Origin of the sequence: Streptomyces sp. NPDC090119, assembly GCF_044747085.1 — a bacterium.
Classification (GTDB): Bacteria; Actinomycetota; Actinomycetes; order Streptomycetales; family Streptomycetaceae; genus Streptomyces.
The window spans coordinates 167,325-221,637 of record NZ_JBIVDK010000005.1; the positions used below are offsets into that span (position 1 = coordinate 167,325).

Sequence of the window (54,313 nt, forward strand, 5' to 3'; positions counted from 1 at the left end):
GCCCTCCGGGGAGCAGGTGACGCACCGGGACGTCGCCGCCAACGGCGCGCGTTTCCACATCGCCGAACTGGGCGACGGCCCCCTGGTGCTGCTGCTGCACGGCTTCCCGCAGTTCTGGTGGACCTGGCGGCACCAGCTGTCCGCGCTGGCGGGCGCGGGCTACCGGGCCGTCGCCATGGATCTGCGGGGCGTCGGCGGCAGCGACCGCACCCCGCGCGGGTACGACCCGGCCAACCTGGCGCTGGACGTCACCGGGGTGATCCGCTCGCTCGGTGAGCCGGACGCCGCGCTGGTCGGCCACGACCTGGGCGGTTACCTGGCGTGGACGGCGGCGGCGATGCGGCCCAAGCTGGTGCGACGGCTCGCGGTGTCGTCCATGCCGCACCCGAGGCGCTGGCGTGCGGCGATGCTGCGGGACGCCCGGCAGACGGCGGCCAGCTCCTACATCTGGGGTTTCCAGCGGCCGTGGATTCCGGAGCGGCAGCTCACCGCGGACGACGGCGCGCTGGTGGGCGAGCTGATCCGGAACTGGTCCGGGCCCCGGCTGCCGGAGGACGCGGACGTGGCGGCGTACCAGCGGGCGATGTGCGTGCCGTCGACGGCGCACTGCTCGATCGAGCCGTACCGCTGGCTGGTGCGGTCGCTGGTCCGGCCGGACGGCATCCAGTTCAACCGACGGATGAAGCGGCCGGTCCGGGTGCCCACCCTGCATCTGCACGGCTCGCTGGACCCGGTCACCCGCACGCGGAGCGCGGCCGGTTCGGGCGAGTACGTGGAGGCGCCGTACCGCTGGCGGCTGTTCGACGGGCTCGGGCACTTCCCGCACGAGGAGGACCCGGTGGCGTTCTCCTCCGAGCTGATCAGCTGGCTGAAGGACCCCGAACCCGACCGGTGACCGTTCGGGCGCGCCGAGTGTCCGTTTTCCTGACCGTTTCCGACTGTTTACTCACCGAACTGCCACATGCCTGACGCATAGGCCGATCGGGGGGCCCGGACGCGGTTATCGACCTTGGGGCGGGGGCACACGTCGGGGTATGGGCTGGACGCACGACTACGGTGACGCACCCCGCGAACGACGCTCGGCCTCCGGGCCGGATTCGCCGCAACCAGGAACGCCGCAACTCGCGGAGGCGGACCCGAGGGTGGGGATTCCGCGCATCCTGCGCCGCCGGGCCCGCTGGGTCTCCGTACGCCTGCGTCACACCGCGCGCACCTGAACCCGCGTCACCTCTCGGGACGCGGTCGCCTCGCAGCGCTCAGGTCGCCTCGCGGCACGCGGTCGCCTCACAGGGCGCAGTTGTCGGTACCCACCTGGCTGTTCGCCGTCCGTCCCCGCGCGATGTCCTGGCGGATCTCGTCGGCGGTGAGGGCGTAGCCGGTCTGGGCGTCGTCCAGCGACTTGGCGAACACCACGCCGTACACCTTGCCCTGAGGGGTCAGCAGCGGGCCGCCGGAGTTGCCCTGGCGGACGGTGGTGAAGAGTGAGTACACGTCACGGCCGACCGTGCCCCGGTGGTAGATGTCGGGGCCGTTGGCCGTGATGCGCCCGCGCACGCGCGCCGCGCGCACGTCGTACGCGCCGTTCTCCGGGAAGCCGGCCACGATCGCGCCGTCCCCGCTCTCGGCGTCCTCGGCGGCGAACTTCAGCACGGGCGCCTTCAGGTCGGGCACGTCCAGGACGGCGATGTCGCGCCGCCAGTCGTAGAGGACCACGGTGGCGTCGTACGTGCGGCCCTCGCCGCCGATCTGGACGGTGGGTTCGTCCACGCCCCCGACGACGTGCGCGTTGGTCATCACGCGCCGCTCGCCGAAGACGAAACCGGTCCCCTCCAGCACCTTGCCGCAACTGCGGGCGGTGCCGGTGACCTTGACGATGGAGCGCTGGGCCCGGGTGGCCACCGCGCCGCCCGCCAGGGCCGGGTCGGGCGGCTGGACCTCGCGGATCTGCTCGTCGGAGAACGGGCTGAAGACCTGCGGGAAGCCGTTCTGCGCGAGGACCGAGGTGAAGTCCTTGAACCAGCCGTTGGACTGCGCGGGCAGCACCTGGTCCATGCCGACCAGCACCTTGGAGCCGCGGACCTCGCGGCCGAGCGTCGGCAGCGTGGTCTGGGCGAGCGCGGAACCGATCAGCCAGGCGACCAGCAGCATCGCGCCGACGTTGACCAGGGCGCCGCCGGTGGCGTCCAGCGCGCGCGCCGGGGACCAGGTGATGTAGCGGCGCAGCTTGTTGCCCAGGTGGGTGGTGAGGGCCTGCCCGACGGAGGCGATGACGATGACGACGATGACCGCGACGACGGCGGCCGCGGTGCTGACCTCGGCGCCGTCGGTCACCGCGTCCCAGGCCAGGGGCAGCGTGTAGACGGCGAGCAGGCCGCCGCCGAGGAAGCCGATCACCGACAGGATGCCGACGACGAAGCCCTGGCGGTAGCCCACGACCGCGAACCACACGGCGGCCAGCAGCAGCAGGATGTCCAGCACGTTCAACGCTTCAGGCCCCGCCCATCGACTTTCTCCGCGGTAAGGAACACGCACGCCACCCTGTCACGACCAGCGGTCGAGCGGGACCTGCCGGGTGCGGTCCCAGGGGCGCTCCCAGCCCGCGTAGTGCAGCAGCCGGTCGATCACCCCGGCCGTGAACCCCCACACGAGGGCCGATTCGACCAGGAATGCCGGACCCCGGTAGCCGCTCGGATGCACGGTGGTCGCGCGGTTGGCGGGGTCCGTGAGATCCGCCACGGGGACGGTGAAGACCCGGGCGGTCTCGGCCGGGTCGACGACACCGACCGGGCTGGGCTCGCGCCACCAGCCGAGGACGGGGGTGACGACGAACTCGCTGACCGGGATGTAGAGGGCGGGCAGCACGCCGAAGAGCTGGACACCGGCCGGGTCGAGCCCGGTCTCCTCCTCCGCCTCGCGCAGCGCCGCCCGCAGCGGGCCGTCGGTCTTGGGGTCGCCGTCCACCGCGTCCAGGGCGCCGCCGGGGAAGGAGGGCTGGCCCGCGTGGGAGCGCAGCGAGCCGGAGCGCTCCATCAGCAGCAGCTCGGGGCCGCGCTCGCCCTCGCCGAACAGGATCAGCACCGCCGACTGGCGGCCGCCGCCGTCCTCGGGCGGCAGGAAGCGGCTGAGCTGGAGCGGCTGGACCGTCTCGGCGGCCCGCGCCACCGGCTCCAGCCAGCCCGGCAGCCCCTCTCTGCGCAGCGCCACCGGGCTCTCGTGCGTGTCACGCGTGTACGTCATGCCACCCCCTGCTGCCGTGTCCAACGCCCGCGTGTACCGGGATCGTTCCGTCATCCGGCCCCCAGCGGCGGGGCCGCGATGCCGCCCGCGTCCAGGTAGGACTGGGGCGGGTTGAGCCGCTGGCCGGGGAAGCCGCCCTTCTCGTACTTCAGGAGCTTGCGGGCCTTCTCCGGGTCCGTCTCGCCCTCGCCGTAGGAGGGGCAGAGCGGGGCGATGGGGCAGGCGCCGCAGGCGGGCTTGCGGGCGTGGCAGATGCGGCGGCCGTGCCAGATGACGTGGTGGGAGAGGTCGGTCCAGTCCTTCTTGGGGAACAGCGCGCCGACCGCGGCCTCGATCTTGTCGGGCTCGGTCTCCTCGGTCCACTTCCAGCGCCGCACCAGCCGCTGGAAGTGGGTGTCCACGGTGATGCCGGGCCTGCCGAAGGCGTTGCCGAGGACCACGAAGGCGGTCTTGCGGCCGACTCCGGGCAGCTTGACCAGGTCCTCCAGCTTTCCGGGGACCTCGCCGCCGAAGTCCTCCACGAGCGCCTTGGACAGCCCTATGACGGAGCGCGTCTTGGCCCGGAAGAAGCCGCAGGGCCGCAGGATCTCCTCCACCTCGGCGGGGTCGGCCGCCGCGAGGTCCTCCGGGGTGGGGTACTTGGCGAACAGCGCCGGGGTGGTCTGGTTGACGCGCAGGTCGGTGGTCTGGGCCGACAGGACCGTGGCGACCACGAGCTGGAAAGGGTTCTCGAAGTCCAGCTCGGGGTGGGCGTACGGATAGACCTCGGCGAGTTCGCGGTTGATCCGGCGGGCGCGGCGGACCAGGGCGGTATGCGATTCACCGGTCTTCGGACCGGGCTTCGGACCAGTCTTCGGACCGGCGGCCTTCGCGGAGTCCTTTTTTATGGATTTCACCTTTTTGCCACTTCCATCGGAATCCTGTTCGCCCACGGCGGAATCACGTCGTGCAACCACCCGCCCAGCCCCCTCGGCCTGTGCTCTCACCGGCGATTTGGACACCCGGCCAGCCTAGAGCCCGGCACTGACATACGCTCCGGACCTGGAAGATCGGCCCCCGATTGGACCCCTGCCGCTTACCCCGGGACACCTGTGCGGCATCCTTGTGACAGATCACACTGTTTGGACCGTCCGGTAAAACGGGGAACACGGTCCCCTGGCACGCTGGGGAGGAACATCCCCTGAGCAGCTCGACAAGGAGAGAACTCGTGGACGACGTTCTGCGGCGCAACCCGCTCTTCGCGGCTCTTGACGACGAGCAGTCCGCGGAGCTGCGCGCCTCCATGAGCGAGGTGACCCTCGCCCGTGGCGACTCCCTCTTCCACGAGGGCGACCCCGGCGACCGGCTGTACGTCGTCACCGAGGGCAAGGTCAAGCTGCACCGCACCTCCCCCGACGGGCGGGAGAACATGCTGGCCGTCGTCGGTCCCAGCGAGCTGATCGGCGAGCTGTCGCTCTTCGACCCCGGCCCGCGTACGGCCACCGCGACCGCGCTGACCGAGGTCAAGCTGCTGGGCCTCGGCCACGGCGACCTCCAGCCCTGGCTGAACGTCCGCCCCGAGGTCGCCGGCGCCCTGCTGCGGGCCGTCGCGCGTCGGCTGCGCAAGACCAACGACGCCATGTCCGACCTGGTCTTCTCCGATGTGCCCGGCCGTGTCGCCCGCGCCCTGCTGGACCTCTCCCGCCGCTTCGGCGTGCAGTCCGAGGAAGGCATCCACGTGGTGCACGACCTCACCCAGGAGGAGCTGGCCCAGCTGGTCGGCGCCTCCCGCGAGACGGTCAACAAGGCGCTCGCCGACTTCGCCCAGCGCGGCTGGCTCCGCCTGGAGGCCCGCGCGGTGATCCTGCTGGACGTGGAGCGCCTGGCGAAGCGGTCGCGCTGACGCCTGCCCGTAATTGACCTGCACCGCCGCCTTTGGCGGTGCACAGTGTCGGCATGTCCGGACCGCCCGCCCCGCACGGCCTCGACGCCGAGGGGTTCATCGCCCGTGAAGGCTCCCTCGCGCGCGTGCGGGACGCGTTCCGTCCCGTCGTGGCCGCCGCGCGGGACGGGCTGGCGGAGACCTTCGGGGCGCGGCTGCACAGCGGCTACCTCTACGGGTCGATCCCGCGCGGCACCGCGCGCGTGGGCCGCAGCGACCTGGACCTCCTGGTCGCGCTGCGCGGCGAGCCCACCGACGCCGACCGGACCGCCATGGCGGCGCTCGGCGCGGCCCTGGACCGACGGTTTCCCGAGATCGACGGCGTGGGCCCGCTGCTGTTCAGCGAGGCCCGGCTGCTGAGCGAGGCCGAGCGGTACGACATGGGCTGGTTCCTGGCCTGCCTGTGCACCCCGCTGCTCGGGGACGACCTCGCCGGACACCTGCCCCGCTACCGGCCCACTCCGCTGCTCGCCCGCGAGACCAACGGCGACCTGGCCCGGCTGCTCCCGCGCTGGCGCGAGCGGATCGCGGGCGCCGCCGACACCGAGGAGGCCCGGCGTCCGCTGGTCCGGTTCATGTCCCGGCACCTGGTGCGCACCGGCTTCACCCTGGTCATGCCCCGCTGGAACGGCTGGACCAGCGACCTGGCCGAGATGGCGGAGGTCTTCGGCGCCTACCACCCCCGCCGGGCCGCCCAACTCCGTGTGGCCGCCCGCTACGGCCGCGAGCCGGTCGGGGACCCCGCGATCCTGCGCGGCTACGTGGACGACCTGGGCCCGTGGCTGGCGACGGAGTACGCGCGCGTGCACGGCGAGAAGAGCCGCCGTCCGGATGACCCGGCCTAGGGGATCAGCTCTGGGACCAACCCGTGGCGGTCACCCGGTAGTGGCTGCCGTCGCCGAAGTCCATCCGCGAGTGGCCGTGCACCTGCAGAACATCCTGCTGGAGGCGGTAGGTGAAGCCGCCCATCATGCCGACCACCGGGAAGACGATGCTGACGGCCGGGCCCTCCGTCAGCGGAGACAGGGGCGGCAGCACGTGCTCGGTCTGCTCGAGGCAGCGGCCGGTCCGGTCCCGTAGCAGCGCGTGGAGGTGCCGTTCCAGCGCGTCCGCGGGGGTGGGGAGGGGCCGCACCTCGACCGGTTCCAGCAAGTCCAGCAACCCCGTGTGTCCGCGTTCCCGTGCGATGTCCACGGGGCGCCGGCCGTCGCGGGTGCGCTGGGTGCGCCAGGCGCCGTGCGCGATCAGCCGGGAGACGACGGCGAAGTCAGCGCCGTGCCAGGCCGCCTGGTGCAGTGGGGCGAACCCGCTGCGTATACCGGGCCGGGGCAGGTTCGCCCACTCGGGCCGCTCGCCCAGCTCGACGAACACGGCGTTCCAGTGGGCGTCCCGCGCCAGGTCCGCGAAGTGGTCCCGCTCCTGGCGGTACCTTTCGCCGAACTGCTCGCGGTCGGTGAGGCCGTCCCATTCCATCGTGATCACGCGGCCACGCTAACGCGCCGGGGCTCAGATCAGCCCGTGCTCGCCCAGATAGTCCAGCTGGGCACGGACCGAGAGTTCCGCGGCGGGCCACAGGGAGCGGTCGACGTCGGCGTAGACGTGGGCGACGACGGCCTCGGCGGTGCGGTGGCCGTTCTCGACCGCTGTCTCGACCTGGGCGAGGCGGTGGGCGCGGTGGGCGAGGTAGAACTCGACGGCGCCCTGGGCGTCCTCCAGGACCGGGCCGTGGCCCGGCAGGACGGTGTGCACGCCGTCGTCCACGGTCAGCGAGCGCAGTCGGCGCAGGGAGGCCAGGTACTCGCCCAGGCGGCCGTCGGGGTGGGCGACCAGGGTCGTGCCGCGCCCGAGGATGGTGTCGCCGGTGAGCACGGCCTGGTCGGCCGGGAGATGAAAGCTCAGGGAGTCGGCGGTGTGGCCGGGCGTCGGTACGACGCGCAGCTCGAGACCGCCGACCGTGACCACCTCACCGGCGCCCAGCCCCTCGTCCCCCAGCCGGAGCGCCGGATCGAGCGCGCGCACGCGCGTGCCGGTCAGCTCCGCGAACCGGGCGGCGCCCTCGGCATGGTCGGCGTGGCCGTGGGTGAGCAGGGTGAGCGCTATCCGCCTGCCCGCCTTCTCGGCGATGTCGACGACCTCGCGGAGGTGGCCTTCGTCCAGCGGGCCGGGGTCGATGACCACGGCCAGGTCGGAGTCGGGTTCGGCGACGATCCAGGTGTTGGTGCCGTCCAGCGTCATGGGCGAGGCGTTGGGCGCGAGCACGTTCACCGCGCGCTCGGTCGCCCGGCCCGTACGGACCACGTCGCGGGGCTGGCCGGGCAGGGCCGCGGCGTCCGTCATGCCGTGCCTCCCCGCGTGCCCGGAGCGGCCGGGACGTCGCGGGTGAACTCCTCGTGCCCCGGCCAGCTCAGCTCCACCCGGCCGTCGAGCAGCCGGGCCCGGGCGAGCACCGGGGTGAGATCGCGCTCCGGCGCCGCCGCGAGGGCGTCCGCGGCCGTGCCGTAGGGCAGCAGCTGGCGCAGGGTGGCGATGGTGGGCGGCATCATCAGCAGCTCGCCCGCGTCGTACCCGGCGGCGGCCTCGGCGGGCCGCGTCCACACCGTGCGGTCGGCCTCGGTGGACAGGTCGCGGGTGTGCTGGCCCGCGGGCAGGGCGGCGACGAAGAACCAGGTGTCGTAGCGCCGGGACTCGAATTCGGGGGTGATCCAGCGGGTCCACGCCCCCAGCAGGTCGGAGCGCAGCACCAGCCCCCTGCGGTCCAGGAACTCCGCGAAGGACAGCTCGTGCGCGACCAGGGCGGCCCGGTCGGCCTCCCAGTCGTCGCCGCTGGTGTCGCCGACGACCGAGTCGGGGCCGGTCCCGGCGAGCAGGACGCCGGCCTCCTCGTAGGTCTCGCGGACGGCCGCGCAGACGATCGCCTGAGCACCCAGTTCGTCGCCCGGCTCCATGCCCAGCCGGTCCGCCCACCACGCGCGCGTGGGGCCCGCCCAGCGGACGTGGTGGTCGTCGTCGCGCGGGTCGACACCGCCGCCCGGATACGCGTACGCGCCTCCGGCGAAGGCCATGGAGGCGCGTCTGCGCAGCATGTGGACGGCCGGACCGGCCGGGGTGTCCTTGAGCAGCAGCACGGTCGCCGCCCGCCTCGGGGCGACGGGAGTGAGCGTGCCGTCCGCGAGGGCGCGGATGCGGTCGGGCCACTCCGGGGGGTACCACTGACCGTTCGCCATGGGCGGAGGCTATCCCGAACAGGGCAGATGTTCGAGAGCTACCGGGCCTACGGCCGAACGGGCTACGGGACCAGCTCGACCAGGATCTCGACCTCGACCGGCGCGTCCAGCGGGAGCACCGCGACACCCACCGCGCTGCGAGCGTGCACGCCCTTGTCGCCGAGGACCTCACCGAGCAGCTCGCTGGCGCCGTTGAGGACACCGGGCTGGCCGGTGAAGTCGGCGGCGGACGCGACGAAGCCGGTGACCTTCACGACGTGAGCGATCCGGTCCAGGTCGCCGGTGACGGACTTGACGGCGGCCAGCGCGTTCAGCGCGCAGATCCGGGCCAGGTCCTTGGCCTCCTCGGCCGTGACCTCGGCACCGACCTTGCCGGTGACCGGAAGCTGTCCGTCCACCATCGGGAGCTGGCCCGCGGTGTACACGTACACACCGGATTGCACGGCGGGCTGGTAGGCGGCCAGGGGCGGCACGACCTCCGGCAGCGTGAGGCCGAGGTCGGCGAGCCGGGCCTCGACCGCGCTCACGCCTGCTTCTCGCGCTTCAGGTAGGCGACGAGCTGCTCGGGGTTGGGGCCCGGCACGACCTGGACGAGCTCCCAGCCGTCCTCGCCCCAGTTGTCCAGGATCTGCTTCGTGGCGTGGACGAGCAGCGGCACAGTTGAGTATTCCCACTTGGTCATGGGCCGACTGTAGTCGCTGTTATCCACAGCCTCCCGCGTGAGTGTCGCCCGGACTGGTTAGGCTCGAAGACGTGAGCAGGCTCCAGGTCGTCAGCGGCAAGGGCGGGACCGGAAAGACGACGGTCGCCGCCGCTCTAGCGCTGGCCCTCGCCAGTGAGGGGAAGCGCACGCTTCTCATCGAGGTCGAGGGTCGGCAAGGCATCGCTCAGCTCTTCGGGACCGAGGCGTTGCCCTACGAGGAGCGGAAGATCGCCACCGCTCCTGGCGGAGGGGAGGTGTATGCCCTCGCCATCGATGCCGAACAGGCCCTTCTGGACTATCTCCAGATGTTCTACAAACTCGGCGGAGCGGGCCGGGCGCTGAGAAAACTCGGCGCCATAGACTTCGCCACCACCGTCGCGCCGGGACTGCGGGACGTCCTGCTGACCGGCAAGGCGTGCGAGGCGGTGCGCCGCAAGGACAAGAGCGGCGCGTTCCTCTACGACCACGTCGTGATGGACGCGCCCCCCACCGGCCGTATCACCCGCTTCCTGAACGTCAACGACGAGATGGCCGGCCTCGCCAAGATCGGCCCGATACACAATCAGGCGCAGGCCGTGATGCGGGTGCTGAAGTCCCCGGAGACGGCCGTGCACCTCGTCACGCTGCTGGAGGAGATGCCGGTCCAGGAGACCGCCGACGGCATCGCCGAACTGCGCGCGGCGGGGCTCCCGGTGGGCCGCGTCATCGTGAACATGGTCCGCCCCGAGCTGCTGGACGCGGCCGAGCTGGACCTCGCCGGCACCGTGCCGCACCCCGCCGTCGCCCGCGCGCTGTCCTCGGCGGGCCTGGGCGGAGCGCGGCGCGGCGGGCACGCCGAGCGGCTGGTCGACCCGCTGCTGACGCAGGCCGCCGAGTACGCCGAGCGGCACGCGCTGGAGCAGGAGCAGCGCGCGGTCCTCGACGAGCTGGGCCTGCGAGTGGACGAGCTGCCGCTGCTCGCCGAGGACATGGACCTGGCGGGCCTCAACGAACTGGCCACCGAGTTGCGGAAGCAGGGGTTGTCATGAGTCCGGACCCGCAGACCACTGCCGACCCGGACGCCCGCTCCGGCCTGTCCCCGGCACCGACGCTGCACGTGGACGCGCTGCTGGACGACCCGCAGACCCGGATCGTGGTGTGCTGCGGCTCCGGCGGCGTCGGCAAGACGACCACGGCCGCCGCGCTCGCCCTCCGGGCCGCCGAGCGCGGCCGCAAGGTGGTCGTCCTCACCATCGACCCGGCCAAGCGGCTGGCCCAGTCGATGGGCATCGACTCCCTCGACAACGTGCCGCGCCGGGTCAAGGGCACCGAGGACCGCCGCGCCGACGCCCTGGGCGAGGGCGCCGAGCCGGGCGAACTGCACGCCATGATGCTCGACATGAAGCGCACCTTCGACGAGGTCGTGGAGGCGCACGCGGACCCCGAGCGGGCGGCCCAGATCCTGGCGAACCCCTTCTACCAGACGGTCTCCGGCGGCTTCGCGGGCACGCAGGAGTACATGGCGATGGAGAAGCTCGGCCAGCTGCGGGCCAAGGACGAGTGGGACCTCATCGTCGTCGACACCCCGCCCTCCCGTAACGCGCTGGACTTCCTGGACGCGCCGAAGCGACTCGGCTCGTTCCTGGACGGCAAGCTGATCCGGCTGCTGACCGCCCCGGCGAAACTGGGCGGCCGCGCGGGGATGGCGTTCCTGAACGTCGGCATGTCGATGATGACCGGCACCCTGGGCAAGATCCTGGGCGGTCAGCTCCTCAAGGACGCGCAGACGTTCGTCTCCGCGATGGACACCACCTTCGGCGGCTTCCGCACCCGCGCGGACGCCACCTTCAAGCTGCTGCAGGCACCGGGGACGGCGTTCCTGGTGGTGGCGGCGCCGGAGCGGGACGCGCTGCGCGAGGCGGCGTACTTCGTGGAGCGGCTGGCCGCGGAGAAGATGCCGCTGGTCGGGCTGGTGCTCAACCGCGTCCACGGCAGCGGCGCCACCCGGCTGTCGGCCGAGCGGGCGCTCACCGCCGCGGAAAATCTTGCCGGGCCCGGCATTGTGGATCAGGGGGACGGGAAGGCTGACGTTCGTAACTCCCCTGAAACGGACGGAAGTTCAGATTCCGTCTCGGTCTCCGACACCGCTCCGCACCCCGAGGACGGCTCCCCCACACCGGACCCGGACCAGCCCGTGGACGAACTGACCGCGGGTCTGCTGCGGCTGCACGCCGAGCGCATGCGGCTGCTCGCACGCGAACAGCGCACGCGGGACCGTTTCATCAGCGACCACCCCGAGGTGGCCATCGTGGAAGTGCCCGCGCTCCCCGGCGATGTGCACGACCTCACGGGCCTGCGCGACATCGGCGACCGCCTGGCGGCGGGGCACACGGAACTGTCGTAGCGGTCCCGGGCGCTCGCGGGCATGCGGCGCGCCCCGGCGTGCGGCAGCACGGGCGGGCGCGTGCGGCGCCCTGCTCCGCCGCGGCAGCGCCGTGCCGCGGACGTACCCGGCTCACGTCGGCCCTCGGTGCCACCGGTCTATGCCGGAGGCGAAGCCTCAGCTGACGGCCGCGTAGTTCTCGTACACCTCGTCGTCGTCGAGGGGCACGATGCCGGTGCTGCGCTCGTACTCCGAGCGGGCGGTCTCCAGCAGCCGCCGCCAGGAGCTCACGGTGGGCCGGCGGCGCAGCAGCGCCCGGCGCTCGCGCTCCGTCATGCCTCCCCACACGCCGAACTCGACGCGGTTGTCCAGCGCGTCGGCCAGGCACTCCGTGCGCACCGGGCAACCGGTGCACACCGCCTTGGCCCTGTTCTGCGCTGCTCCCTGCACGAACAGTTCATCCGGATCGGTAGTGCGGCAGGCGGCCTGCGCACTCCAGTCGGTAACCCAGCCCATACCGGCGCCGTCCTCTCCCGAATCGAGGCTCCCCCACGGCGGCAGCGGCATATTCACCGCCGCCAGTTGAGGACGTTACGGAAGGCGCGGACAGCGCAACACCCCCTTCGGGCCCAATCTTGAATGGCCCGAACGGACTATGGGTAAGCGGCAGATCACCCGGAGGAGTGAGCTGGCGACATGCGTGATCATCCCGGCAAAGCGGGACGGTTGTGGTGCGGCACATGGGGCGCCGGGTGACACACGAGGCGGTTTCGGACACGTCCCCGCCGGGAGAGGCGGAGCACTCCGGAACGATTCGGGGTCGCCGGACGTATTGCTACCTGGCCCCGCCGCTGTGACAGTTGAGAGCAGCTTAGGCCAATGCCTGTGCGTGTGTCCGGCGAATGACAACCTGAGCCCCCGCTTTGCCACGCCGTGATGCCCGCATGCCGTCGCGCCACCCGACCGGACGTCACGATCCTGCACCCGAACCGCCCGAGGGCCCGTCGCTCCCCCGGAACGCTTATCACCACGGCTTAGGCTGCTCCCATGCCAAAGAAGCGCTCGGGCGGTGGTCTGTCGGCCACGCAGCAGGCCGCCAAGTTCCTCGGTGTCAGCGTGCTCGCGGGGGCGGTGATGGCGGGCATCGCACTGCCTGCCGCCGGGGCGCTGGGCCTCGCCGCGAAGGGCTCGGTGCAGGGCTTCGACGAGATCCCGGCCAACCTCAAGAGCCCCCAGCTCAGCCAGCGCACGACCATACTGGACAGCCGGGGCAACCAGATGGCCACCGTCTACTCCCGTGACCGCACGGTGGTGGAGCTGAAGGACATCTCGCCCTACATGCAGAAGTCCATCGTCGCCATCGAGGACTCGCGCTTCTACCAGCACGGCGCGATCGACCTCAAGGGTGTGCTGCGCGCGCTGAACAAGAACGCGCAGAGCGGCGGCGTCGCCCAGGGCGCGTCCACCCTCACCCAGCAGCTGGTGAAGAACTACTTCATCGAGGAGGCCGGGGACGACCCGACCAAGGTCGCCCAGGCCACCCAGCAGACACTCGGCCGCAAGGTCCGCGAGCTGAAGTACGCGATCCAGATCGAGGAGAAGCTCGGCAAGAAGAAGATCCTGGAGAACTACCTCAACATCACCTTCTTCGGCGAGCAGGCGTACGGCGTCGAGGCCGCGGCCCAGCGCTACTTCTCCAAGCCCGCCAAGGACCTGAACCTCCAGGAGTCCGCCCTGCTGGCGGGCATCGTGCAGTCCCCGAGCCGCTACGACCCGGTGAACGACGAGGCCGAGGCCACCAAGCGGCGCAACACCGTGCTCCAGCGCATGGCCGAGCTGGGCGACATCTCCCAGGCCGAGGCCGACCGCGCGGGCCAGGAGCCGCTGGGCCTGCACGTCAGCCGCCCCAAGAACGGCTGCATCACCGCGACCCGCGACTCCGCCTTCTTCTGCAAGTACGTCGAGAACGTCTTCCTCACCGACCCGGTCTTCGGCAAGACCCGCGAGGAGCGCGCCAAGCTCTGGAACAAGGGCGGCCTGACGATCCGTACGACGCTGGACCCGCAGGCGCAGAAGTCGCTGCAGGACTCGCTGAAGGACCACGTCTACAAGTCCGACTCGGTGGCGGCGGCCTCGACCCTGGTGCAGCCGGGCACCGGCAAGGTGCTGGCGATGGGCCAGTCGAAGCCGTTCGGCTACGGCAAGGACGAGACCGAGTACAACTTCTCGGTCGACCGCGACCTGGGCGGGTCCAACTTCGGCTTCCCGACGGGTTCGACGTTCAAGCCGTTCGTGGCCGCCGCCGCGATCGAGGGCGGCAAGCCGCCGACGCAGGCGTACTCGGCGCCGTACAAGATGAACTATCCGAGCCCCGTCCAGCGCTGCGGTGCCACGCCCTACCGCAACACCGAGAAGGAGACGGTGGAGAACGAGAACGAGTCCGAGAAGGGCCCGTACCGCATGAAGGAGGCGATGGCCAAGTCGGTCAACACCTACTTCGTGCAGCTCATCTCCGACATCGGGCTGTGCCCGGTGGCCAAGCTGGCCGACAAGCTGCACGTGGTGCAGGGCGACGGCTCGAAGCTGCCGCAGGAGCCGTCCATCGCGCTCGGTGCCAAGGGCCTGTCCCCGCTGACCATGGCCAACGCGTACGCCACCTTCGCCGCGCGCGGCATGTACTGCTCGCCGGTGAGCATCGAGTCGATCACGGAGAAGGCGGGCGACGAGGAGAAGTCGCTGCCGGTGCCGAAGTCGACGTGTTCGCGGGCGATGAGCGAGAAGACGGCGGACACGGTCAACACCCTGCTCCGGGACGTGATCGACTCCGGTACCGGCCAGGAGGCGGGTCTGAACGACCGGGACAGCGCGGGCAAGACGGGTACGACGGACGGCCGGAAGAACGCCTGGTTCGTCGGCTACACCCCGAACATGTCCGGCGCGGTCTGGGTCGGCAGCGCCCGGCAGGACGTGAAGATGATGGGCATCACCATCGGCGGGACGTATCACGACCTGGTCTTCGGTGGTGGCGTGCCGGGTCCGATCTGGCGGGACGCGATGTCCGGCGCCCTCGTGGGCAAGGACGCGCCCGACTTCAACACGATCGACATCCCCGACGAGCAGGACAAGGGCGACGGCGGGGGCAACGGCCGCGGTGACGGCAATGGCAACGGCGGGCGCCAGGGCACGCCGGGCGGCGGCCTGATCGGCGGCCTCTTCGGCGGCCTGACCGGCGGGAACGGCGGGAACGGCGGCAACAACGGCGGCCACCCGGGCGCCGGTCAGCCGAAGCCGACCAAGCCGAAGCCGGGGAACCAGGTGCAGGGGAACGCGAACGGCGGACGCCGGAACTGAGTTCTCGGTACGACAGTGGGGCCGCACCTTTTTCAAGGCGCGGCCCCACTGTCGTACGCGTCTCTAGCCCTGGAGCTGCTGCTTCACGATCGCGGCGACCCGGCCGCCGTCGGCCTGGCCGGCCACCTTGGGGTTCACGATCTTCATGACGGCGCCCATGGCACGCGGCCCCTCGGCCCCGCCCGCCTTCGCCTCCTCGACGGCCTGGGCCACGATCGTGGTCAGCTCGTCGTCGGAGAGCTGCTTGGGCAGGTAGGTGGCGAGCAGCTCGCCCTCCGCCTTCTCCCGCTCGGCCTGCTCGGGACGGCCACCCTGGGCGAACGCGTCGGCGGCCTCACGGCGCTTCTTCGCCTCCTTGGTGATCACCTTGAGGACCTCGTCGTCGGACAGCTCGCGCTTCTCCTTGCCCGCGACCTCCTCCTTGGTGATCGCGGAGAGGGTCAGCCGGAGCGTCGCGGAGCGCAGCTCGTCGCGCTCGCGGATCGCGGCGTTGAGGTCGTCGTGGAGCTTCGCCTTGAGCGTGGTGGTCATGGACCGATTGTCGCAGGTGCGTACGGCCGAACGCCCCCTGATTAAAGGGACGCCAGCTCTTGGCACCCTGGTGGGGTCTGACACGATGGGCGTATGCGCGCGCGATACGGAGTACCTCTGGGGATCATGGCGGCCGGAGCCGCCGGAGTGGCGTACGCGGCGGGCTTCGAGGTCCGCTCCTTCCGCCTCCGACGAGTGACCGTGCCGGTCCTCCCGCCGGGCATGCGCCCGCTGCGGATGCTGCAGGTCTCCGACATCCACATGGTGGGCGGGCAGCGCAAGAAGCAGCGCTGGCTCCAGTCGCTGGCCGGGCTGCGGCCCGACTTCGTGATCAACACCGGTGACAACCTCTCCGACCCCGAGGGTGTCCCCGAGACGCTGGACGCGCTGGGCCCGCTGATGGAGTTCCCCGGCGCGTACGTCTTCGGCTCCAACGACTACTACGGCCCCAAGCTCCGCAACCCCGCGCGGTACCTGCTGGAGAAGGCGAGCGGGAAGCACGGCCTGAACGGCAACGCCCCCGCGGTCGGTGTGGTCCACAACCCCTGGGAGGACCTCAGGGACGGTTTCGACACCGCGGGCTGGCTGAACCTGACCAACCAGCGGGGCGTGCTGAAGGTCGAGGGCGTCTCCATCGAGCTGACCGGCCTGGACGACCCGCACATCAAGCGCGACCGCTACGCCCGGGTGGCCGGCGGCCCCTCCGGGACGTCCGACTTCTCGATGGGCGTCGTCCACGCGCCCTACCTGCGCACCCTGGACGCCTTCACGGCGGACGGCTACCCGCTGGTCCTGGCCGGGCACACCCATGGCGGCCAGCTGTGCATCCCCTTCTACGGCGCGCTGGTCACCAACTGCGACCTGGACGCGGACCGGGTGAAGGGGCTGTCCACCCACACGGCGGAGGGCAACACCTCCTACCTGCACGTCTCCGCGGGCTGCGGCACGAACCGGTACACCCCGGTCCGCTTCGCCTGCCCGCCGGAGGCGACGCTGCTGACGCTGGTGGAGCGGGTGTAACCCGACCGGAGTGCCCTGAATGGTCGCATCTGTCCCTCCTGCCTAGCGTGAGGGCATGACCGCACCGATACCGCCCGTGCCCAGGGAGATCCCGGATCTGCCCGCGATCCCCTGGGAGAGCACGCCCGTACTGAAGCCGTCCTTCGTGCCGGTGACGGCGGTGGTGGCCCCGGTCCGACGCCCCCTGGTGGCCACGTACCGCCTGCTGACCGCGCTGCTGGCGGGGGCGGGGGTGGCCCTGGAGATCTACCTGGCGGGCCCCGCCCATGCCCTGAGCTACTTCAGCGTGCAGAGCACGGTGCTGCTGGCGGTGGTCATGCTGGTCTCGGCCTCCCGCTCCTGGCGCCCACGCCGGGCCCTGCCCGCGGCCCTGACGGGCGCGGTGCTGCTGTACGTGGTGATCAGCGCGCTGGTGTACCACCTGCTGCTGGCCCACACGACGCCGCCGTTCACCATGACCGGCGCGACGGCAGCCCCGGCCCGCTGGCACGCCCAGTGGGCCGCGCTCCAGGTGCTGCACACGGTGATCCCGCTGGCGGCGGTACTGGACTGGCTCCTGCTGACCCCGGCGGCCCGGATGCACCTGCGCCAGGCGGCGGCGTGGCTGCTGTTCCCGCTGGCGTACCTGATCTTCACGCTGACCCGGGCGGTCTTCGCTCCGGCCCACCCCCTCTACCCCTTCCTCGACGTCACGGCCCACGGCTACCGCCACAGCCTGGCCAACGCGCTCCTGCTCGGCCTCGCGATCTACGCCCTCGCCCTGCTCCTGGTCGCCCTCGACCACACCCGCCCCACCCCGGTCCGCCGCCGCGTCTAACCGGATTTCGCCTCAGGCCCCCGGTGGGCTAAAGTAAACGACGTCGCAGCGACAGCAGCGACATCGGGGTGTAGCGCAGCTTGGCAGCGCGCTTCGTTCGGGACGAAGAGGTCGTGGGTTCAAATCCCGCCACCCCGACAGCTGAATAGCAACGCCAGAGGGGCCCTTACCGGATCGGTAAGGGCCCCTCTGGCGTTCTGACTGACCAGCCGCGGCGCGGTTGCCGGTGCGAGTGCTGGACCCAAGACCTCACCATCCGGCAACGGCCCGCACCGGTGACATCCAGGTCCGGCAGAAGGAGGGCCGCACGGTGGACCCGACGGCCGCGATCGTGGACTCACGTGCCAGCCGTCGGCTCTCGCCCTGCCGGGCCGTGCATGGGGATCACGCGGGGTATACGACTCCCGTAGCCTCCTCGGCCATGGTCCAGAGCTTCTTGGCGACCGTTTCGTCAAGGGCGACCTCCTGGATCTCGCCCTTCACCGGGTAGCCCTTGAATCCGTTCTCGTGCGGCTCGTACAGGTTCCCGGCCGTGGCCTCGCTCGACACGGCCGCATACAGCGACGGCAGCGCGCCCTGCCAGGGGTCCATGAATCCACCGAATCGATCCTTCATGGCGGCAACCTGCTCCTCGGTACTGTGCCTGGTGATCTCGGTGCTGTTGGCTCCGGGCTGCGCGGCGATCGAGACGACCTGGTGTCCCTGAGCGCGGACCCTTCGGTCCAGTTCGATCGAGAACATCAGGTCCGCCAGCTTGTTCTGACTGTATTCGCGGACCGCGTCGTAGCCCTTTTCCGACTTGAGGTTGTCGAAATCGATGACCCCTCGGGCGTAGGCAAAGCTGCTGACCGTGACGACGCGCGAGCCCGGCGTCGCCTCAAGAAGCGGATACAGGCGGCCGGTGAGCGCGAAGGGACCCAGGAAGTTGACGCCGAAGGTGTATTCCCAGCCCTGACGGGACTTACCGGCCGGGGGTGTGCCGACTCCGGCGTTGTTGATCAGTAGATCGAGCTGCTCGTGCTGCTGAATGTACGTCTCAGCGAAGAGGCGAACAGAAGACAGGTCCGCCAGATCGAGCACCCCGATCTCCAGCGACCCCGACCCGGACCCCGACCCCGAACTCTGCTGCATTTTCGCCAACGCCTGCTCGGCCTTGCGCTGATCGCGACAAGCCAGCATCACGTTCGCCCCGGCCGCATAGAGCGCCAGAGCCGTCTCGTAACCGATTCCGGTGTTCGCACCGGTCACGATCACATTCCTGCTTTCCTGGCCAGGAATCTCTGCTGCGGTCCACATTTCATTCTCCTCATCAGTCGCCAACGGCGTGCGTGTCCTCCTTGCCACCTGCGGAACCTGCCTCACGAAATCGGGTGACGCGCAGGTCGGAACGGCCGGTGGGGGGCGATACGGAAACCCAAGGAGGTCGTGAATTCCATGCAACCATCCAGTCCTCCGAGACGTTAGAACGATCCTGTTGGAGACTTGCCTGATCCTGTCGACATCGCGATGATCGGCCGTCCGTATGGTGCACTGAAGTCATGGACCGGCTGCTCGTCGATATCAGGAACGCGATCACCCGTCACGCGCGCGACGGGCTCACCGCCACAGCGCTACCGGGCCTGTCGGTCCTGCGCACCACCCGCGCCACCCAGCCGGCCGGCGACGTCCTCGAACCCGCCTTCGCGCTGATCGCCGGCGGCCTCAAGCGCACCGCCCTCAACGGCGAGGTCTACGAGTACGGGCCGGGCCAGTACCTCGTCGCGACCGTCGACCTGCCCGTCGTGGGCAACATCGTCACCGCCGAGGAGGACGAGCCGTTCACGGCCGTCACGCTGCGGCTCAAGCCCGACCGGATCGCCTCACTACTGCTCGACACCGGCGCCGCCCACCGGCCCGCCCCCGCGCACTCCCAGTCGGCCTTCGGTGTGGGGCACGCTTCACCACACCTACTGGACGCGATCGCCCGACTGCTCGCGCTCCTCGACCACCCCGCCGACCTCGCCGCGCTCGGCGCCGGCGTCGAACGAGAGATCCTCTGGCGCCTGCTCACCGGACCCCAGGGGTCGTCCATCCGCCAGATCGGCATCGCCGACAGTCGACTCGCCCACCTCACCCGTGCGGTCCGCTGGATCCGGGACCATTACACCGAGTCCCTGCGCGTCCCCGACCTCGCCGCGGCCGCCGTGATGAGCCCGTCCGTCTTCCACCGGCACTTCCTGGCCCTCACCTCCATGACCCCGCTGGAGTACCAGAAGCAGCTGCGCCTCAACGAAGCCCGCATGCGCCTGCTCACCGGCCACCACGACGTCGCCGAAGTCGGATTCTCCGTCGGCTACTCCAGCCCCTCACAGTTCAGCCGCGAATACCGCCGCATGTTCGGCACCCCACCCAGCCAGACGGTCCCCGCGCCACACCGGCACTCCGTCGACCTGGACCGCCGCTGAACCTGTGTTTGACCGAGGCACTGGACGACGGTGCGGCGCCGGCATACGCCGTCCACGCGGACGTACCGGCACGTGTCCCGTGCGCGGTGACGACTTTCAGCTCGAAGTGTTGATCGCGCCCAACGGTCAGGCCCACTTGAGCGCCACCACGCCGGGTGTGGAGACGCTTCGGGGAGCCGCCCGGCATCGCGGGCGGCTCCCCATGAGGCAGGACTCGGGCGTCAGGCGCGGTCAGCGGCCTTGCGGCGGCGGGTCGCGATGAGGGCGCCCGCGCCGAGCGTGAGGGCGGCGGCGCTCGTCAGGGCGAGGGGGAGGGTCGTGGAGTCGGCGCCGGTCGAGGCGAGGGACCCGGTGGGGGTGGAGGTCGGGGTCGGGGTGGGCACCGGGATGGTCGCGCCGCCCTGGGGGGCCGGGGTGTTGGGCGTGGTGGGGCGGGGGTCGTCGTTCTTGCCGGGGTGGCCGGGCTTGGCGTCGTCGATCTTGCCGGGGGTGCTGCCCGCGGGGAGGACTTCGAGGTCGTAGCGCTTCATCGGGCCCAGGACGCACGGGTTGTAGGCGTCGGAGGCGTCGCCCGCGAACAGGGCGAGCCCGGCGGTCTTGCTCGCCGAGGCGTCGACCGTCAGGCGCATCTTGACGTCTCGGTGGCCGTGCGGCGGCAGGCTGTCGATGCGCCCGATGTGCTCGGGCTGGTCCACGCTCAGGGTCCGCCAGGCGGTGCCGTCGGCCCACTCCGCCTTCAGCAGGTTCTTCGCACCGGCGCCCTCGGCGGCCGCGTGGAGGAAGACCAGCGGGTCCACGTCCAGGGTGCGCTCGGTGCCGTTGGTCACGCTCAGGGTGAAGCCGACGGTGGTCCCCGCGACGACCTTGGAGGGCAGCCCCTCGGCGAGCGCGGTCAGGCCGTCCTCGCGGACGCACTCCTTGGCGGCGGCGAGCGCGGCGTCGGCGGCCGTCAGGGCCTTGTCGGTCCGCTCGACGTCGGCCTTCAGCAAGCCGTACTTGCGGGTCGCGGCGACCCTGGCGTCGTCCACCGCGGTGTCGGCCTTCTCCAGTGCGGCGTCGGCCGCCTGCTGGTCCTTGACCGCCGCCGCCAGGTCGGCCTCGGCGGCCGTCAGGGCCTGCTGGGCCGCGGCCTTCTCGGTGTCACCTTCGGCTGCTGCCAGCTCGGCCTTGGCCTTGGTGACGCGCTCCTCGGCCGCCTTCTTGGCGGAGGCCGCCGCCTTCGCCGCCTTTTCCGCGGCTATCGCGGCCGCCTTGAGCGGGTGCTCGGGGGAGTCCAGGGCGTCCAGGGTCGCCTCGACCTCCTTGCGGCCCTCCGCCTCGGCGGCGACGGCCGCCGTGTGCGCCTTCGCCGCGGCCGCCGCGGCCGCCTGCAGCTCCTCGTACGTCGGCTGGTTCCGCGTCTGGGCCGGGGTCGGGTCGGCGGCCAGCGCCGGGGCGGCGGCGCACAGCGCGAGGGGCGCGGCCATCGTGCAGGCGAGGGCCACGGCGAGGGAATGACGAAGCTTCACAGAGGGACCTTCCCCGATGAGAGAGGCGGAGGAATTGCCGCCGGAAAAGCACCGGTCCGCGAAAAAGCGGTGGGCCTGGATCTCATTCAGGTTATAGGCCGGGTAAAGGGATGACCGGTTCCGTTTTCTGGTCTCCGGTGAGCAGAGGCGGGTGCCGCGACGTGAAACCGGACGGATACGGACGGTTGTTCACAACATCCGCACTTTTTCTATGACCCATCTCACCCGGGCTGTCCCGCGTCACACCAGCAGCGGCAACGACACCAGCCCCCGCATCAGGCGGGTGTGACGCCACGCCAGTGACTCCGCCGGGACCGCCAGGCGGACGTCGGGGAAACGGGAGAGCAAGGCGGCGAGGGCGAGTTCGGCCTCGGCGCGGGCCAACGGAGCGCCCAGGCAGCGGTGGATGCCATGACCGAAGGCGAGATGGCCCGTGGCGGTTCGGTCGAGGTCGAGACGGTCCGGGGCGGGAAAGCGGGCGGGGTCTCGATTCGCGGCGCCGGGCGCGATGAGCACCGGGACGCCCGCCGGAATCACGGTCCCGCCGAGCGTGAGTTCCTCGGTGCTGTAGCGGAACGTGGCGATCCCGACCGGCGAGTCGAAGCGCAGCAGCTCGTCCAGTACGGTCGGCAACAGCTCCGGCTCCTTCCGCAACCGGACCCAGAATTTCGGGTGTTGGAGCAGGGCCAGCGCGGCGTTGCCGATGAAGTTGGTGGTGGTCTCATGCCCGGCCACCAGCAGCAGCACGGCGATCGAGACGAGCTCGTCCTCGGTCAGCCGGTCCTCGTCGTCGCGTACGGCGATGAGGTCGTCGAGCAGACTCGTCCCCGGCGCCTCGCGCTTGGCGGCGACCAGCTCGGTCATGTAGCCGCCGATGGCGTGGGAGGCGGCGTCGATCCGCTCGGGCTCTCCGGCGGCGAACAACTCGCCCGACCAGGTCCGCACGCGCGGGCGGTCGGCCTCCGGGACACCGAGCATCTCGCAGATGACGGTGACCGGGAGGGGCACCGCGAGGCTCTCCACGAGGTCCACCGGTCCGTGCTCCGGCCAGGCGTCGAGCAGCTCGTCGACCAGGCCGGTGATGTACGGGCGCAGCCGCGCCACGGCCCCGGTGGTGAACGCCTTCGTCACCAGCGAGCGCAGGCGTCCGTGCCGCGGCGGGTCGGTGGCGAGCATGTTCCGGGACACGGCCGGATGGAGGTCGCGCCGGGAGGGCCGACCGGCGAAGAACCGCGCGGTGTCCTTGGAGAGCCGGGGGTCGGCGAACGCCTGCCGGGCCTCGGCGTACCCGGTGACCAGGTAGCTGTGCTGCCCTCCCGAGCCGGTGGGCACCTTCCGTACCGGCGCCGCGTCCCGCAGGGCGGCGTAGGTCGGGTACGGGTCGGCGAAGAAGCGCGGGTCGCGCAGCGGGTCGGTCATGCCCGTACTCCCGTCGCTCCGCTGGCCGTGTCCGCCGACTCGCCGTGCGCGTAGGCGTGGGCGACCAGGAGCAGCCACTCCGTCTCGGCGCGCAGGTCGCCCGCGCGGGGGGAGGCGTCGACGGTCGGCGGTGCGACGTCGCTCATCGGCTCGTTCCCTTCCTTCTTCGCTCGTACGGCGGCTCGCAGCACCGCGGCCTCCATGATCGTGCCCTTCCGGGGTGCCTGCCAGGCCCTGTCCCGTGACAGCTCGTCCGGTGCTCTCCATGACGCGCGGGCACGGTGATGAGGAGAACGGCCAGGGCGGGCGCCGTCACGCTGAACACACAGCGGACGATGATCCGCAACCAGGGTGTACGTTCTCCGGGGAGTTGTCCGCACCAAAGTGTTGCCTCGCCGGCCAGGAGCAGCTCCGTCGGCCTGGGGTGCGACCGAACCACCGGGCTAGGGAGCCGGGTTCCACGGGGGTGGACCCGGCCCTCCGCGCTGCTGCCACAACTCGGCTATCGCCCTACGGAGTTCCACGTCCGACAAGTCACCGGGTTCGGCGAGGTGCGGCTCGACCTCGTAGTCCTCCAGGAGCATGAAGACGCGGTCGAGGAGTTCTTCCAGTGGACCCCGGACGCGTTCGCCGTTCGCCTGTGCGGTTCGGCGCGTCTGCCACCAGGCGCGGGCGAAGGCGGGGGCTGGGAGCGTGCCTTCGGTGAACTCCTGCAACAGGTAGAGGTGTTGGGCTGTCGTGGTGTTCGGGGTGACGTCTTCGGGGTGGGCCCAGGCGTGGTGGGCGGGGGCGTACTCGGCTGCCGGCGTGAGGAGTTCGGGGTGCCGGGCCGACTGTCTGCGGGCGTAGCGGGTGAAGCGGGCTCGGGCTTCGTCGGTGCCCTCGGGGACGGCCGCGGTCATGAAGGGCCTGGTGCCTGCCAGGAGGGCATGGCCTGGGGCCGGGAAGAGCAGGGCGCCCTGGCGGTCGGGGGTCCAGAGGAGGGTCGGCGGGCGGGTGGCCGCGTCGGCGGGGACCGCGCGGGTGGTCACGACCGGGGCACCTGCGCCGAGAGACGCGTACCGGAGGTGGGTGGCGCCGGTCGAGCGGCACCCGGCCGTCACCCGGTCCGCCAGGATCTCGCCCAGCCGCTCGCCGACGGCGAGAGGGGTCACCGACTTGCCGCTCAGCCAGGAAGGGGCCAGGTTTCCGTCCGGAGTGAGCAGTCCGGCCAGATCGATGCCAGGGGTGCTATCGATGTGCATGGCATCGCCACACCCGCCCGAAGCGAAGTCGATCGAGCGATCTCATCCGCTCTCCTCTCCCCGGTCCGATTCCCCGTCCAAGTACCCTCGATGCCGAGCGAGTGAATACCGCCGAAGGCGATTCCGTGGACGGCAATGATGCCTTGTGCGTTATAGACCACAGAAGTCCAGGACACGACGTCACCATTCCATTCAGGTGGACCAGTACTCGTGATGCTCTGCAGTACCGGTGTCGCACCCAGCGCCGAGTCGGTGAGGTCTCCCAGCCCCTTCAGCCCTCACCGCCCTGCTGCTCGGCCGCCTTCGCGCGGGCTTCCGGGGACGGCCCGAAGGTGTCGTCCAGGAACTGGTCGTACTCCCCGTCGGACACGCCCGCCGCGCGGCGCACGTACTCCGAGGTGCCGGGGATCGGGCCGACCATGTTCGAGGTCATCGCGTCCCGGCCCGCGTCCTTCCAGCCCTGCTTGCTGTTCTCCCACGCCTGCTCGAAGGAATCCTGCGAATAGTCCACCGTACGGCCGGACTTGGCGATGTCTCCCCAGCCCATCTTCTCCACGTCCTCCTCGGAGGCGTACGGGTTGCCCACCGCCGAGTTCGCCACGACCTTCACACTGCCCTTGAGGTACTGCTCGGTCTCGTAGTACGTGCCCGCCGACAGGTTCGTCTTCTGCGCAAACGCGTTGCCCTCCGCGACCAGGGCGCGTACGCCCCACTCCCAGCGCTCGCAGAACGTCTTCAGCTCACCCGTCAGACCCTCGTGGCCCAACTCCAGTCCCGACAGGGCGATCCCGGAGAAGCCGCGGCCCGCGCCCGCCTGGCCGACCATGCCCAGCTCGCCCAGTTCACCGAGCGCCTCCGTCAGGCCCTTGGCGATCTCCTCCAGGCCCTGCGCCTTGAGATCCATCCCGCCCTCACCGCTCATACCGCACCCCCGTGCCGCACCTCGTCGTCGTCCAGGTCAACCGCCGCGCCGTCCGGCACGATCCCCGCCACCGGCGGGAACACCACCCCGTCCGAACCGTCCGCGCAGTCCAGCGCCACCCCGCACGGCACTCCCGCCGCGGGCACTGCCACATCCAACAACCGTGCGCCCAGCACGCGTTGATACGTCCACTCGCGCGCCGATTCCCCGCGCGCGGTGGCGTACCGGGCGAGGGCCTGCTCGTCGGAGAAGGCCAGGATGAAGCGGATGCCGTTGAAGTCGGCGGTCAGCAGCGCCTGTTCATCACCCAGCGGCACGAGAATGGGCGCACGGCGGAACTCCCCAAGCAGCTCGGCGAACTCCCGTCTCCGGGCCTCCACTTCCGCCATCTGCGCGGGCGTGAAGCCCGAACCCACCATCCGGTCCCCGTTCTCAGGCATGCCGCCATCATCACGACCGCGACGAGACCGGACAAGTTCATACCCGTCACACCCTTGTCACGAGGGGGGACTCCTGGGCGAACGGGCGTCGTAGACGTCGGCCCCCGCCATGGGGTCAGCCCCAGAGGGCCTCTGCGAAGGCTGTGCCGACGAACGCCGCGCCCAGGCCCGCGACCACGCTGGCGACCACGTTGGCCGCGGCCAGGAAGCGGGCTCCGTCCTCGGTGAGGCGGAGGGTCTCGTAGGAGAAGGTGGAGTAGGTGGTGAGGGCGCCGCAGAGGCCGGTGCCGATGAGGAGCTGGGTGTGGGTGCCGGCGGCGCCCGCTGTCACCGCGCCGGTCAGGAGGCCCAGGATGAAGCAGCCGAGGACGTTGACGGTGAAGGTGCCCCACGGGAAGACGGCGTCGTGGCGTTTCTGCACGGCCCGGTCGGTGAGGTAGCGCAGCGGGGCTCCGGCCGCGCCGCCGATGATCACGAGCAGCCAGTTCACGCCTTCTTCTCCTTGCCCGGGTGACGCCGCGAGTGACGGCCCGAGTGGCTGCCCGCGTAGCGGATGACCTGGCAGTCGTCCAGGATCACCAGCCCCGACTCCACCAGCTCGTCCAGTTCCGGCAGGAACGCCCGTACGCGCTCCCCGGTGTCGACGATGACGATCGCCACCGGCAGTTCCTCGTTCAGGGAGAGCAGCCGGGCGGTGTGGATCAGGGAGGACGCGCCGAAGCCCTCGATGCCCCGGAACACGCTGGCGCCCGCGAGGCCGGCCGCGTGCGCGCGGTGCACGATCTCGCTGTAGAGCGGCTTGTGGTGGTAGGTGTCGTGCTCGCCGATGAAGACCGTCACCCGCAGGGCGTCGCCGGTCAGCCGTGTCGTGGTCATCGCTGCCTCCAGGCCAGGACGCGGCGCGTGAGCGCGACCGCGAGTCCGACCGAGCCGAGGGCCGCGAAGAGGGTCGCGGCCAGATACGCGAGGGCGGTGCGCGCCTCACCGGCGTCCACCAGCCGTTCGATCTCGACGGCGTACGTGGAGAACGTGGTGAAGCCCCCCAGCACCCCCGTGCCGAAGAACGGCCGGACCAGCCGGTGCGCCGTCCACACCTCGCTGATCAGCACCATGAAGACGCCGATGACCGCGCAGCCGACCACGTTGACCAGCAGGGTGGTCCAGGGGAAGCCGGGGTTCTGGATCGGCCACAGCAGCGACGCCGCGTACCGGGCCGTCGCGCCGATCGCGCCGCCGAGCGCCACCACGGCCACGACCGGGCCCTGCCCCCGCCAGGCTTCCTGCCACTGGGCGGGAGAGCGCAGGTCGATGTCGGGGTCGACGGGTTCGTTCGTCGCCGAGGGTCGTGGTGCTGTCATGGGCGTACGTCTCCTACTCGCCGGGGCCCGCGCACGCGGGCGCACTCCATCGCAAGTAGGGACTGTTGGCGGCGTCGATGCCGCGGTTCGGGTACGGCGAGCCCCACCGCCGCGCCGCGCGGTGAGGCGCGGCCGGTCACCAGGGTATCGCGGGGGCCCGGTGGGGCGCAGCGCGGCTACGAGGGGGTGAGGGGGAGGTCGTCCGTGTAGGCGTTGACCGGCTGGGCCATGGGGTGGGTGTCGTGGACGTCGAGCGCGGCCTCGGCGGTCCTGGTACCGAGGCGGCCCGCCGGATGCCAGGTTCCGGTGATCGCGAGCCAGGTATCGGCGGGCGGGGCGTCGGTTCCGTACACGCGCACCTTGACGGTCTGGGAGTCGGCGGCGCAGCAGGTGAAGATGATCCGGGTCAGGTACCAGCCGCCGCCCGGCCCGGCGGGGGTGACGAACCCGGTGAGCTGGACCTGTCTGCCCTTGATCGCCAGCGTGGGGTCCTGCTGGACGCGCTGGGTGAAGCCGGTGAGGGTCAGGGGGAGGGGGGAGGTCGCGGGGAGCGCGGGGAATCGTTCCTTCGGGGTGGTGGCGACCGGTTTCCCGTTGGAGTGGGCGGCCGTGTACGCGCCGAGGGCGGGTGGGGCGTAGAGGAGCAGGCTCAGGGCGGGGAGGGCGAGCAGCCAGGCGACCTTGGGGGCGGTGGAGTGGTCGTGGCCGTGGGCATGGGCGTGCTCGTCGTGGGGGTCGTGCTGGTCGTGGGGGGCTTCGCTTCGGCGCGGGTCGAGGACGGCGTTCACCGTGGCGAGGAGCAGCAGGACGACGCCGGACGCGATCAGGACGGGGCGCAGGCCCTCCTTGACGTAGCGCAGGTAGAGGTCGGTGAAGAGGGCCGTGTGCAGCAGGCCGGCGCCGATGAGGGCGAGCAGGGCGGTCTGGGCGAGGCGTCTCACAGCAGCGCGCCTCCGATCAGGGCGCTGGCGGTGACGGCGACGACCGTGGTCGCGGCGGAGAAGCGTACGGCGAAGGCGCGGCCGAAGGTGCCCGCCTGAAGGGCGATCAGCTTCAGGTCCACCATGGGGCCGACCACCATGAAAGCGAGCCGGGCTGTGGGGGAGAAGCCTGTGAGGGACGCCGCCACAAAGGCGTCCGCCTCCGAGCAGACGGCGAGCAGGACGGCGAGTCCGGCGAGGAACAGCACGGAGAGCCAGGGCGAGCCGGAGAAGGTGTCGAGCACGGTACGCGGCACGGCGACGTTGAAGGTCGCCGCGGCCATCGCGCCGAGCACCAGGAAGCCCCCGGCGTGCAGGAAGTCGTGCTGGAAGCCCTGGCGGAACTCGGCCCAGCGGCTGTGCCCGTGCTGGTGCCCGGTGTGCCGTACGGCCGGGCGCAGCCACTTCTCCTTGCCGAAGCAGAGCCACAGCCAGCCCATCACGGCGGCGGTGGCCAGCGAGGCGACCAGCCGGGCGGCGACCATCGCGGGGTTGCCGGGGAAGGCGACCGCCGTGGCGGTGAGCACGATCGGGTTGATGGCGGGCGCGGACAGCAGGAAGGCGAAGGCGGCGGCCGGGGTGACGCCCCGCCGGATCAGGCTGTTGGCGACCGGTACGGACGCGCACTCGCACCCCGGCAGCACCGCGCCCGCCACCCCCGCCACCGGCACGGCGAGCGCGGCCCGCTTGGGCAGCACGCGGGTGAACAGGTCGGCCGGGACGAACGCGTTGATCGCGCCGGACAGCACGGTGCCGAGGATCAGGAACGGCAGCGCCTGCACGGTGATCGCCAGGCAGACGGTGCGCCACGCCTGGACGGCGGGCCGGTCGAGCACCCCGGCGCGGGCGAGCAGCAGGACGGTGATCCCGACGGCCGCCGCGGCGGTGAGGGCGAGCAGGGGCCGTACGGGGCTGGGGCGGGCCGGTGGAGCGGTGGGGGTGACGACCGTCGCCGCCCCGTCGACCACTCCCACCAGCTCATCCGTTTTTCCCATTTTCACTCCGGATGTCGGTGTTTGGCCGACGATAAGCGAGCGGCGTGCGCACGGCGGGGCGCACACGCCGACTCGCCTCCGGGTGGGTCAGGCGAACTGGCCGACCTGGTAGTCACCCGCGGGCATGCGGAGCATGACGTTCATGCGGTTGTAGGCGTTGATCAGGCCGATGAGGAAGACCAGGGCGGCGAGCTGGTCCTCGTCGTAGTGCTTGGCCGCGTTCGCCCACGCCTCGTCGGTGACGGCGTCCGGGGTGTCGGCGAGGCGGGTGCCCTGCTCGGCCAGTTCGAGGGCGGCGCGCTCGGCGTCGGTGAAGACGGTGGCCTCGCGCCAGGCGGCGACCAGGTGCAGCCGCTGCTGGGTCTCCCCCGCGTGCGCGGCCTCCTTGGTGTGCATGTCGAGGCAGAAGGCGCAGCCGTTGATCTGGCTGGCGCGGATCTTCACCAGCTCCTGGGTGGCGGCGGGAAGGGTGGAGTCGGAGACCACCTTTCCGGCCGCACCGATGTGCTTGATGACCTTGGCGGCGGCGGGGATGGCGAAGGGGTTGAGGCGGGCGTCCATGGCTGCGCTCCTGGGGCTGGTTCCGTCGGATTCCGTTGGGTTCACGGTTACGACGGGTGGGGCGGCCGGGGTGTGACATGGGGAGGTGACCGGAGGCGCCGTCGGGTGGCAGGCACCCCTGGCGGGCGGTGCCCGCAATCCACTGTTCACGGCCTCCTTCGCGAGCAAGAATCGTCCCCATGTCTGCGATCCCCGGTGGCACGACCGCCTTCCACGACCTGCCCGCGTTCCTCGCCCAGCCTCGCGTCAACTCCCTTGCGCTGTCCGCCGACGGTGGCCGTCTCGTCGCCACCGTGCAGACGCTGTCGGAGGACCGGACCAGGTTCGTGTCCGGGCTGTGGGAGATCGATCCGGCCGGTGAGCGCGAGGCGCTGCGCCTGACCCGGTCGGGGAAGGGCGAGTCCGGGCCCGCGTTCGGCCCGGACGGGACGCTGTACTTCCTGTCGGAACGCGAGGACGACAGCGAGAAGGACAAGCACGAGGGTGCCGCGCTGTGGGCGCTGCCGCCCGGGCGTGGTGAGGCCGCCGTCGTGGCCCGTCACCCGGGCGGGATCACCGCGTTCACCGTCGCCCGGGACTCCGGCGCGCTGGCCCACACCGCCGGTCTGCTGCCCGGGGCCGCTGACGCCGACGCGCACGGCAAGCTGCGCACGGCGCGCAAGGACGCGAAGGTCACCGCGATCCTGTACGAGTCCGGGCCGACCCGCGCCTGGGACCGCGATCTCGGCCCCGAGGCACAGCACACCTTCGTGCGCGCGGGGGCCGAGGGCGCCGTGGTCGACGCCGGCGGGCAGGGCGTCGGCCTCGAGCACCCCGGGGACGTGGCGCTGTCGCCCGACGGGACGCGAGTGGCCTACACCCGGTTCGTACCCGGCCGGGTGCCCGCCGAGAACCGCACCGCCGTGGTGGTGGCACACGCGGCCACCGGCGAGGAGGTCTTCGTCCTGGGCGATGTGGAGCACCTCTACGAGGCGCCGGTGTTCACGCACGACGGCTCGGCGGTCGTGTGCTCGCAGACGACGTGGCCGACTTACGACGAGTCGATGGACACGACGCTCGTCCGGGTCGGCGTGGACGGCGGCGAGGCCGTCGATCTGCTGCCCGGGTTCGACAACTGGCCTGCGGGCGCCGTCTGTTCGACGGTCGACGACGCCCTCTTCTTCGTGGCCGACGTGGCGGGTCACGCGCCCGTCTTCCGACGGGACACGGACGGCACCGTGACCCGGCTCACCACCTCGGGCGCGTACGGCTCGCTCTGCGTGGCCCCCGACGGACGGACGCTGTACGCGCTGCGCCACGCGATCGACTCGCCGCCGCGGCCGGTCAGGTTCAAGGCCGACGTCGCCGACCAGACCCCGGTCGAGCTGCCCGCCCCCGGTGCGTTCGACGCGCTGCCGGGCACCCTCACCGAGGTGCACGCCGACGCGGCGGACGGGTACCGGCTGCGCGGCTGGCTCGTGCTGCCTGAGGGCGCGTCGGCCGAGAACCCCGCGCCGCTGCTGGTCTCCGTGCACGGCGGGCCGCAGGGCAGCTGGAACGGCTGGACCTGGCGGTGGAACCCGTGGCCGTTCGCGGCCCGCGGCTACGCGGTGCTGCTGCCCGACCCGGCCCTGTCGACCGGCTACGGTCAGCAGGGCCACCGGCGCGGCTGGGGGCAGTGGGGCGGGGTCCCGTACACGGACGTGATGGCGCTGACCGACGCGACCGAGGCCCGTGCCGACATCGATGCCGCGCGCACCGCGCTCGGGGGCGGCTCGTACGGCGGCTACCTGGCCAACCGGGTCGCCACGAGCACCGATCGGTTCAAGGCGATCGTGAGCCACGCGGGCCTGTGGGACCTGTGGTCCTTCCAGGGCGACACCGACGTGCCCTGGTACTTCCAGTGCATCTTCGGGGACCCGGTGACCCGGCCCGAGAGGTACGAGGCGCACTCCCCGTATCTGGACGCCGCGAAGATCCGTACGCCGATGCTGGTCATCCACGGGGCGAAGGACTACCGCGTGCCGGTCGGCCAGGGCGCCGCGCTCTTCCAGGATCTGCAGCGGTTCGAGGTGCCTGCGAAGTACCTGTACTTCCCGGACGAGAACCACTGGGTCCTCTCCCCGGGCCACAGCCAGGTCTGGTACGAGGCGTTCCTGAACTTCCTCGACCACCACGTCCTCGGTGACGAATGGCAGCGGCCCGGACTGCTGTGAGCGCGGGCGGGCGCCGGCCTTCGGCGAGGTGGGTCCCCTCGATGCACGGTCCCGCGTGTATTCCGGCCACATAGGTTCCAGCCACCTGGAATCCGCCGGGAATGCGTGCAGGAGGGCCACATGGGGCGCACACAGTCTTCCGAAAGCCCCGTTACGGTGGCGGCGCTCACCCGCGCCCGTCGACCCAGGAAGACCGCGAATGGACTACTGCTCCGCCTGCCGTCGGCATCTGAACGGCGCCCTGGTCTGCCCCGGTTGCGGCGCCTGCGCCGCACCGGACCTGGCCCCGATGCCGGTCCGCCCGAGCACGTACGCCGTCCGGCGCCCCGGTGAGGAGGACGCGCCCTCGGCCGCGTCCCGGCACGGCAGGTCGGTGCCCCCGCCGACCGTCCCGCGCCCGCAGCAGCACCCGGCCGGGGTGCCCGCGGGTGCCGGTCGCGCAGCCCGGCGCCGTGAGCAGACCCGCTGGCGGAAGACCCGCCGCCGTGCCGTCCTGGCGACCGCCGTGGCACTGGTCGGCGGCGGACTGACGTTCGCCGCGCTGAACCACCAGCCGACCGACCGCACCCGGACCACGGCGGCGCAGGGCGAGCGCCCGATGGGCGGTACGGGTCCGGAGGCCACGGCCGGGCTCCCGGTACCGACGGCGGCACCGACCTACGGTTCGGCCACCCCGAGCGGCGCGCCGCACACAGGTGCCGAGCACACCGGCCCCTCCGCGCCCCGCTCGAAGGCCCCCACCGCACCGGGCACCGCTTCCCCGGAGCCGTCCGAGTCCTCCCAGCGGTCCGGGTCGCCCCGGCAGTCCCCCTCCGTCCTCCCGCACGCCCGCTCGCTGCTGCCTCTCCCCCACAGCACCGCGCCCGTGCCGGACTCCGCCACCCCTGCCTCCCCCGCCTCTCCCCTGGCCCCGACGGAGCAGTCCCCCACCCCCACGCGGAGCACCTCCACCCCCACCCCCGACACCACGACGGAGTCCCCCAGCTCCACCCCGCCCACGACGGCCCCGGAGCACCAGTCCCCCTCCCCCACCGCACCCCCGACCCGGTCGGCCTCGCCCTCCGCCTCGCCCTCCTCCTCCCACCTCTGCCTGCTGGTCCTCTGCCTGAACTGACAGCCCGACCAGTACATGGACCGGCTCACGGCGACCCGGTCACACGGCCGAGCCCAGCTCACCCAGCGCGCCCAGCTCCTCCGCCGACAGCCGCAGCGCACCCGCGGCCACGTTCTGCGCGAGGTGACCGAGGTCGCCGGTGCCGGGGATGGCCAGGACATGCGGCCCGCGCCGCAAGGTCCACGCCAGCCGGATCTGGGCGGCGCTCACCCCTCGGGCGCGGGCGACCGCCTCCACGGCGCCTTCGCCATCCGCCAGGGCGTCCACCGGAGCGCCCGCCGTACGCCCGCTGCCCGCGATCGAGTAGAACGGCACGAACGCGATCCCCCGCTCGCCGCAGATCCGCAGCATCTCCTCCTGCTCGGCCGACGCCCCGATGCCGTACATGTTCTGCACGCACACCACCGGCGCGATGGCCTGAGCCTCCGCGAGCTGATGGGGCTTGATGTTGGACAGCCCGAGGTGGCGGACGAGCCCGGCGTCGCGCAGTTCGGCGAGGGCTCCGAAGCGTTCGGCGATCGAGTCGGAGCCGACGATGCGCAGGTTGACCACGTCGAGGTGGTCGCGGCCCAGCTGGCGCAGGTTCTCCTCGACCTGGCCGCGCAGTTGCCCGGGGGTGGCGTGGGGCAGCCACTCGCCCGAGGGGTCGCGGCCGGGGCCGACCTTGGTGACGATGACGAGGTCGTCCGGGTAGGGCGCGAGGGCGCGGTTGATCAGCTCGTTGGCGGAGGTGAGCGGCGAGAAGTAGAACGCGGCGGTGTCGAGGTGGTTCACGCCCAGCTCGACCGCGCGGCGCAGTACCGCGATCGCCTGGTCGGGGTCGCGCGGGACGGCGTCGGGTATCAGTGCCTCGCCGTGCTGGGGCAGGCGCATCGTGCCGAAGCCGAGCCGGTTGACCGTGCGGTCGCCGAGTGTCCAGGTGCCCGCAGCAGCGGCGGTGATCATCGTTGACGTCATGGCGGGATGATCGGCGCACGCTACCCTGACGGGCCATTGATTAAGGCATGGCTGAATCCTGCGGGGGGTGATGGTCGTGGCGGAGCTGACGTTCTCGGCGGACGACCTGGCACAAGTACGGTTCGCCGTCTCGCCGATGTGGGAAGTAGTCCCCAGCTTCCGGCTGTTGACGTCGAACACCGCGCACCCCGTCCATCGCCCCTGGATCGAGCAGGCGCGCCCCCGCGTGCTGGCCGCCGGACTGGACCGGGGCTGGCTGGCCGAGCTGATCGGCCCCTCCGGCTACGTCCCCGACTTCCTCACCCCGGCCCCCACCGGCCCCGCCCCCGCAGCGGCGGCGGAGTGGGCCACGATCATCGCCGCATCCCCCGACCGCGTACGCCACGACCTGGACCACCTGGCCCGCCACCAGGGCGGCCACCTCGGCCCGCGCCTGTCGAGCCTGCACGCCGACCCGTCCGCACGCCTCGCCAAGGTCACGCGGGAGATCGAGACGTACTGGGAGCTGGCGCTCGCCCCCTACTGGGGCCGGATCAGGGCCGTACTGGACGCCGACGTCTTCCACCGGGCCCGTACGGTCGCCGAGCACGGCACGGGCCGCCTCTTCAACGACTTGCACGAGAGCATCAGTTGGGACGCCGACACGCTCAACCTGGTCCACCGGAAACGGATCATGCCCCGGCACAGCACCGGCACGGGCCTGCTGCTGATCCCCTCCGCCTTCACCGGCCCCGGTCTCCGCACCCAGGTCAGCCCGCCGGACCCGCCCCAACTCGCCTACCCGGCACGCGGAACAGGCACCCTGTGGGAGACGCAGCCGACCACCGGCACCCACGCCCTGATCCCCGTTCTCGGCCGCTCCCGGACCCTGCTGCTGACCGAGCTGGAGTCGCCCGCCTCCACCACCGAGCTGGCCCACCGCACCGGGCTCTCCCCGGCCGGGGTGTCGCAGAACCTCACCGCGTTGCGCGACGCGGGGCTGGTCAGCGCTCACCGGGCCGGACGGTCCGTCCTCTACGCCCGCACCGGGGCCGCCGAGTCCCTCCTCGACGCGGCGTCCCTCACTTGTTCCACGTCTCGTCGTAGGGGTCGGCGGGAGGAGGCACCGGCCGGGCCGACGTGACCCGCAGATACGGGATCAGGCCGTTGTTGACCGGGTCGCGCGTCACCCGGGGCGCGTACACCCCCGTCACCTCCAGCCACGCGTCCGGCCGTAGCACCGGCGGGAGTTGGCCCGTCAGGCCGACCTTGACCGGCTGGGCGTCGGCGGCGCAGCAGTTGAGGGCCATGCGGACCAGGTAGGGCGTGCCGTTGGCGTCCAGGGCGAGGAAGCCGGTGACGCGGACGGTGCGGCCGCGCAGGGTGTGGCCGTAGGCGGCGCGGGAGGCGTAGTCGACCACGCTCAGCCGGACGGGGTCCGAGGCGGGCAACGGGTCGAGACCGTACGGGGGTTGGAGTGCGGTACCGGTGCGGACCGCGCTGTAGGAGCCGAGGGCGGGCGGGGCGATCAGGATGAGGGCGAGGACGGGCAGGACGAGGAGCCACGCCACCCGGGGCTCGGGATGCCCCCCACGGGTCCGCTTCCGCTCGTACCAGGCCGTCGCCAGCGCGGTCACCACGAGGACCACTCCCGCCGCCAGCACCAGTGGCCGCAAGCCCGACTTGACGTACCGGAGGTACAGATCGGTCGTCCCCGCGTGCAGCAGGGCCCCGCCGAGCAGGAACATCACGGCGGCCTGCGCCTGGCGGTTCACAGCAGCACCGCCCCGGTGACCAGCGCGCCCGTGACGGCCAGCGCGAAGGTGGCCGGGGCGAAGCGCAGGGCGAAACCGCGGCCGAAGGTGCCCGCCTGCATGGCGAACAGCTTGAGGTCGATCATCGGGCCCACCACCAGGAACACCAGCTTGGCCGTCGGGGAGAAGTCGGTCAGCGAGGCGGCGACGAACGCGTCCGCCTCCGAGCAGATGGACAGCACCACGGCGAGCACGGCGAGTGCGAGGACGGCGAGGAACGGGTTGCCCGCGGCCGTGCGCAGCCACTCCGCCGGGGCGACCGCCTTCAGGGTGGCGGCGGCCATCGCGCCGACCACCAGGAAGCCGCCCGCGTGCATGGTGTCGTGGCGGACGGAGTTCCAGAAGGTCTCCGTCTTCGTGTCGCCCTCGTGCGCGCCGTGCGCGGGCGGGCGCAGCCAGTCGGCGCGGCCGAGCCGCTGCCACAGCCAGCCCATCGCGCAGGCGACGAGCAGGCTGGCGGCGAACCGGGCGACGACCATCTCCGGGTCGTTCGGGAAGGCGACGGCCGTGGCGGTGAGCACGATCGGGTTGATCGCGGGCGCGGACAGCAGGAACGCCAGCGCGGCCGCCGGGGTCACGCCCCGCCGCACCAGCGCGCCCGCGACCGGCACCGACGCGCACTCGCACCCCGGCAGCACCGCGCCCGCCAGCCCCGCGACCGGGACGGCGAGCGCGGGCCTGCTCGGCAGGGCGCGGGCGAAGAAGGCGGGCGGGACGAACACGGCGATGGCGGCGGAGAGCAGCACCCCGAGGACCAGGAAGGGCAGCGCCTGCACGGTCACGGCGACGAACACCGTGGTCCAGCTCTGCATCACCGGGGCGCCGAGCGCTCCCCGGATCGGCGCCTGGGCGAGGACGGCGAGGAGCAGCAGGAGGGTGAGGACGAGGGGGGAGCTGAGCCGGACGCCCCCGGATCGTTCGCGGGGCGGCTCGGTACCCGGCGGGGCGTCTTCGGTGATGGCCACGGGTGGAGACCTCCGGCTGGGTGCGGCTGCCAGGGCGTACGCGGCCGCGGATGGGGCCGTTCAGGTGATCACTGGAACCGGCTGCCTTCTTGGGGCAGTCTTTTCCCTCGTGGCGAACAGCGTTCCGTATCAGGGCGGTTCAGGTGGCGCGGCGGCGCCGATGGTGGTGTGCGGGGACGACGGTCTCGCGCACCGGCTGTCCGCCGAGCTGCGCGGAGTCTACGGCGAGCAGGTCGTGCTCGTCGTGCCGCCGAACGCGCGCACCGCGCGGCGGCCGGTGGTCGGGCGGCCCCGGTCGGCTCCGGCGGCGCTCTTCGACCGGGTGGTGTCGGTGGCGGTCGGCCGGGGCGGCCCGGTGCCGGGCGGTGAACCCGCCGCGGTGGCCCACCGCCGGGGCGGGGAACGGGTGCTGGAGACCGAGTTCCTGACCGAGCAGGTGCTCGCCGAGGCCGGGGTGGAGCGGGCGGCCGCGCTGGCGCTGGTCTACGAGGACGACGAGACCAACATCCGTGCCGCGCTCACCGCCCGGCGCCTCAACCCGCGCCTGCGGCTCGTACTGCGGCTGTACAACCGTCGGCTGGGGCAGCACATCGAGGAACTCCTGGATCAGGCAGCTGTGTTGGTGGGCGAGGACGACGAGGCGGTCCGGGACGCGACCACCTCCGTGCTGTCCGACGCGGACACCGCCGCACCCGCGCTCGCGGCGACCGCCGTGGCCGGTACCGGCAAGGTGATCCAGGCGGAGGGGCTGCTGCTGCGGGCGGTGGAACGGGTCTCGCCGTCGCCCGGCGTGCCCGCGCCGCGCGGCCTGTGCACGCTGGCGCTGCTGTCCGCCGAAGGCAGCGACGAGGGCCCGGTGCTGCTGCCCGACGACGAGGAGGTCAGGCGGGCGGGCGGCCGGTCCACGGTGCTGCTGGAGCGGTTCTCGGCGACGGAGGGAGCGGTGCCGGGGAACGGGCTCGGCGTGGGTGGCGTACCGCCCCTCTCCTCCCTGTTCTCCAAGCAGTTGAGGTGGTCGCTGGCCGTCCTGGCGGGCTGTGTGATCGCGCTCGCGGTCGCCCTGTCGATCGTGACCGGCATCCACCCCGTCAAAGCCTTCTACCTGACCCTGCTGGACCTCTTCGCCATCGACGATCCCGCGCTGGGCGAGCCGTTGGGCCGCAAGATCCTCCAACTCCTCTCCGGACTGGTCGGGTTGCTGCTGCTTCCGGTGTTGCTGGCCGCCGTGCTGGAGGGACTCGGCACCTTCCGTACGCAGTCCGCGCTGCGGAAGCCGCCACGCGGGCTCGGCGGTCATGTCGTCCTGCTGGGGCTGGGGAAGATCGGTACGCGGGTGCTGATCCGGCTGCGGGAGCTGCACATCCCGGTGGTGTGCGTGGAGGGCAACCCGGAGGCGCGCGGGCTCGCGGTGGCGCGGCGACTGCGGGTGCCGGTGGTGATCGGGGACGTCACGCAGGAGGGCGTACTGGAGGCGGCCAAGATCCACCGGGCGCACGCCCTGCTCGCGGTGACCAGCGCGGACACCACCAACCTGGAGGCCGTCCTGTACGCGCGCGGGGTCCGCCCCGACCTGCGTGCCGTACTGCGCCTGTACGACGACGACTTCGCCACCGCCGTGTACCGCACCCTGCGCGTCGCGCACCCGCTGGCCACGACCCGCAGCCGCAGCGTCTCGTACCTGTCGGCGCCCGCCTTCGCCGGGGCGATGCTGGGCCGCAGGGTGCTGGGCGCGGTCCCGGTGGAGCGGCGGGTGCTGCTGTTCGCGTCCGTGGACGTCGCCGACCGCCCCCAGTTGGAGGGCCGGACCCTGGCGGCCGCGTTCGCACCCGGTGTCTGGCGCGCCCTCGCGGTGGAGGGTGAGGCCGACTCCCCACCCGACCGTCTCCTCACGAAGGACGACCGGGTGGTGATCGCGGCGACCCGCCGGGGTCTGGCGGAACTCGGCTGAGCCGTCCTGCTCCTCCGACCCCCCCGTGCCCCCGTCCTACTGCTCCGCGCCCCCGAGGTGCCGCCGGGCGAAGTCCATCTCGAGCCGGACCTGCTTGATCCGCTCGTCCACCACCAGCGAGCCGTGGCCCGCGTCGTAGCGGTAGACCTCGTGGGGGGCGCCCCGGTCGTTCAGCCGGGTGACGTAGTTGTCGATCTGGCGGATGGGGCAGCGGGGGTCGTTGACCCCGGCCGAGATGTAGACGGGGGCCTTGACCTCGTCGACGTAGGTCAGCGGGGAGGACGCGGCGAAGCGGTCCGGGACCTCCTCCGGGGTGCCGCCGAGGAGGGTGCGGTCCATGGCCTTCAGCGCCTCCATCTCGTCGTGGTACGCGGTGACGTAGTCCGCGACCGGCACCACGGCGATGCCCACCGTCCACGCCTCCGGCTGGGTGCCGATGCCGAGGAGGGTGAGGTAGCCGCCCCAGGAGCCGCCGGTGAGGACGAGGCGCTCGGGGTCGGCGAGCCCGGAGGAGACGGCCCACTCGCGCACCGCGGCCACGTCCTCCAGCTCGATCAGGCCGACCCGGTGCTTCAGGGCGTCGGTCCAGGCGCGCCCGTACCCGGTCGAGCCGCGGTAGTTGACGCGGACCACGGCGTACCCCTGGTCCACCCAGGCCGCCGGGCCCGCCGCGAAGGAGTCGCTGTCGTGCCAGGTGGGGCCGCCGTGCAGGTCGAACACGGTCGGGAGCGGGCCGGTGGCTCCGGCGGGCTTCTGGACGAGGGCGTGGATACGGCCGCCGGGGCCGTCCACCCAGACGTCCTCCACCGCGACCGAGGCCGGGCTCTTCAGGCCGGGCGGGTCGAGCACGACGTCACCGCTGGTGGAGCGGACCACCGGCGGCTCGGCGGCCGAGGACCACAGGTACTCCACGCTGCCGTCCGGGCGGGCGGTCGCCCCGGAGACAGTGCCGGGCGGGGTGGGGATACGGTCCAGCTCGCGGGTGGCGAGGTCGTAGCGGAACAGCTCGCTGCGGGCCTCGAAACCGTGCGCGATCAGCAGGGCGGTGCCGTCCGGGTACCACTCGGCGGCCACGTCGCCGGGCAGGTCCAGCGGGAGGTCCGTCTCCGCGCCGCTCGCCACGTCCCACACCAGGGGCTCCCAGCGGCCCCGGCGCTGGTGGCCGATGAGGAGGCGGGTGTCGCCGTCGACGGGGGCGAAGCCCAGTACCTCCAGGCCCAGTTCCTCGGTGCCGCCGCGGGTGTCGTCCAGGTCGGCGACGGCGGTGCCGTCCGGGCGCAGCACGCGCAGGGCGCTGTGCATGGCGTCGCCGTGCTCGGTGTGCTCGACGGCGATCAGCGTGCCGTCGTGCGAGAGGTCGCCGACGCCCGCGGACTCGCGGTGCCGGTAGATCTCCACCGGCGCCTCACCGGCGCGGGCGAGGTGGATCGTCGTACCGTCCTCGTCGGTGGACCGGCCGACCACGGCCGTCCGGCCGTCCCGGCCGAGGGCGAGCCCGGCCGGGTAGGAGGGCGCGAGGCCCGGTACGGCCGTCTCGTCGGGGCCGCCCCCGAAGGGCTGGCGGCGCCAGACCCCGAACTCGTCGCCGTCCTTGTCGTCGAACCACCAGATCCACGTCCCGTCCGGCGTCAGCACGCCGTCCGTGGTGCCGTTCGGCCGGTCCGTCGCCTGCCGCTGCGCACCGCTCGCGCGGTCCCACGCGTACAGCTCGTAGGTGCCGGTCGCGTTCGACACGAACAGCGAGCGGTCGGGCGCGTCCTCGGCCCAGTCGGGCAGCGAGACCCGCGGCGCGCGGAACCGCTTCTCCCAGTCGGGCATCTCCACAGCTTCGTCAGCTTTGTCCATGCCCCTAGGATCACCCGTCCGACGCCTTAGGGGACAGCCCTGAGCTGGGCAATGAGGTTCCGGTAGGTGGCGAAGGCGGGTTTGGGCGTGTAGTCGTCGCGGAGCAGCCCGAAGTGGTGGAAGAGGCCGGGCCCGTGGCTGTCGGCGTCGCGCAGGGAGAAGAACGCGTAGGTGTTGACGCGGAGTTGGTCCGCGAGGGCGGCGATCGTACGGACGACGGTGTCCAGGGTGGCGGCCTGGCGGTCCTCGGGGCGGCCGGGGCCGGTCGGCCAGCCGTTCTCGCAGACGCGGAGCGGGACGGTGCCGGGGATTCCGGCCTTCGGCAGGTGCGTGTCGCGGAAGGAGCGCAGTACGGCGGTGACCGCCCCGGCCAGCTTCTCGGCGGGCAGCGGGCGGAACACGTCGGGGAAGAAGTCGACGCCGACGTAGTCCAGGCTCGCCCGGAACTCGTCGTCGGCCAGCGCCGCCAGGTCGGACCAGAAGGTGTCGGCCGGGTCGAAGACCGGTACGGCGTTGAAGCCGACCGCGACCGCATGCCCCAGGTCCCGCGCCTCCCGCTTGGCGGCCACGACACCCCGCACCAGGGCGTCCAGGACACCGGGCACGCTGCCGTCCAGGGAAGGCAGCCGCACATTGGGTTCCTCGCAGATCTGGACCGACGCCAGCCGGGGCCCGTACGCCCGGACCTGTTCGCGGACGAACTCCGTCCAGCCGTCCAGCGCCCCGGTCGGCTCCCGGAACTGGAGGACGAGGTCGAGCCGCCGCCCCCGCCCGAGGTACTGCTCCGGGTCGGCCGGGGTGGGCGGCGGCGGGGACACGGTGGCGGCGAAGGACCGGTAGGCGCGGACGGTGAGCGTCGGCGCGTCGCCCTGGAGCGCGTCCAGCGCGGCGGTCACGCGCCCGGGATCGTCCGGTGAGACCGGCTGGACGATTCCCTCCTCGTCCCCCAGCAGCCCGCCCGGATAGATGCCGAAGGTCAATCCCATGGCCACCCCTCACCCGATCTGGCGTCACCCTATTTTTGGTGTCGCCACAATTTTGGGGTGACGCTACCATGAGCCCGTGGGGCTACGAGAGACGAAGAAGCGGCAGACCCGTACGGCCATCGCCGACGCGGCACTGGAACTGTTCCTGGAGCACGGCTTCGACCGGGTCACCGTGGCGGAGGTGGCCCGGCACACGGGCGTCTCCACCAACACGGTGTTCAACTACTTCCCGGCCAAGGAGGACCTGTTCTTCGACCGCGAGGCCGAGGTGGAACAGCGCCTGGCAACCCTGGTGCGCGGCCGCCCCGCCACCGCCTGTCCGGTCGAGACGGTCCGCGACGACCTGCTGTCGGCCCTCGCCCGCGACGAGCCCACCCTCGGCCTGCGCCCCGGCGCCGACCGGTTCTGGCGGGTCGTGCTGGACAGCCCCGCCCTGCGCGCCCGCGAGCGGGAGATCGGTGAGCACGCCGAGGCCGCCCTCGCCGCCGCCCTCGCGGACCACCCGCCGCTCACGCCGTACGGCCCCCCGCTGCCCGGCCTCCTCGCGGGCGCGCTGGCCGGGACCTACCGGGCGGTGCTGCGGGAGATCCGGGACCGGATGCTGTCCGGCGAGGACCCCGCCCAGGTCAGGGGCGCCGTCACCCCCGAGGCGGTCCGTGCCTTCGACGCCCTCTGCCGGGGTCTGCATCCCGTACCGGGCTGACACGCCGGGCCCGGCGTGAAGGTGATAAAGGGGGCGCCGTACCTTTGGGGGGTGTACCGGTTTCTGCTGACACCCCGCTGGTGGGGCATCAACGTCTTCGTGCTGCTCGCCATCCCGTTCTGCGTGTTCATGGGGTCATGGCAGCTCAGCCGGTTCGAGGGGCGGGTGCAGGACCATCGCGCCGCCACCGAGCAGGCGGCGGACTCCCGCCACGAGACGGCGGTGCCGCTCGCGGAGATGCTGCCCGTCGACAAGGCCACCTCGGGGCGGCGGGTCGCGGTCAGCGGCGAGTACGGCAGGCAGCTGCTGGCCCCCGGCCGCGAGCTGGACGGGAAGACCGGCTTCTACGTCGTGACCCTGCTGCGCACCTCCACCGGCGAGTCCCTCCCCGTGGTCCGGGGCTGGCTGCCCGGTACCGCCGACGCGGCGAAGGCGCCCAGGCCCCCGGCCGGGAAGGTCACCGTCACCGGCGCGCTCCAGGCCCCCGAGTCGCCGGGCAGCAACGGCGTCCCCATGGGCGGCGGACTGCCCACCGGTCAGACCGGCGCGATCAGCCCGGCCTCCCTGGTGAACCTGGTGCCGGACCGGCTGTACGCGGCCTGGGTCACGCTCGACCGGGGCAACGCCGGGATGAAGGCGGTGCCCGCGACCGCGCCCGTCGGGACCGGGCTGGACCTGAAGGCGTTCCAGAACCTCGGCTACACCGGCGAGTGGTTCGTCTTCGCCGGGTTCGTGGTCTTCATGTGGTTCCGGCTGCTGCGCCGCGAGGCCGAGGCCGCGCGCGACGCCGAGCTGGGCCTCGTACCGGACGGTGCCGACGTCCCGGAGGACGCCGGCACACCGAGCACCGTCTGAACCGCTATCCCTCGGACTGCATCCCGGAGTAGTACACCGTCCCCGCGCAGGCACCCGACACCACGGCCGAGGCGGCCGGGCCGCCCGCCGCCGCGCTGTACGTGACCTGCACGCTGCCGTCCGCCGGACCGTCGGCCGTGAGCAGCTGCGGGGCCGCGCCGACCGTGCCGCCGGTGTCCGTGGCGGCGGTCGTGCCCGGGTCCTGGGTGGGCGACGGGTCGGGCGAGGGGCCCTCGGTGGGCGGCGGGCCGCCGGTGGTGGTGCCGCCGCCGCCCGGTGCCGGGCAGGTCTCGGAGGGCACGAAGGCGAACTTCTCCGTGTAGGCGCCGCCCGGCTGGAGCACCAGCGCGGACACCGTCACCGATGGGTCGGGCAGTCCGCCGGCCCCGTCGCCGGACACATGGGCGGCGACGCTCAGCTTGGCCTGGTCGGCCGCGCCGAGGGCGGCCGCGCCGACCTGGCCCGTACCGGCGACCGTGCAGGGGGTGCCGGAGACGTTGGCGACGCGGAAGCTGCCGTAGACCGCGCCGCCCGCGTCGGGGCCGCCCGCGCTGCCGGTGACGCCCAGCTGGGCCGGGGTGCAGACGGCGGTGCCGGAGGCGAGGCTCGCCGAGGGGGCCGCGGCGCCGGACGCACCGGACTCGCCGCCGTCCTTCTTGCCGGGCTCGGCCTTCTCGTCGCTGTCCTTGCCGGTGCCCGGGGTGCCGCCCGCGGTGCCGCGGGTGTCACCGGTGGCACTGTCGGACGTCCTGCCCTTGCCCTCGGTGCCCTGCGTCAGCTCGGACTGTCCGGCCATCGCGGTGTTGGGGTCGGTGCCGCCCGCGTTGGAGACATGGACCAGGGCGGGGATCGCCGTGCCGAGCAGCAGGGCGGCCGCCGCCATCCCGACCGCCGCGTGCCGCTTACGGGCCCGCCGCGCGGGAACGGCCCGCCGCAGATGCTCCAGCGAGCCGGTGCGGGGCTCCATGTCGTCGACGGCGGAGTGCAGCAGCCGCCGCAGCGCCTGCTCGTCCGTCCCGAGACCGTCGTCCAGCCCGTCGGCCTCGATCCCCCGGCCGCCACGGCCCGCGCGCTCACCGCCGGACGGAGCGCCGCCGAGCGCCAACAGCCTTTCGAATCCGTCGAGTTCTAGCGGACGGGTCGAGTCCTGGGCGGCCGGCTCGTCCGGCGCGCCCTCGGCGACCTCGTCCTCGCGGGCCTCGGCCTCGCGGGCCTCGGCCTCCTCGCCCCGCTCCTCGTCGAGACGGGCGGGCTCTTCCTTGCGGGGGCCGTCGTTCACAGTTTCGTTCCCAGCGTGCGTCGGCTTGTCGTGTCGGTCGGCCCCCGTGGCTGACTCGGCGTGCTCGCTCATGTCGGGGCTCCCATGGACACCCGCAGCGCGGCGATGCCCCGTGAGCCGTACGCCTTCACCGAGCCCAGCGAGAGGCCCAGCGTCTCGGCGACCTGGGCCTCCGTCATGTCCGCGAAGTAGCGCAGCACCAGCACCTCGCGCTGGCGGCGCTGAAGACCCTTCATGGCCTTGATGAGAGAGTCCCGCTCCAGCAGGTCGTACGCCCCCTCCTCCGCGCTCGCCATGTCCGGCATCGGCTTGGAGAGCAGCTTCAGGCCGATGATGCGGCGGCGCAGCGCGGACCGGGAGAGGTTGACGACCGTCTGGCGCAGGTAGGCCAGGGTCTTGTCCTTGTCCCGGACGCGTTTGCGTGCCGAGTGAACGCGGATGAACGCCTCCTGCACGACATCCTCGCAAGAAGCGGTGTCGTCCAGGAGCAGCGCGGCGAGACCGAGCAGCGAGCGGTAGTGCGCCCGGTAGGTCTCGGTGAGATGGTCGACGGTCGTACCGGCGGCCGCGTCACCCGCGGTGTCGTCGGCGCCGTCACGCTGGCCGGGTATGCGGGTGGATCGCGCCGCGGGCATCGGCGCGATCACCGGCATGCCGCCGGGCACACGCGGACGGAGGGCCGCACGGGGCGGCCGGAGCGCCGCCGCGCCACGGACTGCTGGGGGTACGCCCGGCTCGAAGAGAACCGGTGCGAGTTCGAGTACCTCTGCCACGCCAGTTGGACACACGTACCCCCGAGAGGGTTGTACGTGCCGGGCGTCACAGTGCTGCCGACCGACAGTTCCTCAAGTGCCGCCATGCGTCCCGCTCTTCCCCTACGCCTAGTTGAAAGGGCGTCACCACGCCCCACCGCGACGCCCCGCGCCCGGAATCCGTGTCCCGCCGCACCAGGGTGAGGGCAAAGACGCGCCCCGTACTCGCGCGGTTGCGGAGGACCGGGAGGGAAATCCTCTGTCGTGATCAGGGCTGGTTACAAGTGGTTTGGACCATGGTTCCGGCCACATTCCCCAGGAGACTTTCATGAACCTCACAGGGTTCTCACGCCATTTCGGTGGCCACCAGCTCGGCGATCTGGGCGGTGTTGAGCGCGGCGCCCTTGCGCAGGTTGTCGCCGCAGACGAAGAGTTCGAGCGCCGTCGGGTCGTCCAGCGCCCGGCGCACCCGGCCCACCCAGGTGGGATCGGTGCCCACGACGTCGGCCGGGGTGGGGTACTCCCCGGCGGCCGGGTCGTCGCAGAGGACGACTCCGGGGGCGGTGGCGAGGATCTCGCGGGCGCCGCCGACGGTGACCTCGCCCTGGAAGCGGGCGTGGACGGTGAGGGAGTGGGTGGTGACGACCGGGACCCGTACGCAGGTCACGGCGACCGGCAGGGCGGGCAGGCCGAGGATCTTGCGGGTCTCGTCGCGGACCTTCATCTCCTCCGAGGACCAGCCGTCCTCGCGCAACGACCCGGCCCACGGCACCACGTTGAGCGCGACGGGCTCCGGGAACGGCCCGGTCAGCTCGCCGACCGCACGGCGTACGTCACCGGGCGCGCTGCCCAGGTCGGTGCCCGCGACCAGGGACAGCTGGGCGCGCAGCGTCTCGATCCCGGCCCGCCCGGCCCCGCTGACCGCCTGGTACGAGGAGACGACCAGCTCGCGCAGCCCGAACTCGGCGTGCAGCGCGCCGAGCGCGACGATCATCGACAGGGTCGTGCAGTTGGGGTTGGCGACGATCCCGCGCGGCCGGGTCCGCACCATGTGCGGGTTGACCTCGGGGACGACGAGCGGCACCTCGGGGTCCATCCGGAAGGCGCCGGAGTTGTCGACGACGACCGCGCCGCGCGCGACGGCGACCGGCGCCCACCGGTCGGCGACCTCGTCGGGCACGTCGAACATGGCGACGTCGACGCCGTCGAAGACGTCCTCGGTGAGGGCGGCGACCTCGACCTCCTCGCCGCGCACGGCCAGCTTGCGGCCGGCCGAGCGCGGGGAGGCGATCAGACGGATCTCGCCCCAGATGTCCGCCCGTTGGGACAGGATCTGGAGCATCACCGCTCCTACGGCTCCGGTCGCCCCCACGACCGCCAGTGTCGGGCGACCGGTGCGCGCCATCAGCGGCCCGTGCCTCCGTAGACGACGGCCTCGTCGGTGTCGGAGTCGAGCCCGAAGGCGGTGTGCACGGCGCGGACGGCCTCGGGGACCTCGTCGGCGCGGGTGACGACCGAGATACGGATCTCGGAGGTCGAGATCAGCTCGATGTTGACGCCCGCGTCGCTGAGCGCCTCGAAGAAGGCGGCCGTGACACCCGGGTTGGTCTTCATCCCGGCGCCGACCAGGGAGATCTTGCCGATCTGGTCGTCGTAGCGCAGGGAGTCGAAGCCGATGCCGGCGCGGTTGCGCTCCAGGGCGTCGATGGCCTTGCGGCCCTCGGTCTTCGGCAGGGTGAAGGAGATGTCGGTCAGGCCGGTGGAGGCCGCCGACACGTTCTGCACGACCATGTCGAGGTTGATCTGCGCGTCGGCGATGGTCCGGAAGATGGCCGCGGCCTCGCCCGGCTTGTCCGGCACGCCGACGACGGTGATCTTGGCCTCGGAGGTGTCGTGCGCGACACCGGAGATGATGGCCTGCTCCACCTGCTGTTCCCCTTGCTCGATCGGCTCGCTGCTGACCCACGTGCCGCGCAGCCCGCTGAAGGAGGAGCGCACGTGGATCGGGATGTTGTACCGGCGGGCGTACTCCACGCAGCGGTGGAGCAGCACCTTGGAGCCGGACGCGGCCAGCTCCAGCATGTCCTCGAAGGAGATCCAGTCGATCTTCCGGGCCTTCTTCACCACGCGCGGGTCGGCGGTGAACACGCCGTCCACGTCGGTGTAGATCTCGCAGACCTCGGCGTCGAGCGCGGCGGCGAGCGCGACGGCGGTGGTGTCGGAGCCGCCGCGGCCCAGCGTGGTGATGTCCTTCTTGTCCTGGCTCACACCCTGGAAACCGGCGACGATGGCGATGTTGCCCTCGTCCAGCGCGGTGCGGATGCGGCCCGGCGTGACGTCGATGATGCGGGCTTTGTTGTGGACCGAGTCGGTGATGACACCTGCCTGGCTGCCCGTGAACGACTGGGCCTCGTGGCCCAGCTTTTTGATCGCCATCGCCAGCAGGGCCATGGAGATACGCTCTCCGGCGGTCAGCAGCATGTCGAATTCACGTCCGGCAGGCATCGGAGAAACCTGCTCGGCGAGATCGATCAGCTCGTCCGTCGTGTCGCCCATCGCGGAGACCACGACAACCACCTGGTTGCCGTTCTTCTTGGCTTCCACGATCCGCTTGGCGACGCGCTTGATGCCCTCGGCATCGGCTACGGAGGAGCCTCCGTACTTCTGCACGACAAGGCCCACGTGCGCTCCTCGCTCGGTTCGTTTGTGTCGGCTCAGTCTATCGAGCGTCCGAAATCCACCATCGCGCTCCCGCATGGTGAGACGCCGTCCGCCCGGTCCCGAACCTGCCCAGCGGTACGTGCGTCACGCGGAAAGTGCCCCGCGTCACAGCACGTACGAGCCGGTCAGCGCACCTGGCGGATGCCGAGCGGGGTGCCGATCTCCTCGGCCATGACACGGCCCGCCTCCAGCTCCAGCGCCTCGTCGCCGAGGTCCTGGTCGGTGTCGAGGCCGTCCAGTTCCTCCAGGGGCTGGTTGAGGCGGACGTGGATCAGCACGGACTGCAGGGCGCGCAGCACGGCGGAGGCGGTGGGGCCCCAGTTGGAGAAGTAGGAGAACTGCCACCACCACATGGCCTCGGCGGTGCGGCCCGCGCGGTAGTGGACCATGCCGTGCCGCAGGTCGGTGATGACGTCCGCGAGGTCGTCGGAGATCCGGGCGGCGACCGGCGCGGTGCGGGGCGCGTAGGGGTCGAAGACCTCGGAGTAGACGTCGACCGGGTCCAGCAGCCGGGCCAGGTTCTCGCGCAGGCCGTCCGCGTCGATCTCGGGGCCGGGGTCGGGCTCGTAGCGCTCGTCGGGGACGAAGTCCTCGTGGGCGCCGAGGCGGCCCCCGGCCAGCAGCAGCTGGGAGACCTCCAGCAGCAGGAAAGGCACGGTGGAACCCGGCTCGTCGCCCTTGGCGACCTCGGTGACGGCGACCAGGAAGCTCTCCACCTGGTCGGCGATCTGGACCGCGAAGTCGTCCGGGTTCTGCGACGTGGCGTGCAGCGTGGCGTCAGACATCTAGGAGTCGTCTCCCCTCGAAGGCGCGGCCGAGGGTGACCTCGTCCGCGTATTCCAGGTCCCCGCCGACCGGGAGGCCGCTGGCCAGGCGGGTGACCTTCAGACCCATGGGCTTGATCATGCGGGCGAGGTACGTCGCCGTGGCCTCGCCTTCGAGATTGGGATCGGTGGCGAGGATCAGCTCGGTGACGGCGCCGTCGGCGAGCCGGGCCAGGAGTTCCCTGATCCGCAGGTCGTCCGGGCCGACGCCCTCGATGGGGCTGATGGCACCGCCCAGGACGTGGTACTTGCCCCGGAACTCACGGGTGCGCTCGATGGCCACGACGTCCTTGGGCTCCTCGACCACGCAGATGACCGAGGGGTCGCGCCGCGGGTCGCGGCAGATGTTGCACAGCTCTTCCTGCGCCACGTTGCCGCAGGCCGCGCAGAAGCGGACCTTGGCCTTGACCTCCAGCAGGGCGTGCGCGAGCCGTTTGACGTCGGTCGGCTCGGCCTGCAGGACGTGGAAGGCGATCCGCTGCGCGCTCTTGGGACCGACGCCGGGGAGCCGCCCCAGCTCGTCGATGAGGTCCTGGACCACGCCTTCGTACAACGGACTGCCTTTCCTTCAAGACCTTGCGGTACGTACGGTAGTTGCCCCGGCGTCAGAAAGGCAGACCGGGGATGCCGCCGCCGCCGAGTCCCTCGGCCAGCGGGCCGAGCTTCTGCTGCTGGAGGGCCTGCGCGTTCTCGTTCGCCGCCTGCACGGCCGCGACGACGAGGTCCGCGAGGGTCTCGGTGTCCTCGGGGTCGACGGCCTTCGGGTCGATCTTCAGCGCGCGCAGGTCGCCGGAGCCGGTCACGGTCGCCTTGACGAGACCGCCGCCCGCCTGGCCCTCGACCTCCGTGTTCGCCAGCTCCTCTTGGGCCTGCTGGAGGTCCTGCTGCATCTTCTGGGCCTGCTGGAGCAACTGCTGCATGTTGGGCTGGCCGCCACCGGGAATCACGGGGTTCTCCTGTCTTTCTTGGCTCTCGCGCACCGCTTCTCTGCTCGGCACGAGCCTACGTGGTCCGGGCGGCCCTCGCCCTGCCACTCTTTCGGGTGAGATCGCCTCCGGCCCCCTACCTGATCACGCCCCTCTTCCGGGCGTACCACCCCGCGAACGGGGCCCTCCGCCACCCGTTGGGCGGTAGGAAGGACACTTCGCGCCGCCACGGGGTGTGATGGCCGCGCGATCGGTGTTCATGTTCAGTAGGGAGTGCCGGGTGGGTCAGCCGGAGCAGCAACCCGACCGTCCGCCGCAGGAGGGCCGCGACGGGGCCTCGGGCACTCCTCTTCCCCGTGACCTGGACGTGAGCGGGGCACGGCCGGACGACCGGGACACGGGTGTGCCGGTCGCGGACGAGTCTGGGCCGCTTTCCGGTGATCTGGTGGGGCGGGCGTTGCCGCTGGGGGACTGGGGGGAGCCCGCGGAGCGGCTGGACGAGCTGTACCGGTGGGTGGAGCGGGGTGCGCTGCGCACGGCGGACTGGTATCTCGCGGACCGCGTGTGGCGCCGCCGGGCGGCACGTGCCCTGCGGGGCGGTACGGCGGCGGGGGTGGTGGTCGGGGCGGCGCTGCCCCTGCTGGACGCGACCGGCGCGGTGTCGGGGTGCGCGCCCTGGGGCTATCTGGCGCTACTGCTGGGGGCGGCGTGCGCGGGCGCGGACCGGTGTTTCGGGCTGACCTCGGGCTGGATGCGGGACCTGGCCACCGCCCAGGCGGTCCAACGGCGGTTGCAGGCGCTCCAGTTCGACTGGGCGTCGGAGAGCGCGCGTGAGGTGCTGGGTCCTGCGGAGGGCACGGCGGGGGAGGCGGCGGAACGGTGCCTGGCCGTCCTGCGCCGCTTCTCGGAGGACGTGACGGAGCTGGTCCGTGCGGAGACGGCGGACTGGATGCGGGAGTTCCGCGGCGGCCGTCCGCCGCTGACGCCGTCGGCTCCGCCGTCCCGGCCCGCCGACCCCGCCCCCGTCTCCCGCTACCTCTCCCCGCCGCCGGGCGCCCGCCCCAACATGCCCCGCCAACGGCCGCCGGACCCTCGTTAGCGGCTCAGCTCGGGCGTAGGTCGACTTTCCCCTGCGCCGACCCGGCTGTACGTCACGGCCGCCGCCCCGGTCGCCGCTGTTCGTCTCAGGTGGCCGTCCGGGGCGAGGGTGAGGGTGGTGGGGGTGCCCGGGGCGCAGGAGGAGAGGGGGGCTCCGGAGGTCACCGTGGCGGCGGTGAGCCGTAGCGTGCCCTCGGTGTCCGGCTTGCGGGCCAGGGTCGCGGCGAAGACGCAGTGCTGGTCGGCCCCGTCCGCGACCAGGGTGAGCACGCGCTCGCCGACCCGCCCCTGGGTCAGGGTGAGCCGGTGCGTGCCCGCTCCGTCGAGACGGGCTTCCCACCTGCCGAGGTAGCGCTCCGGAACGTCCCCTCCGGCGGAGCCGGGCGCGACGGTCGCCGTGTCCGACACCCCGCCACCCCGTAACAACGTGTACAGGGTCCCCCCGGCGCCCAGGGCGACGATCAGCGCGACCACGACGAGCAGCCATGTCGAACGCCGGTCCCGCGCGTCCCCCTCCTCCTCGGCCCCGACCGGCTGCGGGTGCCCATGGGGCGCGACCGCCCACCCCCGCCCGTCCCCCACCGCGGCGTGCTCCCGCCCCTCGTCGACGCGACCCGCGTCCGCCGAGGGTGGTGAGGCGTCCCCGGCCGGAGCCCGAGCACCCGCCGACGGCGAGTCCGCCCCACCGGGGCCACCCGCACCCGGCGACGATGGCTGCACCGGTGGTGCGGGCGGGAACCCGGACCCGGCCGAAGGCCGGTTGCCCGCCCCGGAACCCGCACCCGCACCCGCCCCGAACACCCAGTCCCAGTCCTCCCCCGGCTCCAACTCCCGCATCCCACAACCGCCTTCCCCCGAAGCGCGCCAACGGCCCGAGGATAGTGCGGGCATACGGGACAGGGCCGCACCCCGCGAAACGCGTCCCCACTCACGACAACCTGTCGCGCATCCCGCCCCCGCCCACAACAGTCCGCCGATGTCGCGACGACGCCCCCACCCCCTACCCTCGGCCGCATGACGCCTCAGCCGAACCCGGAGCAGACCCCCACCCCCGACCCCGAGACCGGCGCCGCCGTGAAGGCAGCCGACCGGGCGCACGTGTTCCACTCCTGGTCCGCGCAGGACCTGATCGACCCGTTGGCCGTCGCGGGCGCGGAGGGCTCGTACTTCTGGGACTACGACGGCAAGCGGTACCTGGACTTCACCAGCGGGCTGGTGTTCACGAACATCGGCTACCAGCACCCGGAGGTCGTCGCCGCGATCCAGGAGCAGGCGGGGCGGATGACGACGTTCGCCCCGGCGTTCGCGGTGGAGGCGAGGTCGGAGGCGGCGCGGCTGATCGCGGAGCGCACCCCGGGCGACCTGGACAAGATCTTCTTCACCAACGCGGGCGCGGACGCGGTGGAGCACGCGACCCGCATGGCGCGCCTGCACACCGGCCGCCCGAAGGTGCTGTCGGCGTACCGCTCGTACCACGGCGGCACCCAGCAGGCGGTGAACCTCACCGGCGACCCCCGCCGCTGGCCGTCGGACAACGGCAGCGCGGGCGTGGTGCACTTCTGGGCGCCCTTCCTCTACCGCTCCCGCTTCTACGCGGAGACGGAGGAGCAGGAGTGCGCGCGGGCGCTGGAGCACCTGGAGACCACGATCGCCTTCGAGGGCCCCGGCACGATCGCGGCGGTCATCCTGGAGACGATTCCGGGCACGGCCGGGATCATGATCCCCCCGCCGGGTTACCTCGCCGGGGTCCGCGAGATCTGCGACCGGCACGGCATCGTGTTCATCCTGGACGAGGTGATGGCCGGGTTCGGCCGGACCGGCGAGTGGTTCGCGGCGGACCTCTCGGGGGTCGTCCCGGACCTGATGACCTTCGCCAAGGGCGTGAACTCGGGGTACGTCCCCCTAGGGGGTGTCGCCATCTCCGGCGCGATCGCGGAGACCTTCGCGAAGCGCCCGTACCCCGGCGGTCTGACGTACTCCGGGCACCCGCTGGCCTGCGCGGCGGCGGTCGCCACGATCAACGTCATGGCCCGCGAGGGCATCGTGGAGAACGCCAAGCGGCTCGGCGAGACGGTCCTCGGCCCGGCCCTGGCCGGTCTGGCCGAGCGTCACCCCAGCGTGGGCGAGGTGCGCGGTACGGGCATGTTCTGGGCGCTGGAGCTGGTGAAGGACCGCGAGACCCGCGAACCCCTGGTCCCCTACAACGCGGCCGGTGAGGCCAACGCCCCCATGGCCGCCTTCGCCGCCACCGCGAAGAAGAACGGCATCTGGCCCTTCGTGAACATGAACCGCACCCACGTGGTCCCGCCCTGCAACATCACCGAGCCCGAGCTGAAGGAGGGCCTGGCAGCACTGGACGCTGCGCTGGCCACGGCGGACGAGTACACGACGTCGAGCTGAGCAGGTCAGACTCCTTCCCCGGCCCACTGGCCGAGAGCGGGTCCCAGGCCGACGGGGTCGGTGGTGTCGGAGGCCCACGCCACCACCCCGTCCGGTCGGACCAGTGCGCCCGCGACCCCGGTGCCGTCGTCCCGGATCACCCGCGCCCGGCCCTTCGCCAGGTTGGCGAACAGCGCCCCCGGTGTGCGGTCCAGCAGCAGGAAGCCGCCCTCGTGCGCGTGGTCGGCGAGGCGGGAGCCGTCGCCGAGCGACACGTCCGGGACGTACCGGCCCGTCCACGGATGGTCCCCCGGCAGGGGTATCCGCTGCGTCACCCCCGCGATCTGCTTCACCGCGTACGTCGTGCCGTCCCGCGTGGCCAGCAGATCCGCCACCACCCCGCGGAGCGCGCCCGACTTGGGGTCGCCGCGGAGGATGCCGATCTGGGCCCGCGTCCAGTCCAGTACCCACGCGCCCACCGGACGGCGTTCCGCGTCGTAGGTGTCGAGCAGGGACTCCGGGGAGCGGCCGGAGGCCACGGCGGCGAGTTTCCAGCCCAGGTTGGCCGCGTCGCCCACGCCCAGGTTCAGGCCCTGGCCGCCGAAGGGCGGGTGGACGTGGGCCGCGTCGCCCGCGAGGAGGACGCGGCCCGCGCGGTAGGCCGCCGCCTGGCGGGTGTTGTCGGTCCAGCGGGTCGGGGTGGCGCGCAGCCCCGTCAGCGTGACGTCCGTACCGGAGACGCGGCGCAGGCTCGACTGGACGTCGGCGAGGGTGACCGGGGCCGTGCGGTCGGCCGGTCCGCCGTCGAACTCGACGGTGGCGACGCGGCCGGGCTGGGGGCCGTACCGGTAGACGCCGTGCGGCGACCAGGACCAGCCGTCGGCCAGCTTCTCCGGGTCGGCGATGTCCACGACGGCCTGGTAGCCGGTGATCTCGGGGTCGGTGCCGGGGAACGGGATGCCCGCGAGACGGCGTACGATGCTGTGCCCGCCGTCGCAGCCGACGACCCAACCGGCGTGCAGCGGACCGGAGTCGGTGCCGACGACGACCCCCTCGCCGGTGTCCGCCAGCGCGGTCACCGCGACCCCGCGCCGCACCTGGACCCCGAGGCGTTCGGCGTGTTCGGCGAGCAGCGCCTCCAGCCGGGGCTGGGGAATCATCCGCGCTCCGTCCACAGCGCTGTGGACGGCCAGCTCGGGGTCCGCCCAGTCCACCAGGCCGGGATCGAGGGGCATCCCCGCGAAGTGCCCGGTGAAGCGGGGGCCGAACGCGCCCGGCGTCTCCCGCTGGATCTGTTCGAGGGCGGGCAGCAGCCCCCGCCGGTCCAGCGCCTCGGCCGTCGGCACGTTGATCGACTGGGCTCTCATCGCCGGGTCGGGCGCGGTCCGCCGTTCCAGCACCTGGACCCGCACCCCGGCGAGCGCCAGCTCGGCGGCGAGCGTGAGCCCGACAGGTCCGGCACCGACCACGATCACCTTCACGCTTGTATCCACGAACACTGTTCTAAGAACGAACAGCGTTCGTGTCAAGTTATAGTGACCCCGTGAACGCGAGAGAGCGCCGCACGGCACGCCACCAGCCGCCGTCCCCCGACGCGACCCGGCCCCGCCGCCGCAAGGACCCGATCACCGTGGACCAGGTGGTCGACACCGCGCTCGGCGTCATCGCCACGGAGGGGTACGACGCGCTGACCATGCGCCGCCTGTCCGCCGCCCTCGACACCGGCCCCGCCTCGCTCTACGCCCACGTGGTCAACAAGGCCGACCTGGACGAACTCCTCATCGGCCGCCTGTGCGCCCGCCTCACCCTCCCCGAGCCCGACCCGGCCACCTGGCGGGACCAGCTACGAGGGGTCTGCGAGGCCCTGCGGGACCAGTACCTCCAGTACCCCGGCATCTCCCGCGCCGCGCTCGCCATGGCCCCGACCGACCTGGAG

Annotated in this window: 56 protein-coding genes and 1 tRNA gene (2 of these 57 only partly in view); 20 read left to right on the top strand and 37 right to left on the bottom strand. The window is 72.2% G+C overall.

Annotated features, from left to right (window positions below):
* Positions 1-895 carry the 3' portion of an alpha/beta fold hydrolase gene (locus ACIPPM_RS22270; RefSeq protein WP_401450537.1) on the top strand. It extends 41 nt beyond the left edge of the window, so 895 of the gene's 936 nt are visible here — the last part of the coding sequence; its start codon lies off the left edge, out of view; it ends in the stop codon at positions 893-895.
* 139 nt (positions 896-1,034) lie between these two features.
* Positions 1,035-1,217: a hypothetical protein gene (locus tag ACIPPM_RS22275; RefSeq protein WP_078858501.1), complete on the top strand. Its 183-nt coding sequence runs from the start codon at positions 1,035-1,037 to the stop codon at positions 1,215-1,217.
* Positions 1,218-1,284: 67 nt separating this feature from the next.
* Here the strand turns inward: ACIPPM_RS22275 and ACIPPM_RS22280 are convergent, their stop codons facing one another.
* The 3 genes from ACIPPM_RS22280 to nth are packed head-to-tail and all read right to left on the bottom strand — an operon-like array spanning position 1,285 to position 4,124.
* Positions 1,285-2,484 carry a MarP family serine protease gene (locus ACIPPM_RS22280; protein WP_401450540.1) on the bottom strand — a complete coding sequence of 400 codons (1,200 nt, stop codon included), beginning with the start codon at positions 2,482-2,484 and terminating at the stop codon, positions 1,285-1,287.
* 57 nt (positions 2,485-2,541) lie between these two features.
* Positions 2,542-3,237: an NUDIX hydrolase gene (locus tag ACIPPM_RS22285; protein WP_401450542.1), complete on the bottom strand. Its 696-nt coding sequence runs from the start codon at positions 3,235-3,237 to the stop codon at positions 2,542-2,544.
* Positions 3,238-3,287: 50 nt separating this feature from the next.
* Positions 3,288-4,124 (bottom strand): endonuclease III, encoded by an 837-nt coding sequence (nth, locus tag ACIPPM_RS22290; protein WP_401451461.1) that lies wholly within the window; start codon positions 4,122-4,124, stop codon positions 3,288-3,290.
* A 320-nt stretch (positions 4,125-4,444) separates the two neighbouring features.
* Between nth and ACIPPM_RS22295 the strand changes: the two genes are divergently transcribed.
* Both ACIPPM_RS22295 and ACIPPM_RS22300 read left to right on the top strand, forming a co-directional pair.
* Positions 4,445-5,119: a Crp/Fnr family transcriptional regulator gene (locus tag ACIPPM_RS22295; RefSeq protein ID WP_030811441.1), complete on the top strand. Its 675-nt coding sequence runs from the start codon at positions 4,445-4,447 to the stop codon at positions 5,117-5,119.
* A 53-nt stretch (positions 5,120-5,172) separates the two neighbouring features.
* Entirely contained in the window at positions 5,173-6,003 is an 831-nt protein-coding gene (locus ACIPPM_RS22300) for a nucleotidyltransferase (RefSeq protein ID WP_401450544.1), read from the top strand.
* Positions 6,004-6,007: 4 nt separating this feature from the next.
* Here ACIPPM_RS22300 and ACIPPM_RS22305 read toward each other — a convergent pair whose 3' ends face one another.
* From ACIPPM_RS22305 to ACIPPM_RS22325, 5 genes are all read right to left on the bottom strand, one after another.
* On the bottom strand, positions 6,008-6,631 hold the full coding sequence (locus ACIPPM_RS22305; protein WP_401451464.1) for an ankyrin repeat domain-containing protein: 624 nt from the start codon (positions 6,629-6,631) through the stop codon (positions 6,008-6,010).
* 33 nt (positions 6,632-6,664) lie between these two features.
* Entirely contained in the window at positions 6,665-7,495 is an 831-nt protein-coding gene (locus ACIPPM_RS22310; RefSeq protein WP_401450546.1) for an MBL fold metallo-hydrolase, read from the bottom strand.
* Positions 7,492-8,382: an NUDIX hydrolase gene (locus ACIPPM_RS22315; protein WP_401450548.1), complete on the bottom strand. Its 891-nt coding sequence runs from the start codon at positions 8,380-8,382 to the stop codon at positions 7,492-7,494. The genes ACIPPM_RS22310 and ACIPPM_RS22315 overlap by 4 nt, the downstream gene beginning before the upstream one ends.
* A gap of 62 nt (positions 8,383-8,444) precedes the next feature.
* A complete protein-coding gene (locus ACIPPM_RS22320) occupies positions 8,445-8,909 on the bottom strand; it encodes a RidA family protein (RefSeq protein WP_401450550.1) in 465 nt (154 codons plus the stop codon).
* The gene (locus ACIPPM_RS22325) at positions 8,906-9,064 is read right to left on the bottom strand and encodes a DUF4177 domain-containing protein (protein WP_018547934.1); all 159 of its coding nucleotides are present in this window, start codon (positions 9,062-9,064) and stop codon (positions 8,906-8,908) included. The genes ACIPPM_RS22320 and ACIPPM_RS22325 overlap by 4 nt, the downstream gene beginning before the upstream one ends.
* A gap of 71 nt (positions 9,065-9,135) precedes the next feature.
* On the opposite strand from ACIPPM_RS22325, the gene ACIPPM_RS22330 reads away from it, so the two are divergent.
* Positions 9,136-10,113, top strand: coding sequence for an ArsA family ATPase (locus tag ACIPPM_RS22330; RefSeq protein WP_401450552.1), 978 nt, complete (start codon positions 9,136-9,138; stop codon positions 10,111-10,113).
* Positions 10,110-11,468, top strand: coding sequence for an ArsA family ATPase (locus tag ACIPPM_RS22335; protein WP_401450555.1), 1,359 nt, complete (start codon positions 10,110-10,112; stop codon positions 11,466-11,468). Before ACIPPM_RS22330 ends, ACIPPM_RS22335 begins: the two co-directional genes overlap by 4 nt.
* A 156-nt stretch (positions 11,469-11,624) precedes the next feature.
* Here ACIPPM_RS22335 and wblA read toward each other — a convergent pair whose 3' ends face one another.
* Complete coding sequence (gene wblA / locus ACIPPM_RS22340) at positions 11,625-11,963, bottom strand: transcriptional regulator WblA (RefSeq protein WP_401450557.1); 339 nt, start codon at positions 11,961-11,963, stop codon at positions 11,625-11,627.
* A gap of 531 nt (positions 11,964-12,494) precedes the next feature.
* Here wblA and ACIPPM_RS22345 point away from each other — a divergent pair.
* Positions 12,495-14,798 carry a transglycosylase domain-containing protein gene (locus ACIPPM_RS22345; RefSeq protein WP_401450560.1) on the top strand — a complete coding sequence of 768 codons (2,304 nt, stop codon included), beginning with the start codon at positions 12,495-12,497 and terminating at the stop codon, positions 14,796-14,798.
* A gap of 63 nt (positions 14,799-14,861) precedes the next feature.
* On the opposite strand, the gene ACIPPM_RS22350 is transcribed toward ACIPPM_RS22345, so the two are convergent.
* Positions 14,862-15,329 (bottom strand): GatB/YqeY domain-containing protein, encoded by a 468-nt coding sequence (locus tag ACIPPM_RS22350; protein WP_389004230.1) that lies wholly within the window; start codon positions 15,327-15,329, stop codon positions 14,862-14,864.
* 93 nt (positions 15,330-15,422) lie between these two features.
* On the opposite strand from ACIPPM_RS22350, the gene ACIPPM_RS22355 reads away from it, so the two are divergent.
* The 3 genes from ACIPPM_RS22355 to ACIPPM_RS22365 all read left to right on the top strand — a co-directional run bounded on the left by ACIPPM_RS22355 (position 15,423) and on the right by ACIPPM_RS22365 (position 17,304).
* Positions 15,423-16,349 (top strand): metallophosphoesterase, encoded by a 927-nt coding sequence (locus ACIPPM_RS22355; RefSeq protein WP_401450563.1) that lies wholly within the window; start codon positions 15,423-15,425, stop codon positions 16,347-16,349.
* A gap of 55 nt (positions 16,350-16,404) precedes the next feature.
* Positions 16,405-17,166, top strand: coding sequence for a Pr6Pr family membrane protein (locus ACIPPM_RS22360; protein ID WP_401450566.1), 762 nt, complete (start codon positions 16,405-16,407; stop codon positions 17,164-17,166).
* 64 nt (positions 17,167-17,230) lie between these two features.
* Positions 17,231-17,304, top strand: a tRNA-Pro gene (locus tag ACIPPM_RS22365).
* A gap of 246 nt (positions 17,305-17,550) precedes the next feature.
* On the opposite strand, the gene ACIPPM_RS22370 is transcribed toward ACIPPM_RS22365, so the two are convergent.
* Positions 17,551-18,462, bottom strand: a complete 912-nt coding sequence (locus ACIPPM_RS22370; RefSeq protein WP_401450568.1) for an oxidoreductase — start codon at positions 18,460-18,462, stop codon at positions 17,551-17,553.
* Positions 18,463-18,704: 242 nt separating this feature from the next.
* On the opposite strand from ACIPPM_RS22370, the gene ACIPPM_RS22375 reads away from it, so the two are divergent.
* Positions 18,705-19,610 (top strand): AraC family transcriptional regulator N-terminal domain-containing protein, encoded by a 906-nt coding sequence (locus ACIPPM_RS22375; RefSeq protein ID WP_401450571.1) that lies wholly within the window; start codon positions 18,705-18,707, stop codon positions 19,608-19,610.
* Between the two features lie 221 nt (positions 19,611-19,831).
* Here ACIPPM_RS22375 and ACIPPM_RS22380 read toward each other — a convergent pair whose 3' ends face one another.
* The 12 genes from ACIPPM_RS22380 to ACIPPM_RS22435 form a co-directional block, all read right to left on the bottom strand.
* Positions 19,832-21,118, bottom strand: a complete 1,287-nt coding sequence (locus ACIPPM_RS22380; protein ID WP_401450573.1) for a hypothetical protein — start codon at positions 21,116-21,118, stop codon at positions 19,832-19,834.
* Between the two features lie 240 nt (positions 21,119-21,358).
* A complete protein-coding gene (locus ACIPPM_RS22385; protein ID WP_401450576.1) occupies positions 21,359-22,537 on the bottom strand; it encodes a cytochrome P450 in 1,179 nt (392 codons plus the stop codon).
* Positions 22,534-22,917, bottom strand: a complete 384-nt coding sequence (locus ACIPPM_RS22390) for a DUF6545 domain-containing protein (RefSeq protein WP_401450579.1) — start codon at positions 22,915-22,917, stop codon at positions 22,534-22,536. The genes ACIPPM_RS22385 and ACIPPM_RS22390 overlap by 4 nt, the downstream gene beginning before the upstream one ends.
* Before the next feature lie 63 nt (positions 22,918-22,980).
* A complete protein-coding gene (locus tag ACIPPM_RS22395; RefSeq protein WP_401450581.1) occupies positions 22,981-23,781 on the bottom strand; it encodes a hypothetical protein in 801 nt (266 codons plus the stop codon).
* A 271-nt stretch (positions 23,782-24,052) separates the two neighbouring features.
* Positions 24,053-24,685, bottom strand: coding sequence for a hypothetical protein (locus ACIPPM_RS22400; RefSeq protein WP_401450584.1), 633 nt, complete (start codon positions 24,683-24,685; stop codon positions 24,053-24,055).
* Positions 24,686-24,699: 14 nt separating this feature from the next.
* Complete coding sequence (locus ACIPPM_RS22405) at positions 24,700-25,122, bottom strand: SseB family protein (protein ID WP_401451467.1); 423 nt, start codon at positions 25,120-25,122, stop codon at positions 24,700-24,702.
* A 136-nt stretch (positions 25,123-25,258) separates the two neighbouring features.
* Positions 25,259-25,633 carry a fluoride efflux transporter CrcB gene (gene crcB, locus ACIPPM_RS22410; protein ID WP_401450587.1) on the bottom strand — a complete coding sequence of 125 codons (375 nt, stop codon included), beginning with the start codon at positions 25,631-25,633 and terminating at the stop codon, positions 25,259-25,261.
* The gene (locus ACIPPM_RS22415; RefSeq protein ID WP_401450590.1) at positions 25,630-26,019 is read right to left on the bottom strand and encodes a DUF190 domain-containing protein; all 390 of its coding nucleotides are present in this window, start codon (positions 26,017-26,019) and stop codon (positions 25,630-25,632) included. The genes crcB (ACIPPM_RS22410) and ACIPPM_RS22415 overlap by 4 nt, the downstream gene beginning before the upstream one ends.
* Positions 26,016-26,501: a fluoride efflux transporter CrcB gene (gene crcB / locus ACIPPM_RS22420; protein ID WP_401450593.1), complete on the bottom strand. Its 486-nt coding sequence runs from the start codon at positions 26,499-26,501 to the stop codon at positions 26,016-26,018. Before crcB (ACIPPM_RS22420) ends, ACIPPM_RS22415 begins: the two co-directional genes overlap by 4 nt.
* A 176-nt stretch (positions 26,502-26,677) precedes the next feature.
* Positions 26,678-27,442 carry a TIGR03943 family putative permease subunit gene (locus ACIPPM_RS22425; protein ID WP_401450595.1) on the bottom strand — a complete coding sequence of 255 codons (765 nt, stop codon included), beginning with the start codon at positions 27,440-27,442 and terminating at the stop codon, positions 26,678-26,680.
* Positions 27,439-28,476: a permease gene (locus ACIPPM_RS22430; protein WP_401450598.1), complete on the bottom strand. Its 1,038-nt coding sequence runs from the start codon at positions 28,474-28,476 to the stop codon at positions 27,439-27,441. Before ACIPPM_RS22430 ends, ACIPPM_RS22425 begins: the two co-directional genes overlap by 4 nt.
* Positions 28,477-28,563: 87 nt before the next feature.
* Positions 28,564-29,037 carry a carboxymuconolactone decarboxylase family protein gene (locus tag ACIPPM_RS22435; protein WP_401450600.1) on the bottom strand — a complete coding sequence of 158 codons (474 nt, stop codon included), beginning with the start codon at positions 29,035-29,037 and terminating at the stop codon, positions 28,564-28,566.
* A gap of 179 nt (positions 29,038-29,216) precedes the next feature.
* Here ACIPPM_RS22435 and ACIPPM_RS22440 point away from each other — a divergent pair, with 179 nt between their 5' ends.
* Both ACIPPM_RS22440 and ACIPPM_RS22445 read left to right on the top strand, forming a co-directional pair.
* A complete protein-coding gene (locus ACIPPM_RS22440; protein WP_401450603.1) occupies positions 29,217-31,232 on the top strand; it encodes an alpha/beta fold hydrolase in 2,016 nt (671 codons plus the stop codon).
* A 199-nt stretch (positions 31,233-31,431) separates the two neighbouring features.
* Positions 31,432-32,346 (top strand): hypothetical protein, encoded by a 915-nt coding sequence (locus tag ACIPPM_RS22445; RefSeq protein WP_401450605.1) that lies wholly within the window; start codon positions 31,432-31,434, stop codon positions 32,344-32,346.
* 39 nt (positions 32,347-32,385) lie between these two features.
* On the opposite strand, the gene ACIPPM_RS22450 is transcribed toward ACIPPM_RS22445, so the two are convergent.
* Positions 32,386-33,303, bottom strand: a complete 918-nt coding sequence (locus tag ACIPPM_RS22450; RefSeq protein ID WP_401450607.1) for an aldo/keto reductase — start codon at positions 33,301-33,303, stop codon at positions 32,386-32,388.
* Between the two features lie 70 nt (positions 33,304-33,373).
* On the opposite strand from ACIPPM_RS22450, the gene ACIPPM_RS22455 reads away from it, so the two are divergent.
* Positions 33,374-34,426, top strand: a complete 1,053-nt coding sequence (locus ACIPPM_RS22455) for a winged helix-turn-helix domain-containing protein (RefSeq protein WP_401451470.1) — start codon at positions 33,374-33,376, stop codon at positions 34,424-34,426.
* Here ACIPPM_RS22455 and ACIPPM_RS22460 read toward each other — a convergent pair.
* Entirely contained in the window at positions 34,365-35,057 is a 693-nt protein-coding gene (locus ACIPPM_RS22460) for a TIGR03943 family putative permease subunit (RefSeq protein ID WP_401450609.1), read from the bottom strand. The genes ACIPPM_RS22455 and ACIPPM_RS22460 overlap by 62 nt on opposite strands.
* On the bottom strand, positions 35,054-36,061 hold the full coding sequence (locus tag ACIPPM_RS22465; RefSeq protein ID WP_401450611.1) for a permease: 1,008 nt from the start codon (positions 36,059-36,061) through the stop codon (positions 35,054-35,056). Before ACIPPM_RS22465 ends, ACIPPM_RS22460 begins: the two co-directional genes overlap by 4 nt.
* Before the next feature lie 160 nt (positions 36,062-36,221).
* Here ACIPPM_RS22465 and ACIPPM_RS22470 point away from each other — a divergent pair, with 160 nt between their 5' ends.
* Positions 36,222-38,009 (top strand): NAD-binding protein, encoded by a 1,788-nt coding sequence (locus ACIPPM_RS22470; protein WP_401451473.1) that lies wholly within the window; start codon positions 36,222-36,224, stop codon positions 38,007-38,009.
* A 36-nt stretch (positions 38,010-38,045) separates the two neighbouring features.
* Here ACIPPM_RS22470 and ACIPPM_RS22475 read toward each other — a convergent pair whose 3' ends face one another.
* Together ACIPPM_RS22475 and ACIPPM_RS22480 are read right to left on the bottom strand one after the other, a co-directional pair.
* Positions 38,046-39,854, bottom strand: a complete 1,809-nt coding sequence (locus ACIPPM_RS22475; RefSeq protein ID WP_401450614.1) for a prolyl oligopeptidase family serine peptidase — start codon at positions 39,852-39,854, stop codon at positions 38,046-38,048.
* Positions 39,855-39,880: 26 nt separating this feature from the next.
* Complete coding sequence (locus tag ACIPPM_RS22480) at positions 39,881-40,840, bottom strand: hypothetical protein (protein ID WP_401450617.1); 960 nt, start codon at positions 40,838-40,840, stop codon at positions 39,881-39,883.
* 76 nt (positions 40,841-40,916) lie between these two features.
* Here ACIPPM_RS22480 and ACIPPM_RS22485 point away from each other — a divergent pair, with 76 nt between their 5' ends.
* On the top strand, positions 40,917-41,543 hold the full coding sequence (locus tag ACIPPM_RS22485) for a TetR/AcrR family transcriptional regulator (RefSeq protein WP_401450619.1): 627 nt from the start codon (positions 40,917-40,919) through the stop codon (positions 41,541-41,543).
* 51 nt (positions 41,544-41,594) lie between these two features.
* On the top strand, positions 41,595-42,398 hold the full coding sequence (locus tag ACIPPM_RS22490) for an SURF1 family protein (RefSeq protein ID WP_401450622.1): 804 nt from the start codon (positions 41,595-41,597) through the stop codon (positions 42,396-42,398).
* Between the two features lie 4 nt (positions 42,399-42,402).
* Here the strand turns inward: ACIPPM_RS22490 and ACIPPM_RS22495 are convergent, their stop codons facing one another.
* From ACIPPM_RS22495 to ACIPPM_RS22525, 7 genes are all read right to left on the bottom strand, one after another.
* Complete coding sequence (locus ACIPPM_RS22495; RefSeq protein ID WP_401450625.1) at positions 42,403-43,677, bottom strand: hypothetical protein; 1,275 nt, start codon at positions 43,675-43,677, stop codon at positions 42,403-42,405.
* Between the two features lie 68 nt (positions 43,678-43,745).
* Positions 43,746-44,330 carry a SigE family RNA polymerase sigma factor gene (locus ACIPPM_RS22500; protein WP_401451476.1) on the bottom strand — a complete coding sequence of 195 codons (585 nt, stop codon included), beginning with the start codon at positions 44,328-44,330 and terminating at the stop codon, positions 43,746-43,748.
* A 445-nt stretch (positions 44,331-44,775) separates the two neighbouring features.
* Positions 44,776-45,834, bottom strand: a complete 1,059-nt coding sequence (locus tag ACIPPM_RS22505) for an aspartate-semialdehyde dehydrogenase (RefSeq protein WP_401450628.1) — start codon at positions 45,832-45,834, stop codon at positions 44,776-44,778.
* A complete protein-coding gene (locus ACIPPM_RS22510; RefSeq protein WP_361665151.1) occupies positions 45,834-47,111 on the bottom strand; it encodes an aspartate kinase in 1,278 nt (425 codons plus the stop codon). The genes ACIPPM_RS22505 and ACIPPM_RS22510 overlap by 1 nt, the downstream gene beginning before the upstream one ends.
* Before the next feature lie 164 nt (positions 47,112-47,275).
* Positions 47,276-47,935: a DUF5063 domain-containing protein gene (locus ACIPPM_RS22515; RefSeq protein ID WP_401450631.1), complete on the bottom strand. Its 660-nt coding sequence runs from the start codon at positions 47,933-47,935 to the stop codon at positions 47,276-47,278.
* Positions 47,928-48,527: a recombination mediator RecR gene (recR, locus tag ACIPPM_RS22520; RefSeq protein ID WP_389004105.1), complete on the bottom strand. Its 600-nt coding sequence runs from the start codon at positions 48,525-48,527 to the stop codon at positions 47,928-47,930. The genes ACIPPM_RS22515 and recR overlap by 8 nt, the downstream gene beginning before the upstream one ends.
* Before the next feature lie 52 nt (positions 48,528-48,579).
* The gene (locus ACIPPM_RS22525) at positions 48,580-48,921 is read right to left on the bottom strand and encodes a YbaB/EbfC family nucleoid-associated protein (protein WP_164187785.1); all 342 of its coding nucleotides are present in this window, start codon (positions 48,919-48,921) and stop codon (positions 48,580-48,582) included.
* A gap of 259 nt (positions 48,922-49,180) precedes the next feature.
* On the opposite strand from ACIPPM_RS22525, the gene ACIPPM_RS22530 reads away from it, so the two are divergent.
* Complete coding sequence (locus ACIPPM_RS22530; protein WP_401450635.1) at positions 49,181-49,999, top strand: SLATT domain-containing protein; 819 nt, start codon at positions 49,181-49,183, stop codon at positions 49,997-49,999.
* On the opposite strand, the gene ACIPPM_RS22535 is transcribed toward ACIPPM_RS22530, so the two are convergent.
* Positions 49,996-50,580, bottom strand: coding sequence for a hypothetical protein (locus tag ACIPPM_RS22535; protein ID WP_401450638.1), 585 nt, complete (start codon positions 50,578-50,580; stop codon positions 49,996-49,998). The genes ACIPPM_RS22530 and ACIPPM_RS22535 overlap by 4 nt on opposite strands.
* A 432-nt stretch (positions 50,581-51,012) precedes the next feature.
* On the opposite strand from ACIPPM_RS22535, the gene ACIPPM_RS22540 reads away from it, so the two are divergent.
* On the top strand, positions 51,013-52,398 hold the full coding sequence (locus ACIPPM_RS22540; protein ID WP_401450641.1) for an aspartate aminotransferase family protein: 1,386 nt from the start codon (positions 51,013-51,015) through the stop codon (positions 52,396-52,398).
* A gap of 5 nt (positions 52,399-52,403) precedes the next feature.
* On the opposite strand, the gene ACIPPM_RS22545 is transcribed toward ACIPPM_RS22540, so the two are convergent.
* Positions 52,404-53,876 carry an FAD-dependent monooxygenase gene (locus ACIPPM_RS22545; protein ID WP_401450642.1) on the bottom strand — a complete coding sequence of 491 codons (1,473 nt, stop codon included), beginning with the start codon at positions 53,874-53,876 and terminating at the stop codon, positions 52,404-52,406.
* Positions 53,877-53,920: 44 nt separating this feature from the next.
* Between ACIPPM_RS22545 and ACIPPM_RS22550 the strand changes: the two genes are divergently transcribed.
* On the top strand, positions 53,921-54,313 hold the 5' portion of the coding sequence (locus ACIPPM_RS22550) for a TetR/AcrR family transcriptional regulator (protein ID WP_401450644.1). 315 nt of this gene lie beyond the right edge of the window; the window shows 393 of its 708 coding nt (coding positions 1-393); its start codon is at positions 53,921-53,923; its stop codon lies off the right edge, out of view.

Excerpts from the sequence above, each read along its gene's own strand:
- ACIPPM_RS22415 (WP_401450590.1), bottom strand. The coding sequence starts at position 26,019 with ATGACCACGACACGGCTGACCGGCGACGCCCTGCGGGTGACGGTCTTC.
- ACIPPM_RS22445 (WP_401450605.1), top strand. The coding sequence starts at position 31,432 with ATGGACTACTGCTCCGCCTGCCGTCGGCATCTGAACGGCGCCCTGGTC.
- ACIPPM_RS22470 (WP_401451473.1), top strand. The coding sequence starts at position 36,222 with ATGGTGGTGTGCGGGGACGACGGTCTCGCGCACCGGCTGTCCGCCGAG.
- ACIPPM_RS22350 (WP_389004230.1), bottom strand. The coding sequence starts at position 15,329 with ATGACCACCACGCTCAAGGCGAAGCTCCACGACGACCTCAACGCCGCG.
- ACIPPM_RS22385 (WP_401450576.1), bottom strand. The coding sequence starts at position 22,537 with ATGACCGACCCGCTGCGCGACCCGCGCTTCTTCGCCGACCCGTACCCG.
- ACIPPM_RS22285 (WP_401450542.1), bottom strand. The coding sequence starts at position 3,237 with ATGACGTACACGCGTGACACGCACGAGAGCCCGGTGGCGCTGCGCAGA.
- ACIPPM_RS22275 (WP_078858501.1), top strand. The coding sequence starts at position 1,035 with ATGGGCTGGACGCACGACTACGGTGACGCACCCCGCGAACGACGCTCG.
- ACIPPM_RS22370 (WP_401450568.1), bottom strand. The coding sequence starts at position 18,462 with ATGTGGACCGCAGCAGAGATTCCTGGCCAGGAAAGCAGGAATGTGATC.
- ACIPPM_RS22300 (WP_401450544.1), top strand. The coding sequence starts at position 5,173 with ATGTCCGGACCGCCCGCCCCGCACGGCCTCGACGCCGAGGGGTTCATC.
- ACIPPM_RS22325 (WP_018547934.1), bottom strand. The coding sequence starts at position 9,064 with ATGACCAAGTGGGAATACTCAACTGTGCCGCTGCTCGTCCACGCCACG.
- ACIPPM_RS22540 (WP_401450641.1), top strand. The coding sequence starts at position 51,013 with ATGACGCCTCAGCCGAACCCGGAGCAGACCCCCACCCCCGACCCCGAG.
- ACIPPM_RS22375 (WP_401450571.1), top strand. The coding sequence starts at position 18,705 with ATGGACCGGCTGCTCGTCGATATCAGGAACGCGATCACCCGTCACGCG.
- wblA (WP_401450557.1), bottom strand. The coding sequence starts at position 11,963 with ATGGGCTGGGTTACCGACTGGAGTGCGCAGGCCGCCTGCCGCACTACC.
- ACIPPM_RS22475 (WP_401450614.1), bottom strand. The coding sequence starts at position 39,854 with ATGGACAAAGCTGACGAAGCTGTGGAGATGCCCGACTGGGAGAAGCGG.
- ACIPPM_RS22455 (WP_401451470.1), top strand. The coding sequence starts at position 33,374 with ATGGTCGTGGCGGAGCTGACGTTCTCGGCGGACGACCTGGCACAAGTA.
- ACIPPM_RS22430 (WP_401450598.1), bottom strand. The coding sequence starts at position 28,476 with ATGGGAAAAACGGATGAGCTGGTGGGAGTGGTCGACGGGGCGGCGACG.
- ACIPPM_RS22405 (WP_401451467.1), bottom strand. The coding sequence starts at position 25,122 with ATGGTGGGTTCGGGCTTCACGCCCGCGCAGATGGCGGAAGTGGAGGCC.
- ACIPPM_RS22335 (WP_401450555.1), top strand. The coding sequence starts at position 10,110 with ATGAGTCCGGACCCGCAGACCACTGCCGACCCGGACGCCCGCTCCGGC.
- ACIPPM_RS22355 (WP_401450563.1), top strand. The coding sequence starts at position 15,423 with ATGCGCGCGCGATACGGAGTACCTCTGGGGATCATGGCGGCCGGAGCC.
- ACIPPM_RS22500 (WP_401451476.1), bottom strand. The coding sequence starts at position 44,330 with ATGCCGGTGATCGCGCCGATGCCCGCGGCGCGATCCACCCGCATACCC.
- ACIPPM_RS22305 (WP_401451464.1), bottom strand. The coding sequence starts at position 6,631 with ATGGAATGGGACGGCCTCACCGACCGCGAGCAGTTCGGCGAAAGGTAC.
- ACIPPM_RS22310 (WP_401450546.1), bottom strand. The coding sequence starts at position 7,495 with ATGACGGACGCCGCGGCCCTGCCCGGCCAGCCCCGCGACGTGGTCCGT.
- ACIPPM_RS22400 (WP_401450584.1), bottom strand. The coding sequence starts at position 24,685 with ATGGATCTCAAGGCGCAGGGCCTGGAGGAGATCGCCAAGGGCCTGACG.
- ACIPPM_RS22345 (WP_401450560.1), top strand. The coding sequence starts at position 12,495 with ATGCCAAAGAAGCGCTCGGGCGGTGGTCTGTCGGCCACGCAGCAGGCC.
- ACIPPM_RS22360 (WP_401450566.1), top strand. The coding sequence starts at position 16,405 with ATGACCGCACCGATACCGCCCGTGCCCAGGGAGATCCCGGATCTGCCC.
- ACIPPM_RS22505 (WP_401450628.1), bottom strand. The coding sequence starts at position 45,834 with ATGGCGCGCACCGGTCGCCCGACACTGGCGGTCGTGGGGGCGACCGGA.
- ACIPPM_RS22315 (WP_401450548.1), bottom strand. The coding sequence starts at position 8,382 with ATGGCGAACGGTCAGTGGTACCCCCCGGAGTGGCCCGACCGCATCCGC.
- ACIPPM_RS22395 (WP_401450581.1), bottom strand. The coding sequence starts at position 23,781 with ATGCACATCGATAGCACCCCTGGCATCGATCTGGCCGGACTGCTCACT.
- ACIPPM_RS22435 (WP_401450600.1), bottom strand. The coding sequence starts at position 29,037 with ATGGACGCCCGCCTCAACCCCTTCGCCATCCCCGCCGCCGCCAAGGTC.
- ACIPPM_RS22515 (WP_401450631.1), bottom strand. The coding sequence starts at position 47,935 with ATGTCTGACGCCACGCTGCACGCCACGTCGCAGAACCCGGACGACTTC.
- crcB (WP_401450593.1), bottom strand. The coding sequence starts at position 26,501 with ATGACAGCACCACGACCCTCGGCGACGAACGAACCCGTCGACCCCGAC.
- ACIPPM_RS22480 (WP_401450617.1), bottom strand. The coding sequence starts at position 40,840 with ATGGGATTGACCTTCGGCATCTATCCGGGCGGGCTGCTGGGGGACGAG.
- ACIPPM_RS22440 (WP_401450603.1), top strand. The coding sequence starts at position 29,217 with ATGTCTGCGATCCCCGGTGGCACGACCGCCTTCCACGACCTGCCCGCG.
- ACIPPM_RS22450 (WP_401450607.1), bottom strand. The coding sequence starts at position 33,303 with ATGACGTCAACGATGATCACCGCCGCTGCTGCGGGCACCTGGACACTC.